Origin of the sequence: Dyella sp. (assembly GCF_035685805.1) — a bacterium.
Lineage (GTDB): Bacteria > Pseudomonadota > Gammaproteobacteria > Xanthomonadales > Rhodanobacteraceae > Dyella_A.
Window position 1 is genome coordinate 57,672 of sequence record NZ_DASSAB010000017.1, and the last position, 54,961, is coordinate 112,632.

General features: G+C 69.7%; 54 protein-coding genes (2 of these 54 only partly in view). 20 read left to right on the forward strand and 34 right to left on the reverse strand.

Annotation, left to right across the window (positions count from 1 at the left end; genetic code table 11):
• From VFG40_RS03960 to VFG40_RS03970, 3 genes are all read left to right on the forward strand, one after another.
• Window positions 1-639, forward strand: partial view of an ABC transporter permease gene (locus tag VFG40_RS03960; protein WP_324895253.1) — the 3' portion only. The gene continues 570 nt to the left of window position 1, outside the view; 639 of the gene's 1,209 nt are visible here — the last part of the coding sequence; its start codon lies off the left edge, out of view; it ends in the stop codon at window positions 637-639.
• A gap of 73 nt (window positions 640-712) precedes the next feature.
• A complete protein-coding gene (locus tag VFG40_RS03965) occupies window positions 713-2,398 on the forward strand; it encodes a DUF8614 domain-containing protein (RefSeq protein ID WP_324895141.1) in 1,686 nt (561 codons plus the stop codon).
• A 198-nt stretch (window positions 2,399-2,596) separates the two neighbouring features.
• Window positions 2,597-2,956, forward strand: a complete 360-nt coding sequence (locus VFG40_RS03970; protein WP_324895143.1) for a hypothetical protein — start codon at window positions 2,597-2,599, stop codon at window positions 2,954-2,956.
• A 108-nt stretch (window positions 2,957-3,064) separates the two neighbouring features.
• On the opposite strand, the gene VFG40_RS03975 is transcribed toward VFG40_RS03970, so the two are convergent.
• Window positions 3,065-3,922 carry an alpha/beta fold hydrolase gene (locus VFG40_RS03975; RefSeq protein ID WP_324895145.1) on the reverse strand — a complete coding sequence of 286 codons (858 nt, stop codon included), beginning with the start codon at window positions 3,920-3,922 and terminating at the stop codon, window positions 3,065-3,067.
• Between the two features lie 4 nt (window positions 3,923-3,926).
• Entirely contained in the window at window positions 3,927-5,045 is a 1,119-nt protein-coding gene (gene hemH, locus VFG40_RS03980) for a ferrochelatase (RefSeq protein WP_324895147.1), read from the reverse strand.
• A gap of 129 nt (window positions 5,046-5,174) precedes the next feature.
• Between hemH and VFG40_RS03985 the strand changes: the two genes are divergently transcribed.
• From VFG40_RS03985 to VFG40_RS04005, 5 genes are all read left to right on the forward strand, one after another.
• Window positions 5,175-5,864 carry a lipid-binding SYLF domain-containing protein gene (locus VFG40_RS03985; protein ID WP_324895149.1) on the forward strand — a complete coding sequence of 230 codons (690 nt, stop codon included), beginning with the start codon at window positions 5,175-5,177 and terminating at the stop codon, window positions 5,862-5,864.
• Window positions 5,865-5,926: 62 nt separating this feature from the next.
• Entirely contained in the window at window positions 5,927-6,163 is a 237-nt protein-coding gene (locus VFG40_RS03990; protein WP_324895151.1) for a twin-arginine translocase TatA/TatE family subunit, read from the forward strand.
• A gap of 21 nt (window positions 6,164-6,184) precedes the next feature.
• The gene (gene tatB, locus VFG40_RS03995; RefSeq protein ID WP_324895153.1) at window positions 6,185-6,700 is read left to right on the forward strand and encodes a Sec-independent protein translocase protein TatB; all 516 of its coding nucleotides are present in this window, start codon (window positions 6,185-6,187) and stop codon (window positions 6,698-6,700) included.
• Window positions 6,687-7,445 carry a twin-arginine translocase subunit TatC gene (gene tatC / locus VFG40_RS04000; protein WP_324895155.1) on the forward strand — a complete coding sequence of 253 codons (759 nt, stop codon included), beginning with the start codon at window positions 6,687-6,689 and terminating at the stop codon, window positions 7,443-7,445. Before tatB ends, tatC begins: the two co-directional genes overlap by 14 nt.
• Complete coding sequence (locus VFG40_RS04005) at window positions 7,426-7,923, forward strand: cupin domain-containing protein (RefSeq protein ID WP_324895157.1); 498 nt, start codon at window positions 7,426-7,428, stop codon at window positions 7,921-7,923. Before tatC ends, VFG40_RS04005 begins: the two co-directional genes overlap by 20 nt.
• Before the next feature lie 13 nt (window positions 7,924-7,936).
• On the opposite strand, the gene ctpA is transcribed toward VFG40_RS04005, so the two are convergent.
• The gene (gene ctpA, locus VFG40_RS04010) at window positions 7,937-9,283 is read right to left on the reverse strand and encodes a carboxyl-terminal processing protease CtpA (RefSeq protein WP_324895159.1); all 1,347 of its coding nucleotides are present in this window, start codon (window positions 9,281-9,283) and stop codon (window positions 7,937-7,939) included.
• A 123-nt stretch (window positions 9,284-9,406) separates the two neighbouring features.
• A complete protein-coding gene (locus VFG40_RS04015; RefSeq protein ID WP_324895161.1) occupies window positions 9,407-10,609 on the reverse strand; it encodes a murein hydrolase activator EnvC family protein in 1,203 nt (400 codons plus the stop codon).
• Between the two features lie 346 nt (window positions 10,610-10,955).
• Between VFG40_RS04015 and gltB the strand changes: the two genes are divergently transcribed.
• Genes gltB through VFG40_RS04030 form a run of 3 tightly spaced genes read left to right on the forward strand, consistent with a single transcriptional unit; the run spans window position 10,956 to window position 17,043 of the window.
• A complete protein-coding gene (gene gltB / locus VFG40_RS04020) occupies window positions 10,956-15,398 on the forward strand; it encodes a glutamate synthase large subunit (protein ID WP_324895163.1) in 4,443 nt (1,480 codons plus the stop codon).
• A complete protein-coding gene (locus VFG40_RS04025) occupies window positions 15,395-15,610 on the forward strand; it encodes a hypothetical protein (protein ID WP_324895165.1) in 216 nt (71 codons plus the stop codon). Before gltB ends, VFG40_RS04025 begins: the two co-directional genes overlap by 4 nt.
• On the forward strand, window positions 15,607-17,043 hold the full coding sequence (locus tag VFG40_RS04030) for a glutamate synthase small subunit GltD family protein (RefSeq protein ID WP_324895167.1): 1,437 nt from the start codon (window positions 15,607-15,609) through the stop codon (window positions 17,041-17,043). Before VFG40_RS04025 ends, VFG40_RS04030 begins: the two co-directional genes overlap by 4 nt.
• 4 nt (window positions 17,044-17,047) lie before the next feature.
• Here VFG40_RS04030 and VFG40_RS04035 read toward each other — a convergent pair whose 3' ends face one another.
• The gene (locus tag VFG40_RS04035) at window positions 17,048-18,391 is read right to left on the reverse strand and encodes a hypothetical protein (protein ID WP_324895169.1); all 1,344 of its coding nucleotides are present in this window, start codon (window positions 18,389-18,391) and stop codon (window positions 17,048-17,050) included.
• Window positions 18,392-18,679: 288 nt separating this feature from the next.
• On the opposite strand from VFG40_RS04035, the gene VFG40_RS04040 reads away from it, so the two are divergent.
• Both VFG40_RS04040 and ligB read left to right on the forward strand, forming a co-directional pair.
• Window positions 18,680-19,435: an NRDE family protein gene (locus VFG40_RS04040; RefSeq protein ID WP_324895171.1), complete on the forward strand. Its 756-nt coding sequence runs from the start codon at window positions 18,680-18,682 to the stop codon at window positions 19,433-19,435.
• Between the two features lie 158 nt (window positions 19,436-19,593).
• Window positions 19,594-21,285, forward strand: coding sequence for an NAD-dependent DNA ligase LigB (gene ligB, locus VFG40_RS04045; RefSeq protein ID WP_324895173.1), 1,692 nt, complete (start codon window positions 19,594-19,596; stop codon window positions 21,283-21,285).
• Window positions 21,286-21,291: 6 nt separating this feature from the next.
• On the opposite strand, the gene VFG40_RS04050 is transcribed toward ligB, so the two are convergent.
• From VFG40_RS04050 to dinG, 7 genes are all read right to left on the reverse strand, one after another.
• Complete coding sequence (locus VFG40_RS04050) at window positions 21,292-21,690, reverse strand: YchJ family protein (RefSeq protein ID WP_324895175.1); 399 nt, start codon at window positions 21,688-21,690, stop codon at window positions 21,292-21,294.
• 33 nt (window positions 21,691-21,723) lie between these two features.
• On the reverse strand, window positions 21,724-22,293 hold the full coding sequence (locus tag VFG40_RS04055) for a lipocalin family protein (RefSeq protein WP_324895177.1): 570 nt from the start codon (window positions 22,291-22,293) through the stop codon (window positions 21,724-21,726).
• A gap of 49 nt (window positions 22,294-22,342) precedes the next feature.
• Window positions 22,343-22,966 carry a DUF938 domain-containing protein gene (locus VFG40_RS04060; RefSeq protein WP_324895179.1) on the reverse strand — a complete coding sequence of 208 codons (624 nt, stop codon included), beginning with the start codon at window positions 22,964-22,966 and terminating at the stop codon, window positions 22,343-22,345.
• Between the two features lie 3 nt (window positions 22,967-22,969).
• Window positions 22,970-23,170, reverse strand: a complete 201-nt coding sequence (locus VFG40_RS04065; protein ID WP_324895181.1) for a hypothetical protein — start codon at window positions 23,168-23,170, stop codon at window positions 22,970-22,972.
• Window positions 23,171-23,215: 45 nt separating this feature from the next.
• Window positions 23,216-23,794 carry an NnrU family protein gene (locus VFG40_RS04070; protein WP_324895183.1) on the reverse strand — a complete coding sequence of 193 codons (579 nt, stop codon included), beginning with the start codon at window positions 23,792-23,794 and terminating at the stop codon, window positions 23,216-23,218.
• A gap of 110 nt (window positions 23,795-23,904) precedes the next feature.
• Window positions 23,905-24,471, reverse strand: coding sequence for a HutD/Ves family protein (locus tag VFG40_RS04075; RefSeq protein WP_324895185.1), 567 nt, complete (start codon window positions 24,469-24,471; stop codon window positions 23,905-23,907).
• Entirely contained in the window at window positions 24,468-26,573 is a 2,106-nt protein-coding gene (dinG, locus tag VFG40_RS04080; RefSeq protein WP_324895187.1) for an ATP-dependent DNA helicase DinG, read from the reverse strand. The genes VFG40_RS04075 and dinG overlap by 4 nt, the downstream gene beginning before the upstream one ends.
• A 154-nt stretch (window positions 26,574-26,727) precedes the next feature.
• Here dinG and VFG40_RS04085 point away from each other — a divergent pair, with 154 nt between their 5' ends.
• Window positions 26,728-29,670: an EAL domain-containing protein gene (locus VFG40_RS04085; protein WP_324895189.1), complete on the forward strand. Its 2,943-nt coding sequence runs from the start codon at window positions 26,728-26,730 to the stop codon at window positions 29,668-29,670.
• A 16-nt stretch (window positions 29,671-29,686) separates the two neighbouring features.
• Here VFG40_RS04085 and VFG40_RS04090 read toward each other — a convergent pair whose 3' ends face one another.
• The 9 genes from VFG40_RS04090 to folE all read right to left on the reverse strand — a co-directional run bounded on the left by VFG40_RS04090 (window position 29,687) and on the right by folE (window position 37,745).
• Complete coding sequence (locus VFG40_RS04090; protein WP_324895191.1) at window positions 29,687-30,340, reverse strand: DsbA family oxidoreductase; 654 nt, start codon at window positions 30,338-30,340, stop codon at window positions 29,687-29,689.
• Between the two features lie 53 nt (window positions 30,341-30,393).
• A complete protein-coding gene (locus tag VFG40_RS04095; RefSeq protein WP_324895193.1) occupies window positions 30,394-31,788 on the reverse strand; it encodes a type II toxin-antitoxin system HipA family toxin in 1,395 nt (464 codons plus the stop codon).
• 2 nt (window positions 31,789-31,790) lie between these two features.
• The gene (gene relB, locus VFG40_RS04100) at window positions 31,791-32,048 is read right to left on the reverse strand and encodes a type II toxin-antitoxin system RelB family anti-toxin (RefSeq protein WP_324895195.1); all 258 of its coding nucleotides are present in this window, start codon (window positions 32,046-32,048) and stop codon (window positions 31,791-31,793) included.
• 85 nt (window positions 32,049-32,133) lie between these two features.
• Window positions 32,134-33,780, reverse strand: coding sequence for an NAD(P)/FAD-dependent oxidoreductase (locus VFG40_RS04105; protein ID WP_324895197.1), 1,647 nt, complete (start codon window positions 33,778-33,780; stop codon window positions 32,134-32,136).
• Window positions 33,781-33,987: 207 nt separating this feature from the next.
• Complete coding sequence (locus VFG40_RS04110; RefSeq protein ID WP_324895199.1) at window positions 33,988-34,212, reverse strand: hypothetical protein; 225 nt, start codon at window positions 34,210-34,212, stop codon at window positions 33,988-33,990.
• Window positions 34,213-34,786: 574 nt separating this feature from the next.
• Window positions 34,787-35,293, reverse strand: coding sequence for a DUF1993 domain-containing protein (locus VFG40_RS04115; protein ID WP_324895201.1), 507 nt, complete (start codon window positions 35,291-35,293; stop codon window positions 34,787-34,789).
• Window positions 35,290-36,639 carry a TCR/Tet family MFS transporter gene (locus VFG40_RS04120; RefSeq protein ID WP_324895203.1) on the reverse strand — a complete coding sequence of 450 codons (1,350 nt, stop codon included), beginning with the start codon at window positions 36,637-36,639 and terminating at the stop codon, window positions 35,290-35,292. The genes VFG40_RS04115 and VFG40_RS04120 overlap by 4 nt, the downstream gene beginning before the upstream one ends.
• A gap of 163 nt (window positions 36,640-36,802) precedes the next feature.
• The gene (locus VFG40_RS04125) at window positions 36,803-37,120 is read right to left on the reverse strand and encodes an EF-hand domain-containing protein (RefSeq protein ID WP_324895205.1); all 318 of its coding nucleotides are present in this window, start codon (window positions 37,118-37,120) and stop codon (window positions 36,803-36,805) included.
• Window positions 37,121-37,145: 25 nt separating this feature from the next.
• Complete coding sequence (gene folE / locus VFG40_RS04130) at window positions 37,146-37,745, reverse strand: GTP cyclohydrolase I FolE (protein ID WP_324895207.1); 600 nt, start codon at window positions 37,743-37,745, stop codon at window positions 37,146-37,148.
• Between the two features lie 299 nt (window positions 37,746-38,044).
• Here folE and VFG40_RS04135 point away from each other — a divergent pair, with 299 nt between their 5' ends.
• Together VFG40_RS04135 and VFG40_RS04140 are read left to right on the forward strand one after the other, a co-directional pair.
• Window positions 38,045-38,683 carry a hypothetical protein gene (locus VFG40_RS04135; protein WP_324895209.1) on the forward strand — a complete coding sequence of 213 codons (639 nt, stop codon included), beginning with the start codon at window positions 38,045-38,047 and terminating at the stop codon, window positions 38,681-38,683.
• Window positions 38,680-38,898, forward strand: a complete 219-nt coding sequence (locus VFG40_RS04140) for a helix-turn-helix transcriptional regulator (protein ID WP_324895211.1) — start codon at window positions 38,680-38,682, stop codon at window positions 38,896-38,898. The genes VFG40_RS04135 and VFG40_RS04140 overlap by 4 nt, the downstream gene beginning before the upstream one ends.
• Window positions 38,899-38,972: 74 nt before the next feature.
• Here the strand turns inward: VFG40_RS04140 and VFG40_RS04145 are convergent, their stop codons facing one another.
• The 7 genes from VFG40_RS04145 to VFG40_RS04175 all read right to left on the reverse strand — a co-directional run bounded on the left by VFG40_RS04145 (window position 38,973) and on the right by VFG40_RS04175 (window position 45,173).
• On the reverse strand, window positions 38,973-40,421 hold the full coding sequence (locus VFG40_RS04145; RefSeq protein WP_324895213.1) for a DNA recombination protein RmuC: 1,449 nt from the start codon (window positions 40,419-40,421) through the stop codon (window positions 38,973-38,975).
• A gap of 45 nt (window positions 40,422-40,466) precedes the next feature.
• Entirely contained in the window at window positions 40,467-41,576 is a 1,110-nt protein-coding gene (locus tag VFG40_RS04150) for a DNA topoisomerase IB (protein ID WP_324895215.1), read from the reverse strand.
• 51 nt (window positions 41,577-41,627) lie between these two features.
• Window positions 41,628-42,821 carry a class I SAM-dependent rRNA methyltransferase gene (locus tag VFG40_RS04155; RefSeq protein WP_324895216.1) on the reverse strand — a complete coding sequence of 398 codons (1,194 nt, stop codon included), beginning with the start codon at window positions 42,819-42,821 and terminating at the stop codon, window positions 41,628-41,630.
• Window positions 42,822-42,892: 71 nt separating this feature from the next.
• Window positions 42,893-43,228, reverse strand: coding sequence for a VOC family protein (locus VFG40_RS04160; protein WP_324895218.1), 336 nt, complete (start codon window positions 43,226-43,228; stop codon window positions 42,893-42,895).
• 18 nt (window positions 43,229-43,246) lie between these two features.
• Complete coding sequence (locus VFG40_RS04165) at window positions 43,247-43,684, reverse strand: hypothetical protein (RefSeq protein WP_324895220.1); 438 nt, start codon at window positions 43,682-43,684, stop codon at window positions 43,247-43,249.
• A gap of 45 nt (window positions 43,685-43,729) precedes the next feature.
• Window positions 43,730-44,677: a serine/threonine protein kinase gene (locus VFG40_RS04170; protein WP_324895222.1), complete on the reverse strand. Its 948-nt coding sequence runs from the start codon at window positions 44,675-44,677 to the stop codon at window positions 43,730-43,732.
• 52 nt (window positions 44,678-44,729) lie between these two features.
• A complete protein-coding gene (locus VFG40_RS04175) occupies window positions 44,730-45,173 on the reverse strand; it encodes a hotdog fold thioesterase (RefSeq protein ID WP_324895224.1) in 444 nt (147 codons plus the stop codon).
• A gap of 27 nt (window positions 45,174-45,200) precedes the next feature.
• Between VFG40_RS04175 and VFG40_RS04180 the strand changes: the two genes are divergently transcribed.
• A complete protein-coding gene (locus VFG40_RS04180; RefSeq protein WP_414649241.1) occupies window positions 45,201-46,289 on the forward strand; it encodes a 2Fe-2S iron-sulfur cluster-binding protein in 1,089 nt (362 codons plus the stop codon).
• Window positions 46,290-46,464: 175 nt separating this feature from the next.
• Here VFG40_RS04180 and VFG40_RS04185 read toward each other — a convergent pair whose 3' ends face one another.
• From VFG40_RS04185 to VFG40_RS04200, 4 genes are all read right to left on the reverse strand, one after another.
• Window positions 46,465-47,148, reverse strand: coding sequence for a hypothetical protein (locus VFG40_RS04185; protein WP_324895226.1), 684 nt, complete (start codon window positions 47,146-47,148; stop codon window positions 46,465-46,467).
• Between the two features lie 169 nt (window positions 47,149-47,317).
• Window positions 47,318-47,758 (reverse strand): rhodanese-like domain-containing protein, encoded by a 441-nt coding sequence (locus VFG40_RS04190; protein ID WP_324895228.1) that lies wholly within the window; start codon window positions 47,756-47,758, stop codon window positions 47,318-47,320.
• A 94-nt stretch (window positions 47,759-47,852) separates the two neighbouring features.
• Window positions 47,853-48,281 carry a hypothetical protein gene (locus VFG40_RS04195; protein ID WP_324895230.1) on the reverse strand — a complete coding sequence of 143 codons (429 nt, stop codon included), beginning with the start codon at window positions 48,279-48,281 and terminating at the stop codon, window positions 47,853-47,855.
• A 72-nt stretch (window positions 48,282-48,353) separates the two neighbouring features.
• Window positions 48,354-48,866: a YiiD C-terminal domain-containing protein gene (locus VFG40_RS04200; protein ID WP_324895232.1), complete on the reverse strand. Its 513-nt coding sequence runs from the start codon at window positions 48,864-48,866 to the stop codon at window positions 48,354-48,356.
• Window positions 48,867-49,011: 145 nt separating this feature from the next.
• On the opposite strand from VFG40_RS04200, the gene VFG40_RS04205 reads away from it, so the two are divergent.
• From VFG40_RS04205 to VFG40_RS04215, 3 genes are read left to right on the forward strand one after another with little or no spacing between them, the layout of a single operon-like run.
• Complete coding sequence (locus VFG40_RS04205; protein WP_324895234.1) at window positions 49,012-49,773, forward strand: uroporphyrinogen-III synthase; 762 nt, start codon at window positions 49,012-49,014, stop codon at window positions 49,771-49,773.
• A gap of 55 nt (window positions 49,774-49,828) precedes the next feature.
• Complete coding sequence (locus tag VFG40_RS04210) at window positions 49,829-50,941, forward strand: uroporphyrinogen-III C-methyltransferase (RefSeq protein ID WP_324895236.1); 1,113 nt, start codon at window positions 49,829-49,831, stop codon at window positions 50,939-50,941.
• Complete coding sequence (locus tag VFG40_RS04215) at window positions 50,938-52,191, forward strand: heme biosynthesis protein HemY (protein ID WP_324895238.1); 1,254 nt, start codon at window positions 50,938-50,940, stop codon at window positions 52,189-52,191. Before VFG40_RS04210 ends, VFG40_RS04215 begins: the two co-directional genes overlap by 4 nt.
• 336 nt (window positions 52,192-52,527) lie before the next feature.
• Here VFG40_RS04215 and VFG40_RS04220 read toward each other — a convergent pair whose 3' ends face one another.
• Both VFG40_RS04220 and VFG40_RS04225 read right to left on the reverse strand, forming a co-directional pair.
• Window positions 52,528-54,807: a DNA helicase II gene (locus tag VFG40_RS04220; protein WP_324895240.1), complete on the reverse strand. Its 2,280-nt coding sequence runs from the start codon at window positions 54,805-54,807 to the stop codon at window positions 52,528-52,530.
• 103 nt (window positions 54,808-54,910) lie between these two features.
• Window positions 54,911-54,961, reverse strand: the 3' portion of a protein-coding gene (locus tag VFG40_RS04225; protein WP_324895242.1) for a hypothetical protein. It continues 168 nt past the right edge of the window; only the last 51 of its 219 coding nucleotides appear in the window; its start codon lies off the right edge, out of view; the stop codon is at window positions 54,911-54,913.

Below are 54,961 nucleotides of genomic sequence, written 5' to 3' on the forward strand. Positions count from 1 at the left end.
GTGCTGATGTTCAACATCCTGCCGTACCTGTTCGTGCTGACCATCTTCATCGGCGGCATGTACCTGGCGATCGACCTCACCGCCGGCGAGCGGGAGCGGCAGTCGCTGGAGCCGCTGTTCGCCAACCCGGTGGCGCGCTGGAAGATCTTCCTCGGCAAGCTGGCGGCGATCTGCACCTTCTCCACCGCCAGCCTGGTCATCTGCCTGGTGGCATTCGCGGTGATCGGGCGTTTCATCCCGGCCGAGAAGCTCGGCATGGAGCTGGAGCTGGGACCGGCCTTCGGCATTCGCGTGCTGCTGCTGCAGCTGCCGCTGATCGTGCTGCTGGCGTCGCTGCAGTCGCTGGTGGCCGCGTTCGCCAAGAGCTACCGCGAGGCGCAGACGTATGTGTCGCTGCTGATGATGGTGCCGATCCTGCCCAGCGTGATGCTGATGGTGATGCCGTTCAAGCCGCAGGACTGGATGTACGCCGTGCCACTGCTCGGCCAGCACCTGGGCATCCTCGACCTGGTGCGCGGCAGCGGCGTCAGCGGCCAGCACCTGGTGCTGTGCCTGGGCGGCAGCCTGCTCGCCGCGATCATCGCCGCCGGCATCACCATGCAGCTGTATCGCTCCGAACGGCTGGCCATCTCCAGCTAAGGCGCGCAGGGCGAGGGCGGCGCATCGGCCCGCCCTCGCTTACCATGCGGCTCTCATCGACTGGAGAACCGCCATGCGTCACCGCCTGCTTCCCCTGTGCCTGCTGCTCGCCCTGGCCGGCTGTGGACCGGCGCATGACGACGCCGCGCCTCAGTCCGCGCCCCCCGCCGCGGCCACCGCCGCCCCGACACCGGCGGCTTCGGCCGAACCGGACATGGCCGCGCGCATGGCCGATTACGCCACGGTGAAGCTCAACGCGGACCTGTCCGGCCTCGACGCCGACCAGAAGAAGATGCTCGGCCTGCTGATCGATGCGGCCGACACCACCAACGCGATCTACTGGCAGCAGTCCTGGGGCGACAAGGCCGCGCTGATGGCCAAGATCAGCGATCCGGACGTGCGCGCCTACGCCGAGCTCAACTACGGCCCGTGGGACCGCCTGGACAACGACAAGCCGTTCGTCGCCGGCGTCGGCGAACGCCCGGCCGGCGCGCAGTTCTATCCGGCCGACATGAGCAAGGCCGAGTTCGAGCAGGCCGACCTCAAGGACAGGGCCTCGCTCTACACCCTGCTGCGCCGCGATGAGAGCGGCAAACTCACCACCGTGCCCTATCACGTCGCCTACAAGGCCGAGCTGGACAAGGCCGCTGGCCTGCTGCGCGAGGCGGCCAAGCTGGCCAAGGACCCGGGCTTTGCCAAATACCTCACGATGCGCGCCGACGCCCTGCAGAGCGACGACTACCAGCCCAGCGACTTCGCCTGGATGGACATGAAGTCCAACCCGATCGACATCGTGATCGGTCCGATCGAGACCTACGAGGACCAGCTGTTCGGCTACAAGGCCAGCTACGAGAGCTACGTGCTGGTGAAGGACCAGGCCTGGAGCAAGCGCCTGGCGCGCTTCGCCAAGTACCTGCCCGAGCTGCAGCGCGAGCTGCCGGTGGATGCGAAGTACAAGGCCGAGACGCCGGGATCGGATGCCGACCTCAACGCCTACTTCGCCGTGTACTACGCGGGTGACGCCAACGTCGGTGCCAAGACCATCGCGATCAACCTGCCCAACGACGAGCAGGTACAGCTGAAGAAAGGCACGCGCCGGCTGCAGCTGGAAAACGTGATGAAGGCGAAGTTCGACACCATCATGCTGCCGATCGCCAAGGTGTTGATCGCCGACGACCAGCAGAAGCACCTCACCTTCGATGCGTTCTTCCAGAACACCATGTTCCATGAAGTGGCGCATGGTCTGGGCATCAAGAACACACTCGACGGCAAGGGCACCGTGCGCGAGGCGCTGAAGGACCAGGCTTCCAGCTTCGAGGAGGGCAAGGCCGACGTGCTGGGCCTCTACATGGTCGCCAAGCTGGCCGACAAGGGCGAGCTGGACAAGGCGACCTTGATGGACAACTACGTCACCTTCCTCGCCGGCATCCTGCGCTCGGTGCGCTTCGGCGCCAGCGACGCGCACGCCAAGGCCAACATGGTGCGCTTCAACTTCTTCCAGCGCGAAGGCGCCTTCAGCCGCGACCCCGCCTCCGGCCGCTACCGCGCCGACTTCGACAAGATGACCGCCGCCATGAACAAGCTCTCGGCCAAGCTCCTCACCCTCCAGGGCGACGGCGACTACGCCGCGGCCAAGGCGCTCACCGACTCGATGGGCAACGTCGACGCCACGCTCGCCGCGGATCTGAAGAAGCTCGATGCCGCGCACATTCCCGTGGACATCACGTTCGAGCAGGGCAAGGACGCGCTGGGGCTGTGAGGGCGAGAAGTGAGAGGAGAGGAGTGATGAGCGAGAGCGGGGCGGCGACGCTGTGTTGCGGCACGCACCTCGCTCACGCTTCTCCGGTGAGCGGGCACTAGCGCCACGCCCCGCTACCGCGCGCAGTGGCTGCAATTGCTGCTTGGCTTCGGCGTGTCGGCCGTTGCCTTCCATGGGTGGAGAGAGTCAATCGAGCCCATGCCCACGGCGCTCGAGCATGTTACCGACGTGGTCACCGGTGTGGAGGAGGTCCGTGCAGGCCGCGCGCGGACGATCCATTTCCACCTCGAGGGTTCCGGCCGGGAGTTCGCTTACGCGAGCTTCCTGCCTTTCTACCAAGCGTCGAAAGCGGCCATCAAACCCGGCAGCATGGTGACGGTCGGCTATGTGGAGCGGAACGAGCCCGAACTGTGGGAGCTTTCCGTGGATGGCGAATCCATGGTCCGATCAACCCAGGCGTACGAAGCAAGGAGCGCGAATGGCGAGTGGGCGCTCGCGATGTTCCTCACATCCTTGCTAATAACTGCCTATCTCGGGTGGCGCTCCCGACGGTCCTGACTACCCAGCTCCCGCGTCGGCGCAGGGCGCATGCGGTACGTCGATCGGCTCATGCAGGGAGAGATTCGAAGCCCGAGCGAAAACGCGGCTGTTGCCTCCTCTCGCTCCTCACTCCCCTCCACTCACTCCTCCGCTCAGCGCCCACTCCGCCACCGCCTGCGCATGCTCCAGATGCAGGTGATGCCCACCGGCCATATGCGTGACGCGGATATCGCGCACGCACGCGGCGCGGCGCTGCATGGGTGCGCTGGGCAGGTACGAAGTGGCCGGCTCGGCCAGCAGCAGGCGGGTCGGCGCCTCGATGCCGGCGAGCAGGGCGTGGATCTGGCTTTCGGCCAGGCGCAGCGGGGTGGGGCGGTTGATGCGCGGGTCGCTGCGCCACTGCCAGCCGCCGTCGGCCTCGCGCAGCGCGCGTTCGATGATCGGCCGCGCCTGGCTGGCCGGCAGGCCGCTGGCCAGGGTGCGCGCGCTGATCGCCTGCTCGATGCTGGCGAAGGTACGCAGGCGTTTGCTGGCCGGCTCGGTGGCGAGCCCGTCGCGGAAGCGCTGCAGCGTGTGCGTGCCATCGTCGCCGAGTAGGCCGAGGCCCTCGATCAGCAGCAGCCGGTCGATCCGCTCCGGTTGCGCGGCCGCCACCATCGAGGCGATGCCGGCGCCCAGCGAGTGACCGAGCAGCACGTAGCGTTCCAGCCCCAGCGCGTCGACCGCGCCGAGTACGGCGCGTACGTAATCGGGCCAGTGATAGCTGGCGCCCTCGCCCAGGTGATCGGAGTGGCCGTGGCCGGGAAGATCCAGCGCAATCACGCGATGGCGCACAGCCAGCAACGGCGCGAGCCGCGCAAAGCTGCCGGCATTGTCCAGCCAGCCGTGCAGGGCCAGCAGCGGCGGCGCGTCGTCGTCGCCCCAGGTGAGTGCGGCCAGCTGCAGGGCGGGCAGATCGAGGCGAAGTTCGCGCGGTTCGCTCATGCGCTCAGCCGGTGCGTCCGTGCATGGCATCGGCGCGGGCCTTGGCGGCGAGCTGGCGAGCGCGGGCTGCGTCAGCATCGTAGTCCGGCGCAAATTCCGGCCAGCCCTGCGCGTGGCGCAGCACCAGGTCGGCCATCGCCTTGACCTGGTCGGGCGAATCGTTGAGCGCAGGGATGTAGCGCAGGTCGGTGCCGCCCGCTTCGAGGAAGAACTCGCGGTTCTGCATGGCGATTTCTTCCAGCGTCTCCAGGCAGTCCACGGCGAAGCCTGGCGAAACCACGTCCAGCTTGCGGACGCCGTCCTTCGCCAGCTGCTTCACCGTCTCGTCGGTGTACGGATGCAGCCAGCGCTCGCGGCCCACGCGCGACTGGAAGCTGGTGAGGATCTGTCCGGCCTCCAGCCCCAGCCGCTCGCGCAGCAGGCGCGCGGTGGCGTGGCACTGGCAGAAATACGGGTCGCCCGCGCGCAGGTAGCGCTCGGGAATGCCGTGGAAGGACAGCAGCAGCTTGTCGCCGCGGCCGCGCTCGGCCCAGAACGCCTCGATGCTTTTCGCCAGCGCCTCGATGTGCGCCGGGTCGTCGTGGTAGTCGTTGATCAGGCGCAGCTCCGGCGGCCAGCGCAGCACTTTCAGCGTGTCGGCCACCGCGTCGATCACCGAGCCGGTGGAGGTCGCCGAATACTGCGGATACAGCGGCAGCACCAGCAGCCGGCGCACGCCCTCGCGCTGCATTTTCTCGATCTGCCGGCGCACCGACGGCTCGCCGTAGCGCATCGCCAGTTCGACCTTGATCGGGCCAGGCCGGCGCGCGGCAAGCTCCGTCTGCAGCGCCCGCATCAGCGCCTCGCTGCCGGTGCGCAGCGGCGAACCCTGCTCGGTCCAGATGCGCGCGTAGGCGTGCGCCGAGCGCTTCGGGCGAATGCGCAGGATCACCCCGTGCAGGATCAGTCGCCACAGCCAGCGCGGCAGTTCGATGATCCGCGGGTCGCCCAGGAACTGCGCCAGATAAGGGCGCACCTTGCGGGCGGTGGGTGCCTCCGGTGTGCCGAGGTTCACCAGCAGTACGCCAGCCTTGGCGCTCTGGTCGTGGGCATACCCGGCCAGGCCGGTATAGTTGCTGCTCATGGGCGTCGGCATCGGTCGGTCACAAGGCCGATCAGTCTGCCACAGGCCGCCACGCTGGCTTGGCCGCACGCAATGTCGCACTGCCCCCAGCCACGTTATCTGACTTTTCCTGCCTGTTCGGAGCCTGCCATGTTCAAAGCCCCCCTGCGTCGCTGGTCGCTGCTTGGATTGATCCTTCTGCTGCCGGCCATGGCCGCCCAAGCCGAGGATCCGCCGCTCACGCGCGCCCAGAACGCGGTGCGCGTACTGAGCGAGGTGATGCAGGCGCCGGACAAGGCGATCCCGCAGGATCTGTTGCGCGACGCCAAAGCGATCGCCGTGATTCCGGACATGATCAAGGCCGGCTTCATCTTCGGCGGCCGCCGCGGTGAGGGGCTGATCTCGGTGAAGACCGCCGATGGCACCTGGTCCAATCCCAGCTTCATCACGATGACCGGCGGCAGCGTGGGCTTCCAGATCGGCGTGTCCTCGACCGACGTGGTGCTGGTGTTCCGCACCCAGCGCGGCGTGGATTCGATCGTCAACGGCAAGTTCACCCTGGGCGCGGACGCAGCCGCCGCGGCTGGCCCGGTCGGGCGCAATGCCAGTGCCTCCACCGATGGGCAGTTCAAGGCAGAGATCTACTCCTACTCGCGGGCCCGCGGCCTGTTTGCCGGGGTGGCGCTGGACGGCTCGGCGCTGCGCATCGACTACGACGCCAATGCGTCGGTCTACGGTGCGGGCATCACGCCGCGACGCATCTTCGAAGGCGGCGTGAGCAACGTGCCCGGCGCCGTGGTCGACTTCCGCGACCGGCTGGAGGAGTACACTGCGCACTGATCCAGGCGCGCCGCCGTATCAGTCGCGGCGCGCTTTGCAGCGGTTTCGCATGTGAGGCATTCATGAGCATCTGGCATCTCATCATCCTGCTTATCGTGGTTGTGGTGATCTTCGGCACCGGCAAGCTGCGCAACATGGGCGCCGACCTCGGTGGCGCCATGCGCGATTTCAAGAAGGGTCTCAACGGCGACGAGGAAGAAGCCAAGCGCAAGCAGGCCGAAGAGCGTCTGCAGGCCGACCCGCCGCCCGCGTCCGAGCGCACCACGCAGAGTCAGCGCGACTCCAGCGACGCCAAGTAAGCACGTCGGCGACGTGCGGCCATGATCGAGATCAGCTTCGGCAAGCTGCTGCTGCTGGCCATCATCGCGTTGATCGTGCTGGGCCCGGAGAAGCTTCCCCACGCGGCGCGTACCGCCGGCACCCTGCTGCGTCGGCTGCGGGCCGGCTGGGACAGCGTGCGCGCGGAGGTCGAGCGCGAGCTCGAGATCGAGGAGATCCGGCGCGTCGCGCGTGAGGCGGCGGCGCAGGCCGAGGCCGCGCAGGCCAAGCTCGACCTGGCCCAGGCGCAGATCAACCGCGCCGCCAGCACCGCCACCGGCGCGGTGTCTGCCGATGTTGGCGCGGCGCTGGGTGCGAAAGAGCCGACCGCCGCAGGCGAACCGGGCAGCGCGCCGCTGATGACCGGTCCGCTGCCTGAGGAGCGCCGCGTGCAGCCGGCCCCTGATGCGACCGCCACCGCCGCCCCGGCAACGTCGGCCCCAGTCAACGCCCCCGCCCCCGCCCCGAAGGCGGATGAGTCGGACGCACCGGATGAGGTGTCACGTGGCCACGCCTGAGCTGGAAAGCGACCTGCAGCAGGGCCTGTTCTCGCACCTGCTGGAGCTGCGCTCGCGGCTGGTACGCGCCAGTGTCACCGTGCTGCTGGTGTTGCTGGCGCTGGTGCCGATGGCCAACCGGCTCTATACCGAGCTGGCCGCGCCGCTGGTGGCGCGGCTGCCGCAGGGCGCTCATCTGATCGCCACCGAAGTGGCCAGTCCGTTCGTCACGCCGCTGAAGCTGGCGTTCTACGTGGCGCTGTTCATCGCCATGCCGATGATCCTCTACCAGCTGTGGGCCTTCGTCAGCCCCGGCCTGTACAAGCACGAGAAGCGTCTGGCCCGGCCGCTGCTGGCCGCTGCGCTGGTGCTGTTCTACATGGGTTGCGCGTTCGCCTACTTCCTGGTGCTGCCGGCGGCGTTCCGGTTCCTCGCCGCGGTGACGCCCGAGGGCGTGGAGATGATGACCGACATCACCCACTACCTCGATTTCGTGATGCTGATGTTCTTCGCCTTCGGGCTCTGCTTCGAAGTGCCGGTGGCGGTGGTGATCCTCGCGGCGATCGGCGCGGTGAGCCTGGAGAAGCTGCGCAGCAGTCGCCGCTACGCCATTGTCGGTGCCTTCGCGATCGCCGCCTTCATCACGCCGCCGGACATCACCTCGATGATCATGCTGGCCGTGCCGATGTGCCTGCTCTACGAGCTCGGCGTGCTGGCGGTGGCGTGGCTGCTCAAGCCCGGCGCGGATGCCGACAAGGCCCGTTGAGCGCCCTGGTCCCGAGCGCGCGGGCCGACTGATCGAGCGCCTGGGATTGGTGCCGCATGTGGAGGGCGGTCATTACCGGCGCATCCACACCTCGGCGGCCCCGGCCGGCACGCGGCCGGCGCTCAGCGCGATCCACTTTCTGTTGCGGGCGGGTGAGTCCAGCGCGTGGCATCGCGTGGATGCCGACGAGGCGTGGCATTTCGTCGAGGGTGAGGCGCTGGAGCTGCTGATCTATCAGCCGGACGACGATCAGCTGCGCCGATGCCGGCTGGGCCCGCTGGCCGAGGCGCCGAACGACGCGTCGGCGCCGATCCAGGTGGTGCCGGCGGGTGCGTGGCAGGCGGCCCGCTCCTTGGGCGCCTACACCTTGTGTACCTGCCTGGTGGCGCCGGCGTTCGACTTTGCCGGGTTCCGCCTGCTGGACGATGCGGCTCTGGCGGCCCGGCTGCGGGCGCTGGTGCCCGAGCTGCAGCGCTGAGCGCTGCCGCGGCTCAACGCTTCTGCGGGGTCGTAGCCGGCGCGTGGTTCAACGCCAGCCCCTTGAGCACGTTGAGCGCCTGCGACAGCGCATAGTCCTGGGTGGCCAGCGTGGCGTTCTCCGCGCTGCCGTCGTTGTTGATGTCCTTCGCTGCGCTGCCGTCCTCGTTGGCCAGGTGGTGGCTCAGGTCCGCCTCGGAGGTGATCAGTTGCGGACCGCTGTCGGCCTTGTTCACGGTGAGATCGGCCAGCGCGATGTCCGGTTTGATCCCTTCGGCCTGGATCGAGGTGCCACTGGGCGTGTAGTAGCGCGCGGTGGTGATCTTCACCGCGTGGGTGGCGTCCAGCGGCAGCACGGTCTGCACCACGCCCTTGCCGAAGGTGCGTTTGCCGATGATCAGGGCACGGTGGTTGTCCTTCAGTGCGCCGGACACGATCTCCGCCGCCGACGCGGTGCCGTTGTCCACCAGCAGCACCAGCGGCGCGCCCTTGAGCAGGTCGCCCGGATGGGCGCTGAAGTCCATGTTGGCGTCGGCGAGGCGGCCGCGCGTGGTGACGATGGTGCCGGCATCGAGCAGGTCGTCGCTCACCGCGACCGCCGCGGTGAGCAGGCCGCCCGGGTTGGAGCGCAGGTCGAGCACCGCGCCCTTGGGCTGGCCTTTGCGGGCAATCAGATCGGCGAGCTTCTTCTCCAGGTCCGGTGCGGTGTCCTCCTGGAACTGGCTGATGCGGATGTACGCGTAGCCGGGCTCGATCTCGCGGGTGCGCACGCTGGTGACGGAAATCTTCTCGCGCACCAGCGGCAGGTCGATCAGCTGGTCGCTCTTGTCGTGCACGATGGTCAGCGTGACCTTGCTGCCGGGTTCGCCGCGCAGGCCCTTGAACATCGCGTCGATGTTCTCCGCGGTGACCGGCTTGCCATCGATCTTGACGATGGTGTCGCCGGGCTTGATGCCGGCGCGCGCGGCAGGCGTGTCGTCGATCGGCGAGACGATGCGCAGCTCGTCATCCTGCTCGATCACCTCGATACCCAGCCCGCTGTAGGCGCCGGTGGTGTCTTCGGTGAGTTCGGCCAGCCCATCCTTATCGAGATATTCGCTGTGCGGATCCAGCCCGGTGAGCATGCCGCTGATCGCCGCCCGCATCAGGGTCTTGTTGTCCACTTTCTCCACATAGGCCTGGCGCACCACTTCGTACACGCGGCTGAAATTGCGGATGTCGTCCAGGTCCACCGTGTCGGCGGCAGCCACCGAAGCGGCCGGCGCGGGCGCGGTGCTGGCGGCGGTGGCGGGGGCGTCCTGGGCGCGGAGCAACGGGCTGGCCAGCAGCAGTGCGAGCAGGCCGTAGGGGGACAAACGCATGGGACAACTCCGGAGTGGCGATGAGCGTGGCGCAGGTGTGCCGGGCGCTTGGACCGCAGGCAGCGGCGGGAATTCAGCCGCGCGGGGCGGTCGCGCTAGCCTGCGGCGCGGCGGGGCGCGGCGTCAACGATGGCTGGCCAGCCAGCCGCGCGGGTCCACCGGCTTGTTGTGCTGGCGCAGCTCGAAGTAGGCACCGGTGTTGACCCCGGTCGGGGCCATCGCGGTACCTACGGTGTCGCCCGCGTCCACGGTGTCGCCCACCCGGTGCAGGATCGCCTCGTTGTTGCCGTACATGCTCATCCAGCCACCGCCGTGATCGAGGATCAGCAGCATGCCGTAGCCACGCAGGAAGCCGGCGAACACGACCCGGCCGCGCGCCACGGCATGCACGTCGCTGCCGCCCGGCGCCTTGATCAACACGCCATTGCCGTAATTGTGCACGTCGCCGCTGGCGGGCCAGGGCAGGTTGCTGCGGATGTTCGCCAGCAACGGGGTCTTGCTGCGGTCGGCGCTGGTGCGACCGCCATGATCGCGCGCGGCGTTGCGCGCGGCCTCGCGGGCCGCCGCGTCGATCGCCGCCTGTAGCTTGCTCACCAGCGACGTCAGGGACTGCTCGTTCTGCTTGAGCGCCGCCAGCCGCGCGCGCTCGTCCTGATAGGTGGCGTCCACCTTGTCGGCGAGTTTCTTCTGCTCGGCGCGGCGCGCCGCCAGCGTCCTGGCCTGCTCGGCCTGGGTGGCGCGGGTGGCTTCCAGTGCCTGCTGCTCGGCGGTGATGGCCACCTCCACCTGCTGCAACTGGGTGAGGTCGGCCATCAGCTGCTCGACCCGCTTCAGCCGGTCCTGCTGGAAGTACCGGGAGTAGGCCAGCGCACGCGCGATGCGACTCACGTCCTCGTCGCCCATCAGCAGGCGCAGGTCCGAGCCCTTGCCCAGCGCATAGGTGGCGCGCAGCAGGGCGGCGATGGCCGCCCGCTGGCCGTCGAGTCGGTGCTGGATCTCCTGCCGCTGCTGCTGAAGTTGGTCCAGGTCGTGCTGTTTGGCGGTCAGTTCGGCTTCGGAACGACGCAGGGCACCGGCCGCCTCCGCCAGCGCCTTTGCCCGGCGCGCCAGCTCCGCGTTGACGCTGTCGCGGCGACTGGCGGTGTCGGCCTGCTCCTTTGCCAATGCCTCCATCCGTTCGCGCACGTCATTCAGACGTTGCTGCGCTGCGACCTTCTGCTGCGCGCTCTGCTGGGCGAAGGCCGGCGTGCCGCCGCCCAGCCACACGAGCAGCAACGGGACAAGGAGGGAGCGGGAGGCGGAACGGAAACGGAGGGATGGCTGCATGGGCTCGATTATCCCCGAGCGCGGGCACCGCCGCGACGGTGCGGCACACGCGCTGGCTTTCGGCAGGCCGGCGCTGCTTCCCCGGCGTCGCAGGTGACCCGGCGGGCGGTCCGGTAGTTTGGGTCGACAGGCACGATGAACGGGATCTGGTCACGCGCGGGCGCGGTCCGTCGCGCTGCGGCGTGCGCATGATGCGCCCCGAGCCAATCAGTTTCACTTGGAAGTATAGCCGTCCATACGTTTTCTTTGACGCGCCGCAGCAACTGTGCTCTAGTCGAAGCGCTCCCCTTCGCAGCAAGCCGCTTCTCCGCGGTTGATCGCTGCACAGCGCAATCCAGGTGACGTAATGACGGTAGCGGGCAACGCAACGCTGTACGACCCCGGCTTCGAGCACGACAGCTGCGGCTTCGGCCTGGTGGCCCAGATCGACGGCCGCGCCAGCGCGTGGGTGGTCGATACGGCGTTTGCCGCGCTGGGGCGGCTGTCGCACCGTGGCGGGGTGAATGCCGACGGCATCAGTGGTGACGGCTGCGGCATGCTGCTGCATCGACCGCAGTCGTGGCTGCGTGCGCTGGCCAAGGAGGCGGGCATCGCGCTGGGCGAATGCTTCGCCGCAGGGCTGGTGTTCCTGGACCCGGCCGGCGGCGATGCCGCCGCGGTGCAACTGGAGCGCCACCTGCGCGAGGAGGGGCTGGAGACCGCGGGCTGGCGCGAGGTGACGGTGCGGGCGGATGCGTGCGGGCCGCTGGCCGCCGCGGCGCAGCCGCGCGTGCGGCAGATCTTCGTGGAACCGGCGCAGGGTATGGCGGCGGCGGCCTTCGAGCGCGCGCTGTTCCGCGCGCGCCGGCGCACCGAGCACACGTTGCGTGAGGACGCCCATTTCTACGTGGTGACGCTGTCGGCCGAGGTAGTCGGCTACAAGGCGATGGCCGCCCCCGGCCGCCTGCGCGAGGTCTACCCGGACCTGCGGCACCCGGCGCTGGCCGCCGACGCCGCCGTGTTCCACCAGCGCTTCTCCACCAACACCATGCCGCGCTGGCGGCTGGCGCAGCCGTTCCGCCTGCTGGCGCACAACGGCGAGATCAACACCATCCGCGCCAACCGGCGCTGGATGCAGTCGCGCGAGTCGATCCTGCACTCGCCGCTGCTCGACCTGTCCGACCTCGGTCCGCTGGTCAGCCAGACCGGCTCGGATTCGGAAAGCCTGGACAACGCGCTCGAGCTGCTGCTCGCTGGCGGGCTGGACCTGCTCACCGCGATGCGCGTGCTGGTGCCGCCGGCATTCGCCGCACGCGAGGGCATCGACGAGGACCTGGCCGCGTTCTACGAGTACTACGCGCTGCACAGCGAGCCGTGGGACGGGCCCGCTGGCCTGGTGATGTGCGACGGCCACTACGCCGCCTGCACGCTCGACCGCAACGGCCTGCGCCCCGCGCGCTGGGCGCTGTCGGCCGACAACCACCTGATCGTCGCGTCCGAGGCTGGGCTGTGGGACGTGCCGTCGTCGCAGATCCTGGCCAAGGGGCGGCTGGCACCGGGCGAGATGATCGCGGTGGACCTGCAGGCGCATCGCCTGCTGCGCGATGCCGACATCGACGCCATCAACCGCCGCCGCGCGCCGTTCCGCGACTGGATCCGCGCGGGCCTGAGCTACCTCGAGTCCGATCTGATCGATCCGACGCTGGCGGCCGAGCCGCTGCCGGCCGACGAGCTGCACCGCTACCAGAAGCTGTACGGGCTGACCCGCGAAGAGCGCGAGTCGGTGCTCAAGACGCTGGCCGACCTGGAAATGGAGGCGACCGGCTCGATGGGCGACGACACCCCGATCGCGGCGATGTCGCGCCAGGTGCGCCCGCTGTTCGACCGCTTCCGCCAGGCGTTTGCGCAGGTCACCAACCCGCCGATCGACCCGCTGCGCGAAAAGCTGGTGATGTCGCTGGTGACCCAGCTCGGCCCCGAGGGCAACGTGCTCGAGCTCAAGGCCGAGAACGCGAAGCAGACGCTGATCAATTCGCCGCTGCTGTCGCAGCGCAAGCTGCGCCAGCTGCTGGCGCTGCCGCAGTTCGCCGGCACCCCGCGCTTCGACCTGATGTACGCGCACGAGGAAGGCCTCGAGCAGGCGCTGCATCGCCTCTGCCGCGACACCGCGCAGGCAGTGCGCGAGGGCCAGGTGCTGGTGTTCCTCAGCGACCGCTATCCGCAGCGGGACACGCTGCCGATCCACGCGCTGCTCGCCGTCGGCGCCGTGCACGCACACCTGATCGACGAAGGCCTGCGCTGCCAGTGCAACATCATCGTGGAGACTGCCACTCCGCGCGATCCGCACCAGTTCGCCTGCCTGATCGGCTTCGGCGCCACCGCGATCTACCCGTGGCTGGCCTACCAGAGCCTGTTCGAGCTGGGCCGCGAGGGACACATCGCCAGCGATCGCGCCGAGGTCGGCCGCAGCTACCGGCGCGGCATCCGCAAGGGCCTGCTGAAGATCCTCTCCAAGATGGGCATCTCGACCATCGCCGGCTACCGCGGCGCGCAGCTGTTCGAGATCGTCGGGCTGTCGAAGGAGGTGGTGGAACTGTGCTTCCCCGGCACGCCCTCGCGCATCGGCGGCGCCACCTTCGCCGACCTGGAACACGACCAGCGCCTGCTGGCGGCCGAAGCCTGGGACGAGGCGCTGCCGCTGCGCGCCGGTGGCCTGTACAAGTACATGCACGGCGGCGAGTACCACATGTACAACCCGGACGTGATCGCCAGCCTGCAGCTGGCCGTGCGCAGCGGCAGCGCGCAGGACTACCGCAGCTACGCCGACCACGTCGACCACCGCCCGCCGTCGGCGCTGCGCGACCTGCTCGGCCCGCAGCCGGCCGGTGCGCCGGTGCCGCTGGACGAGGTCGAGCCGATCGAGGTGATCCTCAAGCGCTTCGACTCCGCCGGCATGTCGCTCGGCGCGCTGTCGCCGGAAGCGCACGAGGCGCTGGCCACGGCGATGAACCGGCTCGGCGCGCGCTCCAATTCGGGCGAGGGCGGCGAGGATCCGGCGCGCTACGGCACCGAGAAGATGTCCAAGATCAAGCAGGTCGCGTCCGGCCGTTTCGGCGTCACCCCGCACTACCTGGTCAACGCCGAGGTGCTGCAGATCAAGGTGGCCCAAGGCGCCAAGCCGGGCGAGGGCGGCCAGCTCCCCGGACACAAGGTGGACGCCACCATCGCCCGGCTGCGTTACGCCAAGCCGGGCATCGGCCTGATCTCGCCGCCGCCGCACCACGACATCTATTCGATCGAGGACCTGGCCGAGCTGATCCACGACCTGAAGGAAGTGAATCCCGGCGCATTGATCTCGGTGAAGCTGGTCTCGCACGCCGGCGTGGGCACCGTCGCCGCAGGCGTGGTCAAGGCCGGCGCGGATCTCATCACCGTGTCCGGCCACGACGGCGGCACCGGCGCCAGCCCGCTCACTTCGATCAAGTACGTCGGCACGCCGTGGGAACTCGGCCTGGCCGAGACCCAGCAGACCCTGCGTCGCAACGACCTGCGCGGGCGCGTGCGGCTGCAGACCGACGGCGGCCTGAAGACCGGCCTGGACGTGATCAAGGCGGCGATGCTGGGCGCGGAGAGCTTCGGCTTCGGCACCGGCCCGATGGTCGCGCTGGGCTGCAAGTACCTGCGCATCTGCCACCTCAACAACTGCGCCACCGGCGTGGCCACGCAGCACCCGGTGCTGCGTCGCGATCACTTCATCGGCCTGCCCGAGATGGTGATGAACTACTTCCGCTTTGTCGCCGATGACGTGCGCGGGCAGCTGGCGCAGCTCGGCGTGCGCTCGCTGGCCGAGATCATCGGCCGCACCGATCTGCTGCAGCAGCTCGAGGGCACCACGCCGGTGCAGCACCGGCTCGACCTGCGTCCGCTGCTCGGCGAGCAGCTCGGCGCCAACGTCGATGCGGCCTGCACGCTCGCGCGCAATCCGATGCGCGATCCCGCCGCGCTGGCCTCGCGGATCAGCGCCGATGCGGATGAAGCCGTGACGCGCAAACTCGGCGGCACCTTCGAGTACCCCATCGCCAACACCGACCGGGCGATCGGCGCGCGACTGTCCGGCGACATCGCCCGGCTGTACGGCGATCACGGCATGGACGCATCGCCGATCCTGCTCAGGCTCACCGGCGCGGCCGGGCAGAGCCTGGGTGCCTGGAACGCCGGCGGCGTGCATATCGACCTGGTCGGCGAGGCCAACGACGGCGTCGGCAAGGGCATGGCCGGCGGCCGCATCATCGTGCGGCCGCCGGCGGATTCGCCCTTCGCCAGCCAGGATGCGGCAATCATCGGCAACACCTGCCTGTACGGCGCCACCGACGGCGAGCTGTTCGCCGCCGGACGCGCCGGCGAGCGCTTCGCCGTGCGCAACTCCGGCGCGCTGGCGGTGGTGGAGGGTGCCGGCGACCACTGCTGCGAGTACATGACCGGCGGCGTGGTGGCGGTGCTGGGCAAGGTGGGCCTCAACTTCGGTGCGGGCATGACCGGCGGCTTCGCCTACGTGCTGGACCTCGAGCGCGATTTCGTCGACTGCTACAACCACGAGCTGGTCGACATCCTGCGCATTTCGCCCGAAGGCATGGAGAACTACATGCAGCACCTGCGCCAGCTGGTGACGCGGCATGTGGAGTACACCCACAGCGAGTGGGGCCGGCAGATCCTGCGTGACTTCCGCGGCCTGCAGTACAAGTTCTGGCTGGTGAAGCCGAAGGCGGCGAGCCTGGCGGCGCTGGCCGACGAGCTGCGGAGCGCGGCATGAGCGAGAAGCGAACGTTGCTTCTGCGCGCCCCCAGCGCGCCGTCATTTCCGCGAAAGCGGGAGGTGCTCTTCAACGGCGATTGCCGGTCATCCATTCTCCGCCTTGGCTCCCCGGCACAATGGATGCCCGCTTCCGCGGGCTTGACGCCCGGTATTTCCGATACATCAGGCGGCGTGGCCGCGATGGACCTCGGCCGCAGGAACCGCGCATGACCGACAAGACCTTCCAGTTTCTCAACCTGCCCCGACAGCCGCCCCGCACGGTGCCGGTGAACGTGCGCGTGCTGGGCTTCGGCGAAATCTCCGGCGACTTCGTGCCCAAGGATGCCGGCAGCCAGGCGGAGCGCTGCATCGACTGCGGCAACCCGTATTGCGAGCACGCCTGCCCGGTGCACAACTACATTCCGAACTGGCTCAAGCTGGTGCAGGACGGCCGCATCATGGAAGCGGCCACGCTGATGCACGAGACCAACCCGCTGCCGGAGATCTGCGGCCGCATCTGCCCGCAGGATCGCCTGTGCGAAGGCGCCTGCACGCTGGAGCAGACCGCGTTCGGCTCGGTCACCATCGGCAGCATCGAGCGCTGGATCACCGACGAGGCGCTGCGCCAGGGCTGGCGTCCGGACCTGAGCCACGTCAGGGAGACCGGCCAGCGCGTGGCGATCATCGGCGCCGGCCCGGCCGGATTGTCCTGCGCCGATCGGCTGCGCCGCGCCGGCATCGCCGCCGACGTGTACGACCGCCAGAGCGAAATCGGCGGCCTGCTCACCTTTGGCATTCCGCCGTTCAAGCTGGAAAAGGACGTGATCCGGATCCGCCGCGGTGTGCTGGAGGAGATGGGCGTGGTGTTCCACCTGGGTCGCGAGGTCGGCCGCGACGTCGAGTTCGGCCAGCTGCTGGACAGCTACGACGCGGTGTTCGTGGGCACCGGTGCCTACACCTACGTAGACGGGCAGCTGCCCGGGCGCGCGCTGCACGGCGTGCACGACGCGCTGCCGTTCCTGATCGCCAACACCGAGCGGCTGCTGCGCAACGAGCCCTCGCCGATCGATCTGGCCGGCAAGCGGGTGGTGGTGATGGGCGGCGGCGATACCGGCATGGATTGCGTGCGCACGGCGGTGCGTCTGGGCGCATCGGCGGTGAGTTGTGTCTACCGCCGCGACGAGGCGAGCATGCCGGGCTCGGCGCGCGAGGTGAAACATGCCCGGGAGGAAGGCGTGCAGTTCGTGTTTCATCGCCAGCCGCTGGCCATCCTGGGCGACGAGGCGGGGCACGTGCGCGGCGTGCGGCTGATCGCCACCGAGCTGGTCGACGATGGCCACGGTCGCCGTCGACCGCAGAACGTGGCGGGGACCGAGGTGGAGATCGAGGCGGACGTGGTGATCCAGTCGTTCGGCTTCCTGCCCAGCCCGCCGGACTGGCTGAAGGCGCACGGCGTCGAACTGCATCGCTCCGGGCGCGTGATCACCGGCGAACACGGCGCGCTGCCGCACCAGACCACCCACCCGCAGATTTTCGCCGGCGGCGACAACGTGCGCGGCGCCGACCTGGTGGTGCGCGCCGTCTACGACGGGCGCGAGGCGGCCGGCTCGATCGTTCGGATGCTGGCGGCGCAGCCGGCTGCCCACGCCGCCGCGGTGGCCTGAACGCTCAGCCCGGCGGCACGCGCACGTTCTGGCTCTCCGAGATCCGTCCGTCGCCGCCCACCACGCGCAGCCGGTAGTCGCCCGGGCGCAGGTACAGCTCGCTGGCGGTGGCGCCGCGCAGCGGCCGAACCCGGTCGTGCAGCGGCGGCGGGTTCGGGGGCGGATCAAACAGTACGCGATCGGCCGCCACCGCATCGTCGCCTTCGGCCGCTGGCAGCGCCTCCACCAGGCAGGGCCAGCGCGCGCCGCACAGGGTGTCGCCACTGATGAAGTAGGGCCGGCGCAGCCCCCCGAGCGTGAGCCAGCCCGGCCGCTCACGCCGCATGCGCGGGGGCGGGAAGAACACGCTGACGTCGTAGCCCGTGCGCAACGACCACGGGCGACCCTGGGTGTCGGTGAAGACGAACGGCTGGTCCGGATGGGCAGTGGCCATGACGGCGCTGTACCAAGGGTGGTCCTGCGCCGCTTGCGGATGCGGGATCATCATCGTCTGCTCCACCGTCAGCGCGTCGATGTCGTCCAGCTGCTGCAGGTACTGCGCCATGCTGCGGCCGCCAAGGTAGGCCCCCTGCTCCTGGATGTGCGCGTAGCCCGCGTTCACCACCAGCCGCGCTTTCGGGTCGCGGCGAAACACGCGCTCGTAGAGGTTGCGCGCCTGCATGCGTTCGCGCGCATCGGCCGTGCCGGGCTGATCGGACTCGTAGGCGACCACCGTGAAGCCCAGCGCCAGCGCCGTGCGCACCATCTCGGCATAGATCGGCTCGCGCGTGTAGAAACCGCTGTCGGCGGTGGCATAGCCGCGTTCGGACAACGCATGGTCGTCGCCGTAGAGCGTCTCCACCGCGAAATAGTTGAACCCCTCGGCACGCAACTTCGCCAGCAGCGGCACCGTCAGCGAGCGCGTCAGCGGCACGTTGTGGGCTTCGTTGAGCAGCACTACGCGTCGATCGCGCGCCAGCCGTGCGACGGCGTCGATCGCGGCAACCGGGTGGTACCCGTCGGCCAGTGGCGAGGCGGCATCGCCCGGCTGCATCGGCTGCGCAATCGAGTAGCTCAGCTGCGCGTTGGGGTAATCGCCCACGTAGGTCTGGTACCAGCTCAGGTACTGGCTGAAGATCACGTTGAAGGCGCGCTCGTCGGGCGCGGCGCTCGTCGCCGCGTCCATCATCACCCGGTAGCTTGCCAGCAGCGTCCGGCGCTTTTGCGCCTCGGCCATGATCCGCTCGGAATGCTCGGCCGCTTCCACCTGCGCATGGCGCCATGCATCGGTCTGCTGTCCGTGCGCTGCGCCGAAGGCGGTGATGCAGGCGGCCGCCAGCAGCATGGCGGGATATCGGATCGTAGGCATGGCAACCTCCGGCGCCAGCGGGTGACGCCGCGCAGTGTGCGGCAGCCGCCGGGGCGGTGAAAGGGTCGCCCCCGCGCTGCGGCGGCGCGTTGCCATCAACGGCATCGTTGCAGCGGCACCGGCCGGCGACTTTCCGACCCATGCGTTTGGCCCCTAGCATGGGCATCCCGTACCCGGCGTGCGTCTTGATCGGCGCGTGTCGGCGCGCGTCCCACGGAGCTGCGTAGCCATGAACGAGACTTTTCCGCACCGCCGACCCGACGACGTGCGCCACCGCAGGCGGTTGGCATGTGCCTGATCGCGTTTGCCTGGCAGGCGCATCCGCGCTGGCGACTGCTGTTGCTGGGCAACCGCGACGAATACCATGCGCGCCCGGCGGCTCCGCTGGCGCGCTGGCCGGATACGACGCTGGCGGCCGGCCGCGATCTGGAGGCTGGCGGCACCTGGCTGGGGGCAGCCGCCGACGGACGCTGCTGCGTGGTGACCAATGTGCGCGACCCACGCGACCCGCAGCTGGGGCGTTCGCGCGGACTGCTGGCGCTGGACTACCTCGCCGGGTCCGATGCCGCGGCGGTGCACGCCGACCGGCTGCTGCGCGATGCCGCGCACTACCGGCCGTTCAACCTGCTGACGTTCGATGCCGGCGCTGCGTTCTATCTCGGCAACCGGCCACAACCGCGTCAGCAGCGGGTTGCGCCGGGCCTCCACGGCTTGTCGAACGCGGATTTCAATACGCCGTGGCCGAAGACCCGCACCCTGATCGCACGGCTGCAGGCCTGGCTGGACGAAGCACACGGCGATGATTTCGAGCCGCTGTTCGCGGCGCTGGCCGATGAACAGCCGGCGCCGGATCACGCGCTGCCCGACACCGGGATCGGACACGAGCGGGAGCGGTGGCTGTCGTCGGCCTTCATCCGCGGCGAGACCTACGGCACCCGCGCCAGCACGCTCGTGGCGATCGGCCACGACGGGCACGTGATGATGATCGAGCGCCGGTTCGGCCCCGGCGGCCGCGCGGATGGCCAGACCACGATCAAGCTTTAGGCAAACGCGAGGCGCGCGCAGCACGGGTGTGGGCGGTTGCCCGCGTGGCGCGGGCGCTGCGGCTGACGGCGAGGCGCGCAGCGCCCCGGCTGGACCGCCCGCGGTGGTTTTCCATGCTGTGGGGCGGAAGGCGCACACCGCGCCGGGGAGCACTGCACATGCGCCATGGATGGCTGATCATCACGCTCGGCTGGGTTCTCGCGGCCAGCGTCCGTCCGGCCGCCGCGGCCGCCTGTCCGGCATGGACCGCCGCGCAGGCGCGCAGCGAAATGGGCGCGCTGCATGACCAGCTGGCGGAATGGAACCACGCGTATCGGGTGCAGGGTACGGTGCCGGTAGAGGACGCCATCTACGATCAGGCGCTGGCCCGGTTGCAGGCCTGGCAGACGTGTTTTCCGCGCCAGGCGCCGCCTGCGCTGGCGCATCTGGCCGATGCCGGCGGCAGCGCGCGGGCGCCGGTGGTGCAGACCGGCCTGGCCAAGCTGGCCGACGCCGCTGCCGTACGCGATTGGCTGCAAGCACGGCTCGGCCGCGATGTGTGGATCCAGCCCAAGGCCGACGGCGTGGCGGTGACCCTGCTGTACGAACACGGCGCGCTGCGCCAGGCGGTCAGCCGCGGCGACGGCGTGCACGGCACCGACTGGACCCACGCGGCCCGACAGATCGCGGCGATCCCGCCGACCCTGCCGCAGGCGCCCGCGCGCGTGGTGCTGCAGGGCGAGCTGGTGTGGCGGCTGCCCGGCCACGTGCAGGCCACCGACGGCGGCAGCAATGCGCGCTCGAAAGTAGCCGGTGCCATGGCGCGCGACACGCTGGACGCGGCCAGCGCGGCGCGGATCGGCCTGTTCGTGTGGGATTGGCCCAGCGGGCCCCGCGGCATGGACCAGCGACTGGCCGGGCTGCGCGCCATGGGCCTGGCCGACAGCGCCGCGCTGACCCGGCCCGTGCACACGATGGCCGACGTGGAGCACTGGCGCGCGCGCTGGTATCGCCAGGCGCTGCCCTTTGCGGCCGATGGCGTGGTGCTACGCGAAGGTCGCCGCCCGGACCCGGAGGGCTGGCAGGCGAGTCCGCCGGCCTGGGCGGTCGCCTGGAAATTCCCCGCGGCGCGGGCGCTGGCGACCGTGCGCGCGGTCGATTTTCGCGTCGGCCGCTCAGGCCGCGTCAGCGTCGTGCTGCAACTGGAGCCGGTGGTGCTCGATGACCACCGCGTGCAGCGGGTCAGCGTCGGTACGCTGGCGCGCTGGCGCGAGGTGGACGCGCGCCCCGGCGATCAGGTCAGCGTGTCGCTGGCCGGGCTGACGATCCCGCGCTTCGACGGCGTGATCTGGCGCACGCGCGAGCGTGCGCCGGTATCGGTGCCGGTGGCACGCCACGGCGCGCTGGACTGCTGGCATCCGGTGGCCGGGTGCCGGCGGCAGTTTCTCGCGCGGCTGGTGTGGCTGGGCGGGCGTCGCGGCCTGGACATCGACGGCATGGGCGAGGCCGCCTGGCAACGGCTGATCGATGCCGGCCTGGTGCGGGGTCTGCTCGACTGGATGGATCTCACGCCAGCCCGCCTGGCCGCGGTGGAGGGCATTGGCGCAGCGCGCGCGACGGCGCTGGCGCATGGCTTCGCCCGTGCCCGTGCGCGTGGCTTCGTCCGCTGGCTGACCGCGCTCGCGCCACCGCCACTGGGTGCCGCCTCACGGCCGGACTGGACCACGCTGGCCACGCGCACCGAAGCGGACTGGCGCGTTGCCGATGGGGTCGGGCCCGTGCGCGCGCGCCGTCTGCACGCGTTCTTCCATCACCACGACGTGGCCGCCCTGGCGGCCCGGTTGCATGCGGCGGGGGTGGCCGGCTTCTGAGCCGGCTCAGGCTCCGACGTCGCCGTCGACGTAAAACCAGCGCCCGTCCTCGCGCACGAAGCGGCTGGTTTCATGCATGCGCTGCGCGCTGCCGCCGCCGTAGCGCACCCGCGCGACGAACTCGACCACGGCGCGGTTTCCCTCGGTGTCGTGCCGTTTCACGCTGAGCCCCAGCCATGAAGGGGCCGGGTTGGCCGCGGCAAGCCCCAGCGCGGCCGGGCGGGTGCTCGCGTGCCAGGTCGCCAGCAGGTAAGCCTCGTGTTCGAGCACGTAGGCGCTGTAGCGCGAGCGCATCAGCCGCTCGACACTCTCCGCCGGCGCTCCCTCGTGCAACGGGCCGCAGCAGCGGACGTAGTCGTCGCCCCGGCCGCACGGGCAGGGCCGGGCTTGGGTGGAAACACGCACGGCGAACGCTCCGATCGGTGGTGGACCTGCCGTCTACAGCGGCTGGAAGCTGCGCAACTGGCCGCTGATGATCAGCGGTGCCAGATCGTAGCCCAGCCCGCGTGCCTTCGCCTTGAGCGTCTCCAGCACGTTGCGTTCCATGGTCGGCTCGCGCGCGAGCAGCCACAGCTGGTCGCGATCGGGTGCTCCGAGCATCATCCACTCCCCGCCCGGCGCCAGTGCCAGCACCCAGCGCTCGCTCCAGGCGCCGGACCACCAGCGCAGCCACGCCGGCACGTTGGCGAACTCCAGCTGCCCCGGCTCCTCGATCGGATGCCGTCGGCGCACCGCGGCCTGCCGGATGTGCGGGGTGCCATCGCGCTGCTGGCTGCGGCGCTCCACCTGCAGCGCACCGTCGCCGAGGACCTCGAAGCGCAGGGTGATGTGCTTGTCGTCCGCCTGCTGCAGCGGCGAGGGCAGCCGGGCTATCTCGTGCCATGCGCCGGCCAGCCGTTCCAGCGGCAGCTGCGGTACGGCCTGCATCGGCGCTGGCTCGCGCCGGGGCGTCGCGGCCATGGCCGCGCTGAGCGGCACCGCGAGGGAAGGAAAAGCAAACCGGCTCATGCAGCAACCTCTGGACAGGACGGGCGGATGCGAACGCGAGCGACGCGTCCTACCGTGGCAGATACGAGCCAGCGTCCGCGATGGTTGCGCCACGCTGCCACACCAGGCACGCATTGTTGGCCGGCATCGGCAGCCTCGCCTGCAGCGCAAACCCGGACGCCATGGCGAGCGCATCCACTGCCTGCCAGTCACGGATGCCCATGCGCGGGTCGCGTACCTTCAATGCGGCGTCGAATGCTGCGTTGCTTTCGCTGGTGAAACGGCCGGCGTCGTTGAAGGGCCCGTACATCACCAGCCGCGCGTCGGCAGTGGTGACGCCGGGCAGCGCGGCGAACAGCCGCTGAACCTGCGGCCAGCCCATGATGTGCAGCGTGTTGGCGCTGAAAACCGCGTCGTAGCGGCCGGCAGGCCACGGCCCGTCCACATCCAGCGCGAGCGGCGCGGGGGTATTGGGCAGCGACGCGTGGGCCAGCCACGCGCGGATGCCGGGGAGGTGTTCCTCGCGGTCGCTGCTTTGCCAGACCAGCCGGGGCAGGCCGGCAGCAAAGTGCACCGCATGCTGGCCGGTGCCGCTGCCGATCTCGAGCACCCGCTGGCGATCGGCGAACCCGTGCTGCAACACCTCGAGGATCGGCCCGCGGTTGCGCACGCAGGCCGGCGAGTCAGGCAGCATCGATCAGGCCGTGGCGCGGCCCCGCAGCAGGCGTGCGGGCAGCATCAGCATGGCGCCCAGGGTGGCGAATACCGCGCCGACCGTGATGCCGACCAGCCGCAGCGGCAGCGAGATCAGCCACACCACCGGATAGAGCACCAGCGCCAGCAGGGCGAGGGGCCAGCAGAACACCAGCAGCAGCAACCAAAGCAGAAAGCCGACCATGGCGCACCTCGCGTGGGGCGGTAGGGGAGTAGGCAGGATACGCCCTCAGCCGAACGGACTCACCCCAACGAGCGGCCTATGCAGCACAAACGCGAACAGCGCCCAGGCCGCCACGCCGATCACTACCGTCAACACCGTGCGCACCGCCGGCCCCGTCGGATGAGTAACGCCCGCGACCCGGTCGCGGCGCCGCGACACGATGAAATCCACCACCGCCCACAGCAGGAACGCGCCGAACAGCAGCACGTCGTGCAGCATGCCGGCCGCGAGCAGATGGCCCAGCGCCCACAGCGTCACGGCCGCGAGCATCGGGTGGCCGATCCGCGCCTTGATCGCATTGCCCGGCACATAGGCCGCCGCCAGCAGGACGAAGGCGACGAGGGTGAACAGCGCATTGAGATGGCGCAGCGCCAGCGGCGGCACCCACACCACCACCGGGTGCTGGCGCGCCAGGCCGAAACCCCACACCAGCAGCACGAAGCCGGCGATCGACACCAGCGCATACAGCCCTTTCCAGCGTTTAAGGCCGAGGCGGCCGATCCGCCGCGTCCGCCAGGCGTCGGCGAACACCCGGATCGAGTGCACACCGAGGAACAGCAGCAGGCCGAGGATCAGCATCGCCATGGGCATCGCTCCGCGCGTGGTGCGGCGAGTATAGGCGTCGCGGTGACGACCATCGACTGCACAACGCGGGGGATCGAGGCACGTGCCGGGTGCAGGGGCCGGTGCCGGGTTCACTCCATGCAGCGCACCCGCACGACCAACGCCACCGCACCAGGCTCCAGCACCACCTCGCCACGGGTGGCCCCGGGCAGCCAGCTGTCGCCCGCGGCGAGCGTGCCGGCGGACGTGACGATCGGCCCCCGCACGGCGTAAAGCAGCACCATGTCGGCGGTGCCAGCCTGCCGGCCCGGATCGCGCCACACCTCGACGCCGCCTTCGGCGCGGCCACGCCGCAGCATCAGGTTGAAATCGCGCGTGGCGCCGCCGGCGAGCGCTACCGCTACCTCGGCCTCGCCGGGAAAGGCGAACGGCGCGCACCGCGTGGTGAGGTCGTGACCCTGCGCGCCGTCCAGCGTCATGTGGAAGCCGGCCCCGTCGATCAGCACGATGGTCCGGTCCACGCCGGGAAAGCGCGAGAACGGCGCGGCGCCGACCACGTCGGCCAGGCTCACGCGCCAGAGGAAATCGTCCATGCCCGCGCCCGGCGACATCACGGCAATCTCGCGGGTCACGCCCTGGCCGTTGCGCCACGGCACCGGCTGCAGTTGATCCGCACGCAGGAGACGGCCGGCACTCACGCAGCGCGCTCGATCACCCGCTCGAACGGCGGCAGCGCCTGCAGCATGCGCTCTCCATAGCGCTTCACCACCACCCGGCGATCCAGCAGCACGATGCGGCCGCGATCGGTCTCGTTGCGGATCAGGCGGCCGCAGTACTGGATCAGCAGCCGCGTGGCCTCGGGAATGGTCACTTCGATGAAGGGATTGCGGCCGCGCGATTCCAGCCACTCGGCGTAGGTGGCGCCGACCGGGTCGGTCGGTACGGCGAACGGCAGCTGGGTGATCACCACCGTCTCGCAGAACTTGCCCGGCAGGTCCAGGCCTTCGCCGAACGAGGCCAGCCCGAACAGCGTGCTGCCCTTGCCGGCGTCGATGTCGGCGCAGTGCTCGGCGACCAGTTGCGACTTGCCCAGCGAACCCTGCGCGCGCACCTTGCGCACCATCGCGATCGGCAGCTTCTGCAGCACGCGATCGAGCTTGATGCGCGAGGTGAACAGCACGAGGTTGCCGGCGTCCCAGTCCAGGTTTTCGGCCAGCCATTCGCCCACCTCCTCGGCGTGCGCGTCGCGGGCGTCCGGCAAGGTGCGCATGGCCGGCACTTCCAGCCGCGCCTGGGCGGCGAGGTCGAACGGCGAGGGCAGGCTCAGCGTGACCGCTTCATCGGGCAGGCCCACCGCATCGGCGAAATGGCGGAAATTGCCACCGGCGCTCAGCGTGGCCGAGGTCATCACCACGCCGCTGGCGTTGCCCCACAGCACGCTGCGCAGCATGCCCGCGGCCGACACCGCCGAGGCGTGACACACCAGCTGCTGGTCGTTGGCCAGGGTGACCCAGCGCGCCAGCGGCGGGGCGTGTTCGCGGTCGGGGCTGGACCAGGCGCGCCAGCAGCGCGACTGCTTCTCCAGCCGTTCCAGCGCCATGCCCAGCTCGCGCGACAGCGCCTCCTGCGTCGGGCCGCCCTCGCTCATTTCCAGCACGGCGCGTCGCACCGCGTTGAGCCAGCGCTGCACCTCGGCCGTATGGACGGCCAAAACCCCCGCATGCGCCACCCAGCTTTCCGGCAGCTGGCCCATCGAGCCGCGATACATCGGTTCGCTCTCGCCCGGGTCGGGTACCCAGCCGAGGCGGATCTCGCGCTCGAGTTCCTCCAGAGCGTTGCTCAGTTCCTGCAGTTTCTCGTCGCCCTGGTCGAGGCCGAGCTTGCCCAGCGATTCTTTGTCGGTGAGCGAGTAGGCCGCGTGCACCTGCCGGCCGAGCCGGCTCAACTGGCGCACCGCAGCGCCCATGAAGACCTCGGCGGTGCCTCGGTCGATCGCCTTGGCGGCGACGTGGTGGCCCTCGTCGAAGATGTACAGCGTCTCGTCCGGCTTGGGCAGGATCACGCCACCCCAGCTGTCTTCCTCCGCGCCGGGCATGGTCAGGTCGGCCAGCACCAGATCCTGGTTGGCCACGATGATCTCGGCGTCGGCCACCGCGCGGCGCGCGGCGAAGAACGGGCAGCCCATGAACTGCGCGCAGCGGCGACCGGTGCAGCCGCCGGCGCTGGTGGTGATCATGCCGCGCACCATGTCGCCGACCGGCTCGGGCGCGGCGTCCATGTCGCCGTCCCAGCTGCCGGTGTCCAGTGCGGTGAGCAGCTTGCCCAGCGCGGCCTTGTCGCGTGCGTCGGGCGGGCGCGTCCACAGCGCCAGGTCGGTGTCGAAGCCAAGCCCCACCTGCGACTCGGCGGCCAGGCTGTTGCCGGCCATCAGCAGGTTGCGCGGGCACACGTAGCGGCCGCGGCCCTTGGCCAGCGCCACCTTCGCCTCGATGCCGTTGAGCGACAGGTAAAGCGGAATGTCCCGCCGCACCAGCTGCTCCTGCAGCGCCACGGTGGCGGTGGCGATCATCAGCTTTTTCTTCTGCGCCCGCGCCACGGCGTGGCCGGCGATCAGGTAGGCCATCGACTTGCCGGTGCCAGTGGGCGCCTCGATCACCGCGGCGCCGCCTTCCTCGGCCAGCGCCTTGGCGACTTCGGCGATCATCCGGCCCTGCGATGCGCGCGCGCGAAAGCCCGGCAGCCCGTCCTTCAGGCGGGTGTAGGCAGCGCGAATGGCTTCTTTGGTGGCGTCGCTGAGCACGGCGGTAAAGCTCTGGGGCGGGCGGTCGATACGTTGGGTTGGGGCGGGACAGCGGCTGCCCCGCGGGGACCGTCCGACGCACCAGTTTATCGGATCACACCACATCACCCTGCACGGCGCCGCACACATGGGGGGTGGGGACATGCATGGCACGATGACGAAGCCGCTGGTGCGCGACCCGACGCCGCTCCCCGCGCCGGTCAGCCCGGTGGCATGGCTCGAGCGGCTGCTGGAGGCATCCAGTCCCGCCGCGGTGGCTGCCGTGGTGGTGGACATGGTGGAGGTGGCTCCGACGTGTCGTTCGGCCACGGTGCTGTGGTGGCTGCCGGGTACCCGCATGCCCGAGACCCGACCGACACGGCCGTTGCGCGCCGCCGAACTGGCGCTGGTGAACCGGGCGCTGGACACCGACACCCCGCAGGTGGAGCTCTCGCTGGCGCTGCTGGCCTGCCGCCTGTGCCATCCGGCCAGCGCGGTATTGCTGGTGGAACTGGACGGGCCGGCCGTGGCCCAGTTCGCGCCTGACCGCCATCTGCCGCTGCCGCTGCTGCAGCTGGCCGGGCGCCAGTTGCAGCGCACCCTCGAGCTGAGCGACCTGCAGCGCTCGCACGACCAGCTGGAGCGTTCGCAGACCCTGCAGCGCGCGCTGCTGAGCATTTCCGATCTGTCCGGTTCGGACCGCGACATGCCCGAGATGCTGCGCGGCATCCACGCGATCGTGTGCACGCTGATGTACGCGGAAAACTTCTTCATCGTGCGGCACGATCCGGCCCGTGGCGCGATGCGCTTCCTCTACTACGCCGATACCCGCGACGACGATGGCCCCGGCGACACCGAGCTGCCGGCGATGCGCTGGCACGGCACCCTCACCTGGCACGTGTTGACCCGCGGCCAGCCGCTGATGGGCACGCCGCAGGAGCTCGATGCGCAGCTGGACGGCAGCTACCGGATGGTCGGACCGAGCAGCCTGGACTGGCTGGGCGTGCCGATGATGCGCGATGGCGAGGCACACGGGGCACTGGTGGTGCAGACCTACGCCGAGGGCATCCGCTACAGCGCGGAGGATCGCGCCTTGCTGCAGTACGTCGGCAGCCACATCCTCACCGCGCTGGAGCGCAAGCAGGGCAAGGACGATCTCGAGCAGCGCGTGCGTGAGCGCACGCTGGAGCTGGCCGATCTCAACCGCGGGCTGCAGCAGGAGGTCGCCGAACGTCAGCGCGCCGAGCGCCTGCAGGCGGCACTGTTCCAGATCGCCCAGCTGGCCACCGCGGACATCGACCAGCACACCTTCTACCGGCAGGTGCACGCCATCGTGGGCGGCCTGATCAGCGCCCGGAACTTCTTCATCGGCCTGGTCGACGAGGCACGCGGCGCGCTGAGCTTCCCCTACGCGGTCGACATCACCGGCGAGGCGTACACCGACCGGCCGCTTGGCGGCGGCCTGAGCGAATACGTGCTCACGCGCGGGCCGCTGGTGGTCGATCGGGCCACCATGGACGCGATGATCCGGCGCGGCGACATCGATGCCCATTCCACCGGCACGCCGTCGATATGCTGGCTGGGCGTGCCGCTGCGCGATGGCCAGCGCGCGATCGGGCTGGTGGCCGTGCAGAGCTACACCGACCAGGTCACCTACGGCGAGGCCGAGCAGGAGCTGCTCGGTTTCGTCGCCTCGCAGATCGCGACCAGCCTGCAGCGCCGGCGCGTCTCCGATGCGCTGCAGCACGCCTACGCGCAACTCGAGCAGCGCGTGCATGAGCGCACCCGCGCGCTGCGCAAGGAGATCGCCGAGCGCGAACGTGCGCAGCAGCAGCTGCGTCACCAGGTGATGCACGACCCGCTTACCGGCCTGCCGAACCGTGACCACCTGCGCGAACGCATCGAGCACGCGCTGGCGGCTGCCCGCTCGGAGCCGGCCAGGCGCTGTGCGCTGCTGTATATCGATGTGGACCGCTTCAAGGTGATCAATGACAGCCTCGGCCATCTCGCCGGCGACCAGGTGCTGAAGGAGGTGGCGCGGCGGCTGCAGAGCTGCGTGCGCGAGCCGGACGTGGTGGCCCGGTTGTCAGGCGACGAGTTCGCGATCCTGCTCTCCGAGGTCGAGGATGCCACCAGCGCCTGCCGCGTGGCCGAACGCGTACTGGCGGCATTGGGCCAGCCGCTGCCGGTGTCCGGGCGCGAGCTGCAACCCAGCGCCAGCCTGGGCATTGCGCTGGGCGAGCGGCATTACGCACATGCCGACGAGCTGCTGCGCGACGCCGACATCGCGCTGTATCGGGCCAAGGAGCTCGGGCGCAAGCGCTACGAGATGTTCGACGACGCGCTGGCCAGCAACCTGGTCGACGAACTGGGCATGGAGAACGAGCTGCGCCACGCCCTGCAGCACGACGAATTCCAGCCTTATCTGCAGCCGATCTGCCGGCTCGACTCGGGCGAACGGGTGGGCTACGAGGCGCTGCTGCGCTGGCACCACCCCGAGCGCGGTTTGCTCACGCCCGGCGCATTCGTGAAGGTGGCGCAGGACTGCGGCCAGATCGAGGCAATCGACTGGCAGCTGTTCGAGCGGGCCTGCGTGGCGTTGGTGAAGCTGCCGGACCGCGAGGGCTTTCTCACCTTCAACGTGTCGGCCCTGCACCTGCGCCATGCCGACTTCGACCAGCGTCTGCTGGCGATGGTGGCGCGGACCGGGCTGGCACCATCGCGGGTGATCGTGGAGGTGACCGAGGGCTCGCTGCTGGACGATCCCGACCAGGTGCGGGCCACGCTCGAGCGGTTGCGCCAGGCAGGAGTCGGTGCAGCGCTGGACGATTTTGGCACCGGCTACTCCTCGCTCAACTACCTGCACTCGCTGCCGCTGCGGCTGCTCAAGATCGACCAGAGCTTCGTCCACGCGATGGACGGCGGCAACACCAACAGCTCCACCGTGGTCGAGGCGATCCTGGCGCTGGCGCACGCGCTGGAAATCCAGGTGATTGCCGAAGGCATCGAAACCCCGGCGCAGCGCGAGCTGCTGCGCGGCATGGGCTGCGAAATGGGCCAGGGTTACCTGCTCGGCCGGCCGCACCCGCCGACGCACTGGGACGACGGCAGGCGCTGAGCACGCGCGTGGCCGCTCACGACCGTGTGGCGAGCTCGCGCAGCGCCTGCTCGAACACCTCCGGCGGCTGGCCGCCGGAGATCAGGTGCTGGCGGTTGATGATGATCGCCGGTACCGAGTGGATGCCGGCGCGCTGGAAGAACTGCTCCTGTCCGCGCACGTCCGCCGCGTAGCGGTCGCTGTCGAGCACGGCCCGCGCCTCGTCGATGTCCAGCCCTACGGAGCCGGCCACCTGCGCCAGCACATCGCGGTCGCCCACATCCCGCCCGTCGGTGAAATACGCCGTCAGCAGCGCCCGCTTGAGCGCGTGCTGGTGGCCGCTGCCCTCGGCCCAGTGCAACAGCCGGTGCGCGTCGAAGGTGTTGTAGATGCGCCGCGTGTCCTGATTCGCAAAAGTGAACCCGACCGCCGCACCGCGCTGGCGGATCGCCTCCTGGTTCTGCGCCAGTTGGGTGCTGTTCATGCCGTACTTTTTCGCGATGTGCTCGCCCACGTCTTCGCCCTCGCGCGGCATCTGCGGGTTCAGCTCGAACGGCTGGAAATGGATCTCTGCGCGCACCTCGTCCTTGAGCGCGTCCAGCGCACGCTCCAGCGAAGCCAGCCCCACCGCACACCAGGGGCAGGAGACGTCGGAAACAAAATCGATGCGCAGGGCCTGGGGCTCGGTCATGGGGTCGTCCGCAAAGTGGGGATTTCCCTGATATGGCGCTGCGCGGAGTGGACTCAATGTGCGCGGGTCGATCCGGCGCCACGCCCTCCGGTCGAGCGGCGGTCGGGCTCTTTGCCGAGGCGCTTGGCGGCGGCCATCACGCCCGCGCTGACGCTATCGAAAAGTTCACCTGGAAAGCCCCGAGGCAGGCGCGAGGCGACGGCATGTAGCGCTTCGGGAGCGCGCTCGACAAGGTCGTTGATGATCGGTTCGGCGCCATCGGGAAGGCCCAGGCGCTCGGCCATGCCCACCCAGTGCCAGCGGTGGATGTCTTGCAGCAGGTAGTGGCGGTTCTCTCCCGTCACGGCCATCGCCAGCCGTGCCTTGCGCGGATCCATCCGGTTGGCGCCGCGTCCCTGCACGGGATAGGTCGAGAGAATGTCGTACAGCGGCGTCTGCCGGTATCGACCGCCGGGCAGCAGGGTGAGGCTGAAGTTCTTGGCGTGGCCGTCGGTGGCCGCGAGCATCCAGAACAGCACCTGGGTGGTGAAGAAGCGCACGCGATCGGCTGCGGCGTCTTCCGAACCGCGCAGGATGTCCATGATCGCGGCGATGCCCGGACCTCCGTCGCTCTCGTATTTGCGGTCGGGCGGCAGGCCGCTGGCCTGGCAGAAATCCTCCTGCGGAATCCGCAGCCAGTAATCGCCGTCGGCGGCCTTGATTCGGTCGAAGCGCTCCACGATCAGGGCCTTCTGGTCTTCGAAGTGTCCGATGTCGACGTTCGCCACCGGCAGGCCGAACGCGCGCGCCAGCTCCATGCACAGCCACTCCAGTTCCACCGACTGGCGCATGTCGGCCTGCACGTTGCCCACCAGGCCCAGCGGCAGCTTGAAGATGTGGGTCGACGGCGTAGCGCCGTGCGGAATGCACCACTGGCCGCGGTGGTGCAGCAGCGCGGTTTTTTCCTGCGCGCCGGCGATGGAGAGACGAAACGCGTCGTCGTCCATGCGCTCGCCGGGAAGCCGGGCCACGGTGGTGTGGCGCAGCACCTGCGCGACCCCGGCCTCGTCCAGCGGCTCGGCGTCGATGCGTCGAATATCTCCCGGCTCCGATCCAGCGGGCACCAGCTGGATGGCGCCCACGCAGTCGCGCCCGATCGCCGCCAGCAGATCAAACGGCGCGATGGAGCGCGCACCGTAGCGCTCGCGCAACCGCTGCAGGATGCGGTCGTTGTCCGGCACCAGGTTCTCGAAGTACCAGGCCACCTTCTCGCCGCGGAGCACGCGGTGGCTGTCGCCGCTGCGCCCGGTGGCCAGCCCGAACGGCAGCGAGAGCGACAGCGGACGCCCCAGCGGCGAGGCGATCCAGTCGGCCTCGTAGGTCAGGCGATCGGCGCCGCTGCGCGGACGCTCCCAGGTGCCGACGAAGGCGCCGTTCATCCAGATGTCGAGAGCGAGAGCCCGCGTCATGGCTACCACTGCGGCGCGGCGCTGTCGCGCAGGTTCATGACGGGCTTGTCCTGCAGCAGCAGTTCGAGCCCCAGCACCTGGCACAGCCGATGGACGCGTTCGAAAGACGCCTTGGCGGCGTTGCTCTCCAGTTTCGACAGGGCCTGCGCGGTGATCCCCAGTTCCTTGGCCACGTCGGCCTGCGTGAGGCCGCGGCTCAACCGCGCGTTGCGCAGCAGTACGCCGAGCTGGGCGGGCAGGCGGATCGGGGTGGCGAGCATGATTCAACTCCTGAGTTGATTACTCAGGTTTCAATCTACAGATTGAATATCGTCATTTCAACCTGCAAGTTGAAATGCTTGCCGATCAGCCGCCCACCATGCTCCGCGCCACCGCTTCGGCGATCTTGATGCCGTCCACGCCGGCCGAGAGGATGCCGCCGGCGTAGCCGGCGCCTTCGCCGGCCGGGTACAGGCCGGTGGTGTTGAGGCTCTGCAGTGTGTCGTCGCGCTTGATGCGGATGGGCGAGGAGGTGCGCGTCTCCACGCCGGTGAACACCGCGTCGTGCATGGCGAAGCCCTTGATCTGGCGTTCGAATGCGGGCATCGCCTCGCGGATCGCGGCGATCGCGTAGTCGGGCAGGGCGCTGTCCAGGCTGCCCAGGGTGACGCCGGGCTTGAACGAGGGCAGCACCTCGCCGAACTCGCGCGAGGCGCGGCCGGCCAGGAAATCGCCCACCAGCTGGCCCGGCGCGTTGTAGTTCTCGCCGCCCAGCACGTAGGCGCGGCTCTCCAGCGCGCGCTGCAGGGCGATGCCGGCCAGCGGACTGCCGCTGTCGTCGAAGGGCGCGAAGTCGGCCGGGTCAATTCCCACCACGATCGCCGCATTCGCGTTGCGCTCGTTGCGCGAGTACTGGCTCATGCCGTTGGTGACCACGCGGCCGGGCTCGCTGGTCGCCGCCACCACGGTGCCGCCCGGGCACATGCAGAAGCTGTACACGGCGCGGCCGTTGCCGGCGTGATTACCCGTGGCGTGGTGCACCAGCTTGTAATCCGCCGCGCCCAGCAGCGGATGGCCGGCCTGCGGACCGAAGCGGGCGCGGTCGATGATCGACTGCGGGTGCTCCACCCGGAAGCCGATCGAGAACGGCTTGGCCTCCACGTAGACGCCGCGGGCGTGCAGCATGGCGAAGGTGTCGCGCGCGCTGTGGCCCACCGCCAATACCACGTGGTCGCTGCGGATCTCCTCGCCGCCGGCGAGCACCACGCCGCGAATGCGCTGGCGATCGCTGCCTTCGGCCTCCAGGATCAGGTCGTCCACCTTCTGCTGGAAGCGGATCTCGCCGCCCAGCGACTCGATCGTGCCACGCATGTGCTCGACCATCGTCACCAGCCGGAACGTGCCGATATGCGGCTTGTTGATCCACAGGATCTCTTCCGGCGCGCCGGCCTTCACGAACTCCTCCAGCACCTTGCGGCCGTGGTGCTGGGGATCGCGAATCTGGCTGTACAGCTTGCCGTCGGAGAAGGTGCCCGCGCCGCCTTCGCCGAACTGCACGTTCGACTCCGGATGCAGGTTGCGCTTGCGCCACAGGTCCCAGGTGTCCTTGGTGCGCTCGCGTACCGCCTTGCCGCGGTCCAGGATGATCGGGCGAAAGCCCATCTGCGCCAGCAGCAATCCGGCGAACAGGCCGCACGGCCCCAGCCCGATCACGATCGGCCGGTGCGTCGGCGGCGCCGGCGCGCGGGCGACGAAGCGGTAGCGCGTATCCGGTGCGGGTTGAACGTGGGCATCGGTGGCAAAGCGCGCCAGCACGGCCGCTTCGTCGGCCACTTCGACATCCAGCGCGTAGATCAAGGCGATCGCGCCGCGCTTGCGCGCGTCGTGGCTGCGCTTGGTCACGGCGAAGCCGCGCAGCTCGTCCTTGCCGAGCGTGAGCCGCGAGCGGATCGCTTGTTCCAGGTCGGCGCCGCTGTGATCCAGCGGCAGCTTGAGGTCGGTCAGTCGCAGCATGCGTAGGGGCGCTCGGTGGCGCGGCCACGGGTCGGCCGGGTCAGGATGGTCATCGCGCCATTGTCCGGGCCGCGCCCGGCACGAACAAGGCGGGTCGCGCGAACGCGGCCTCGCGGCAGTACAGAAAAAAGTCAGCGCCCGGCGGAGCCAGCGGGGGTTGGGGGTACTGGCCCCGCCGGGGGCTGAAAAACGAGGCTCAAGCGGCGATCACGCCGCGAGCAGGGTGCGGAACTGTTCGCCGGTCGCCTGCGGGTGCAGCAACAACAGCCGGGTGCCGGCATGGCTGGCGCGACGGCGGGCGGCGACGCGGCAGAGCTGGCCGTCGTTGCTGGAGATGGCGATGGCGTCGGCCGGCACCGAAGGCACCGGATGACGGCAGATCAGGCCGTGCTGGGGGCCGCCGACGATGACGTACTCGATGATCTCGCTCATGGCTACGGCCTCGCGGGGCAGACGCGCAAATGGGGAGGTGAGACAACGGGCGGTGGTCGACATGGGGAGGGGAGCCGCCTTGGGGTATGTGCCAGGGGATGCAGGCCGCGCGCCAGCAGGCGCCGTGTTTGTGGGCGCTGCATCACAGTTCCAGCGATACGTGGGGCCCCGCTGCCGGTGCGCACTGTTTTCGCTGTGCAGCATGCGTACGACTGTCGGCGGCGACTGCCGACCGGCCGGTGTTGGCTGCACCGTCGGCGGCGGCGTGCGAGCGTGCGCGAATGCTTGTGCCGCAAGGGTTGTCGCCGATGTATCGGCGCCTGGCGGGCTTCAGCAAGGCATCTTTTCGGCGCGCGTGGGGCCGTGCCCGCCTGCGCCAGCAGGGGCTCCGGGCGGCCATCGCGGTTGTGCCCCGGGCGAAAAACCGGGCCCCGCGCCGGCCGGTTTGCTACATGCGCGGCCCGATGCGGCACAGGGACTGACGCGCTGCGTCACCTTCGGCCAGGAAGTGCACCGGCAGTGACCAGCGCGTCACCTGCGCTGCCCCGGCGGCGTGGCTGCCGGGGCGGAAGGCTCAGTCGCGCCCGATGAAATCCTGCTTGCCGATGTCGGTGCCCGCTTCGCGCAGGATGTTGTAGGCCGTGGTGCAGTGGAAGTACAGGTTGGGCAGCACGAACCCGAGCAGGTAGTCCTGCCCCTGGAAATGCATCTCGCCGTTGCGCATCTTCAGGTGGATGGCGCGGCTTTCGCTGCCGTCGATCTGCTCGGCGGTGAAGCCCTTGATGTACGCGATAGCCCGCTCGATGCGGCCGTAGAGCTGCTCGAAAGTCACCTCGTTGTCCTCGAACGAAGCCGGCTCCGCGCCGGCCAGCCGGGCGACGCCGCGGGTGGCCATGTCGCAAGCGATCTGCACCTGCTTGACCAGCGGCAGCATGTCCGGGATGAGCCGCGTCTGCAGCAGCGTGGCGTCCTCCACGCCCTTGGACTGGGCGTGGGCGTGGCCCTTCCTGAGCACGGCGGCGAGGTTGTCCAGCGCCCGCGCGGCGACGGGTACGGCGGCTTGGTACATGGAAAGCGTCATGGGTGCTGCTCCGACGGTTGGGGAGAAAGGGGTTCCGGCGCGGGGGCCACATGCAGCGCCGCGGCATGGGATTGGTGACACGGGTCGGCCGGCTCCGCAGGCTCGCCCCCGCCGGCATGGCGACGGGTCACCCGCACGGCGACCACCAGCGCCCCGGCCAGCAGGCCCGCCGCCAACAGGAACGCGGCGCCGGGCACGTGCACCCGGCTCGCCGGTGCGATCGACCACGCAAACACCTGCGCGAAGAGATACGGCCCGAAGATGCCGGCGAAGCTGCCCAGCGAGGTGTTGGCGCCCTGCAGGCGCCCCTGCTCGGACGGCTCCACCAGCTGGGTCATCATCGACTGCAGCGGCGGGTTCGACAGCCCCCACAGCGCCATCAGCGGAATGCCCAGCAGGAACACCCAGCCCACGCTGGCAAAGCCCATCAGGGTGAACGAGGCAATGCCGCAGAACATGCCGAACAGCAGCACCGGCCGCTCGCCGAAGCGCGGCGTGAGCCGACGGGTCAGCAGCGCTTGCACCAGCCCGTCGCAGGCGCCCACCAGCATCAGCACCAGGCCGACCGCTTGCGGGCCCCAGTGGTAGCGGTAGTCCGCGTACAGCACGAAGGTGATCTGCAGCGCGTAGTGGGCCAGGAACACCAGGAAGCTGGTCACCCCCAAGCCGAGCAGTCGCGGCGTGCGGCGCAGCAACTTGAGCGCTCCAACCGGGTGCGCGGTGCGCAGCTCGAAGCGCGCGCTGCGGCGTTCTTTCGGCAGCGACTCGGGCAGCACGAACAGGCCGTAGAGGAAGTTGCACAGCGCCAGCGAACCGGCCACGTAGAACGGCAGGCGCAGGTGCATCGCGCCGAGCCAGCCGCCGAGCCCCGGCCCCAGCACGAATCCCACGCCGAAGGCCGCGCCGAGCAGCCCGTAGGCGCCGGCACGCTTTTCCTTCGGCGTGATGTCGGCAATGTAGGCATTGGCGGTGCTGAAGCTGGCCGCGGTCATGCCCATCACCGTGCGGCCCACGAACAGCAGCCACAGGGTGGGCGCCAGCGCCAGCACGAAGAAGTCGATCGCCAGGCCGAAGTTGGAAATCAGGATCACCGGTCGCCGCCCGAAGCGATCCGACAGCGCGCCCTGGATCGGCGAGAAGATGAACTGGGTGATCGCGAAGACCGTGCTCAGCACGCCTACCCACCACGCGGCGCTGGCGGTACCGCCGCCGATCAGCTGCTCGATCAGGTGCGGCAGCACCGGGATGATGATCCCGAAGGCCAGCATGTCCAGCAGCACGGTGATGAAAATGAAGGCGAGGGCGGCGCGGCGCGGTGCGCCGGGACTGTTCTGGGGGGAGACCACGCGTTCGCCACTCCGGTAGACGAAGCGGCGAGTGTACCCGCGCGCGCGCCGGGCGGCAGGCCCGGATCGGCACGAGCACGGGCGACGCCTCGATGGCGGTGCGGCGGTGCGCGCCAACGTTGTTCAAGCGGCCGGACGGCGGGGCGAGCTGCGGACTGACCCGCTAGCGCGGCGGCTGCGTCAGCTCGGCCGCGTTGAGCAGGTGGTCGCCGTCGCGGTCGAGCTTGCGGAACTGCCGGCGCAGGTTGTCCTGGTGGCCGTCCAGCGAGACCGCCCGGCCGCGCCCGCCGGGCAGTTCGGACGGCTGCAGGGTGCCATCGTGGTCGCGATCCATGGCGAGAAAGCCGGCACTGAGCCGGTCCACGTATTCCTGCTCGCTGACGCGGCCGTCGCCGTTCTGGTCGAACAGGCGCAGGTAGGCCGCGCGTGTTTCCTGTGCGTGCGCCGGCGATGCAGACGCCGAAGCGGCAACTGCCAGCACGATGGCAGCTGCGACGGCGCGACGCTCAGCGATCGCGGCGCACTCCGATGAACTGCAGGAACTCGCCGCGGGTGCGCGGATCCTCGCGGAACGAGCCGAGCATCTGGCTGGTCACCATCGACACGCCCCGCTTGTGCACGCCGCGGGTGGTCATGCATTCGTGGCTGGCTTCCACCACCACCGCCACGCCGCGCGGCTGCAGCGTCTCGTTGATGCACTGGGCGATCTGCGCGGTCATCTTTTCCTGCACCTGGAAGCGGCGGGCATAGCCCTCCACCACGCGTGCCAGCTTGCTGATGCCAACCACCCGGTTGGTCGGCATGTAGCCGACGTGGGCGCGGCCGATGATCGGCGCCATGTGGTGCTCGCAGTGGCTCTCGAACTCGATGTCGCGCAGCACGACCATCTCGTCGTAGCCCTCGACCTCCTTGAAGGTGCGCTTGAGGTACTCGGCCGGATCCTCGGCGTAGCCGGAGAACCAGTCGCCGTAGGCCTTCACCACCCGCTTGGGCGTGTCCAGCAGCCCCTCGCGCGCCGGGTCCTCACCGGCCCAGCGCAACAGCGTGCGCACGGCCTCTTCGGCCTGCTCGCGGGTGACGTCGTGCTTGGGAGAGATGTCGCTCATGCCGGTTCCTGCAAAAAATCAGAGGGAGTTTAACGGTATGGCGCGACTGCACGCGCCAACGCCCGATGCGGTGGTCCAACGCATACGTGGGGCGTAACGCGCTGGATGCATGGAGCACACCGCTGCATCCTCCATGCGGGCACCACCGCGGCAGGGTGTGCTCATTGAACTGCGAGCCGTCGGCCAGCGGAGGCCGCCTGCAGCGAGCTGGGCACGATCAAGCGCTGATGCGGCAAAAGTCATGTTTACCGCACTTTATGTATGCTTTAAATTACATTATGTCCGATGGAGTGAACATGATGAGCCGAACTGTCCGCCTATTCATCCTGGTGCCGCTGTCGGTGCTGGCGTTCTACGTGCTGTTCGTGTTGCCGGACATCGACCTCGGCTGGCCGGGCGGGCTGGCACTGCTCGCCGCGTCGTGGACCGTCTGGTACCTGCTGTGGTCGACGTTGCGCCGCCGGGTACAGCCGGATGCGGGCGGCGAAGCGCTCGCCAGCGCTTCGCCAGGTGAACAGCAGGCATGGATCGGCCTGCTGTTCACCGCTGCGATCCTGATCTACTTCGCCAGCCGCAGTTCGCTGATGGTGGACGTCGACGGCAGCATGGCGCCGGAGGCCTCGCGCATCGGCCGGCACATCGGGTTTCTTATCGTCGGCTGGCTGGTGGTGATGGCTGTGTTGCGCCAGCACTGGCGCGATGCGGTGGAACAGGATGAGCGCGACCGGGCGATCCAGGCGCGCGCGAGCGGATGGGCGCGCTGCGCCCTGGTAGTGCTGGTGATTGCCCTGGCTGTGATGTTTGCCTTCACGCCGCTCGACCACCTGCGCTGGGCCCGGCCGATGGTTCTCTCCAACCTGCTGATGGCTGGCGTGATCGCCTCGTCGCTGCTGGAGTACTTGGTGACCGGATTGGCCTACTGGAAAGAACGACATTGAGTGCGGCCGGCACGCCGGTCGAGAACGCGATCCGTCGCCTCCGCTTCGAACACGGCGAGATGACCCAGCAGGCGCTGGCCGATGCCTGCGGCATCACGCGGCAGACGGTCATTGCGCTGGAAGCGGGCAAGTACGCGCCGTCGCTGGAACTGGCGTTTCGCATCGCTCATGCCTTCGGCGCGGGCGTGGAAGAAGTCTTCCAGTGGAAGCGCTGAATCTTGGGGTTGCACCCGGGCCGCGTCATCCGTGGCGCATTGCCCCTGCACTCGGCAGGCCGCATCCACAGGTGTCATTCGGTTTCATCACCCTCGGCGTCGTCGTCGGGCAGGAAGAGTGCGTCGCCGAGCAGATCCTGCGCCGCGTCGCTCGACAATGACTCGACGCCGCGCAGCTTCCGCTCGATGGTGCGGGTCTTCTTGCCCGCGTCGCTGATGCTTTTGCTGACCGTGTTGAGCTGACGCTCGGCCTTCTCCAGTACCAGCCCGAACTTGCCGAACTCGCTTTTCACCGCACCCAGCAGCGTCCATACCTCGCTGCTGCGCTTGGCGATGGCAAGCGTGCGAAAACCCATCTGCAGGCTGTTGAGCAGCGCACTCAGCGTGGTCGGGCCGGCCACCATTATCCGGTGGTCGCGCTGCAGGCTTTCGAACAGGCCGGGCCGGCGCAACACCTCGGCATAAAGTCCCTCGGTGGGCAGGAAGAGCACCGCGAAATCGGTGGTATGCGGCGCGGCCACGTACTTGGACTTGATGCGCTTGGCCTCCTCGCGCACACGCCCCTCGAGCGCACGCCCGGCTTGTGCGGCGCCGTCGGCGTCGGCGGCTTCCTGCGCCTCGAGCAGGCGCTGGTAGTCCTCCACCGGGAACTTGGAGTCGATCGGCAGGTAGACGTTTTCGCCGTCCTCCTGCCCTGGCATGCGGATGGCATACTCCACCCTTTCGCTGCTGCCGGGCACGGTGGCCACGTTGGCAACGTATTGCTCATTGGTGAGCAGGTCCTCCAGCAATCCGCCCAACTGCACCTCGCCGAGGATGCCGCGGCGTTTCACGTTGGTCAGCACGCGCTTCAGGTCGCCCACGCCGGTAGCCAGGTTCTGCATTTCGCCCAGTCCGCGCTGCACCGCCTCGAGCCGCTCGGAAACGAGCGCGAACGACTGGCCCAGCCGTGTCTCCAGCGTGCTCTGCAGTTTCTCGTCGACGGTGGCGCGCATCTGTTCGAGCTTGGCCGCGTTGTCCGCCTGCATGGCGCCGAGCTTGGCTTCCAGCGTGGCGCGCACCTCGCCCATGCGCTTTTCATTATCGGCGGTGAGTGCGGCCAGGCGCTGCTGCTGCTGCTCGCCGAAGCGGGTCAGCGCCAGGGTCAGTTCCTCGCGGCTGCGGTGGGCGTCGGTGGCCAGGCGCTGCGCCAGCGCCTGCAGGCCGGTGTCGGTGCGTTCGGTCAGCTGGCTCAGCCGCTGGCCGAAGCCGTCCACCCGCTCTGCCTGTTGCTGCGCGGCGCCGCCGAGCTGTTCGCCCACATGCACGCGAAAGCGGTCGAAGCCCTGCTGCAGCTCCTCGCGGCCGGCGCGCTGTTCTTCGCGCAGGGTGCGCTGCAGCCGCTCGCCGTCGTCCTTGAGCGCGTCAAGCCGGGCGGTGAGGCCGGCGTCGCCGCGGTCGCGCAGAAGCAGCGCCACCTGCAGCGCGAGCACCGCGAGCACGGCGACGACGAGCACGACAAACAGCCATGGGGAAGCGGGCATGGAGGCATCCTGTGAGATCTGCCCGCCAGTTTACGCGGTGCCGGCTCAGCGGCTGCGACGCTGCCTGCCCGGCGCGGAGGTCTTGGCTGTCGCGCGCAGGCGCTTCTTCAGCCAGCGCAGCGCGTACTGCTCCAGCTGCCTGGGATGCGTGGCGACCCGCGCCGGCACCGCCTTGTGCAGGCTGCCGTCCAGCCAGCCCTCGAATACCTGTGGATGCACGTACGAGGCGCGGCACACCGCCGGCGTGTTGCCCAGGATCCCCGCCACGCGCTTCACGCCGGCAGCGATCGCGCTGCGCTGGGCCCGTTCGCCGCCGGTCTCCGGCAGCGGCGTGGTCGCCATCACTCCAATCGCCTGCACAGTACCGCCCCAGGTGCGGAAATCCTTGGCGGTGAAATGGCCACCGCTGGCCTCGCGCAGGTAGTCGTTGACCATGCCCGAGTCGATCGGCTGCCGCTCGCCGTGCTCGTCCAGATACTGGAATAGCCGCTGGCCCGGCAGCTGCTGCACGCGGCGGATGATCTTCGCCATGCGCTTGTCGCTGAGCTCCAGTTCGCGCATCTGGCCGCTCTTGCCGCGGAAGGCGAAGCGAAGCCGCCCGCGCTCGGCCTGCACGTGGCGGGAGCGCAGCGTCGTGAGGCCGAAGCTTTTGTTGTCGCGCGCGTAACGGTCGTTGCCGATGCGGATCAGCGTGTCGTCCAGCAGCCGCACCACCAGCGCCAGCACCTTCTCGCGTGGCAGGCCGGAGCGGGCCAGGTCGGTGCGCACGTGGCGCCGCAGCCGCGGCAGCGCCTCGCCGAAGTCAAGCAGGCGGCTGAATTTGCCGCCGTCGCGCAGCTCGCGCCAGTCCGGGTGGTAGCGGTACTGCTTGCGCTGGCGGGCGTCGCGTCCAGTGGCCTGCAGGTGTCCGCGCGGATGCGGGCAGATCCACACGTCCACATATGCCGGCGGAATGGCCAGCGAGCGGATGCGCGTGAGCACGGCCTCGTCGGTCACCCGTTCGCCGCTTGCGTGTCGATAGCTGAAGCCCTTGCCGCGCCGCTGGCGGAGGATGCCCGGCTGCTCGTCGCTTACATAGATCAGGCCCGCATCGCGCACGTCGCGCAGCAGGTCATCGTCGGTGGTCGGGGGTACAGCAGGGGGGCGGGCGGGCATGCGCCGAGTGTGCGGATGCCGGGTCAAGCCGGCGTGAGCCGCGCAGAGGGCTCACTCCACGCGGCAGAACACCGCTTTCAGGTAGCGCCCTTCGGGCACGTCGGTGCGGAAGGGGTGGTCGGCACCGGCGCCGCGCACGTCCAGCACCTGGATCTCTCGGCCGGCGTTGAGCGCCACCCGGCGCAGCATCTCCAGGAAATCCGCCTCGCTCACCAGGCCGGTGCAGGAGCATGTCAACAGCAGGCCGCCGGGCGGGATGATGTCCAGCGCCATGCGGTTCATCGCGAAGTACTTCTTCAGCGCGTCCATCACCTTGGAGCGGTCGCGGGTGAGCTTGGCCGGGTCGAGGATCACCGCGTCGTAGCGCTCGCCGCGCGCCACCGCCGCGCGCACCCAGTCGAAGATGTCGGCCTGCTCGAACGTCACGTCGACGTGGTTGGCCGCGGCGTTGGCGCGGGCGATCTCCAGGATGCCGGCATCCATGTCCACGCCCACCGCCTCGCGTGCGCCGGCCGCCATCGCGTGCACCGCGAAGCCGCCGGCGTTGCAGCACAGGTCCAGCACGCGGCGGCCCTTGGCGAGCTGGGCGAAGCGCTGGCGGTTGTCGCGCTGGTCGGCGAAGAAGCCGGTCTTGTGGCCCAGCCCCGGCGCGGCGTGGAAGCGCAGGCCATGCTCGTGCACTTCCACCGGCGCGGGCATCTCGCCGCTGCGGCAGTCGAACGACTCCTGCTTCTGCACGTGGCTCTCGGCGAACCACACCATGCGCGCGCCGGGAAAGTGCGTCTGCAGCGCGGCGTGGATCGCCTCGCGGAATTTCCACATGCCGGCGGCGAAATACTCCACCACCAGGATGTCGGCGTAGCGATCGACGATGAGCCCGGAAAGGCCATCCCCCTCGCTGTGCACCACGCGCCAGGCGTCGCTCACCGCATCGAGCTGCAGCAGCTCGCGGCGCAGCTGCACGGCGCGGGCGATCTTCGCGGCGATCCATTCGGCGTCTATGGTCTCGGCGGCATCGGTCGATAGCAGCCGCAACGCGATGCGCGCGTGGCCGTTCCAGAAGCCGCGGCCGACGAAGCGCCCGCGCGCGTCGTGCACCTCCACCACGCTGCCCGGCGGCAGCCGGCCTTCGGGCTTGTAGACCTGCGCCGACCACACCCACGGATGACCCGGGGAGCGATCGGACTTGAGGCGGATGACGGGGAGTTCGGCGGGAGTGGCGGGCGGGTTGGTCGGTGCGTTCATCGCCGCATTCTACCGGCTGCGCGCCGGCCGCCGGCGCCGCGCGTTGGCAGCAAGCGGCATGTCGCGGGTGCTCAGTCGGCCTGCATTACCGCCAGCTCGTTGCCGTGCGGATCACGGAAGTGGAAACGGCGCCCGCCGGGGAACGCGAACGTGGGTCGCACGATCCGGCCGCCCGCGGCGACGACGGCGTCCAGTGCCGCGTCCAGGTCGTCCACCTGGATCACCGGCAGCGGCGCCGCGGGCGCTTCGCTGGCGTCGCCCTGCAGGCCGACGTCCACATCGCCGGTGGTGGTGGCTGCGTAGCTGGGGCCGAAATCGGCGAGGCTCCAGCCGAAAGCCTCGCCGTAGAAGGCCTTCGCGGCGGCCAGGTCGGCCGCGGGAAGCTCGATGTAGTTCGGTCTTGCCATGGTCTTGCCTCCGTCGAATCAGCGCAGCCTGAGCACCAGCCACGACAGCAGTGCCAGCAGGTTGAGGCCGATATGCCATACCGCCGGACCGGCCACGGCGAGCACGAAACCATGGCTGCCGATGCGGTAGTCCAGCCCGAGCTGCACGCTGCCATGCACGATGGCGAATACATTGACGAAGCCGCCCGCGTGCAACGCATAGCTCAGCGCAGGCGTGGCCAGCAGCGGCAGCTGCAGCAGCTGCGCCACGCGCGAGAGCGACACGCCGCGCTCGCTGCCTTCCACCAGCAGTACGCCGGCCACCAGGATGAAGCCGAACACCGCCAGCGAGATCAACGCCATCAGTGCGCTGGCGGTGGAGCCCAGCGGCAGCAGCCGGCGAACGCTCGCCACCACGCCGAGAAAGCCGCCGGCGATTTCGAGGATGCCGATCAGGCGAAACAAAAACGAACGCATGCAGTGCTCCGAAGCAGGGGTGTCGAGGGTTTCAAGGGCCGCGCATCATTCCAGATCGTCGGCCAGTTCGTGCAGGTCGGCGATGTGCTGCTCCCACCAGCGCGGCTCGGCGGCGAACGGAAACGCCAGCGGGAACGCCGGATCGTGCCAGCGCTGGGCGATCCAGCCGGCGTGGTGCAGCTGGCGCATCGCGCGCAGCACGGGTACCAGCGCCAGTTCGGTGTGGTCGAAGTCGCGCATGGTGGTGTAGCCGTCAAGCAGGGCGCGCATGGCCGCCTCGTCGTTGGCCAGCATCCACAGGTCCTGCACGGCGGGGCCGGCGCGCGCGTCGTCGAGATCGACAAAATGCGGGCCGGCGTCGGTCCACAGCACATTGCCGGGGTGGCAGTCGCCGTGCAGGCGCAGTGTGTGCACCGGGCCTACCGCGTCCAGTCGCCGTGCGATGGCGTCATCCAGTCGCGTGCTGGCGGCCCGGTAGTGGCCAGCCAGCGTGCCCGGCAGCAGGCTGGAATCGAGCACGGCCTGCACCGGGCCAAGCACCATCGTGGCGCGGTCGAGACGGCCGCGATGCCCGAACGGCGTGCGCGCACCCACGCTATGGATGCGGGCAATCAGCCGGCCCAGCCATTCAAGCTGCTCGCGCGATTCCAGCGACGGCGCGCGGCCGCCGTGGCGCGGCGACAGCGCGTAGCGGTAACCGCCGTGCTGCAGCAGGCTATGGCCGCCGAAGCGTAGCGGCGCCACTACCGGCAGCTCGGCGTCCATCAGCTCCTGCGCAAAGGCGTGCTCCTCGCCGATCGCCTCGTCGCTCCAGCGGGCCGGCCGGTAGAACTTGGCGATCACCGGCGCGGCGTCTTCGATGCCCACCTGCCACACGCGGTTCTCGTAGCTGTTGAGCGCCAGCAGGCGGCCATCCGGCCACAGGCCGCAGGCAGCCACGGCATCGAGCACGAGGTCGGGCGTGAGCCCGGCGTACGGGGCTTCGTCGCTCATCGCCTGCTCCCCGCCGCGGCGCGGGCGAGCAAGGCCGTCGGCCGGGCTGTCATCACCCCTTGGCCCCTATCACCCGCGCCGGTACCACTGCCATCGTCAGCCGCGAGATGCACACCAGCGCGCCGTCACCGGCTTCGATGCGGATCTCCCACACCTGCGTGGTGCGTCCGATGTGCAGCGGTCGCGCGGTGCCGGTGACGGTGCCGCTGCGCACGCCGCGGATGTGGTTGGCGTTGATGTCCAGCCCCACGGTGAGTTCCTGCGCCGGGTCCAGCGTCAGCATGGCCGCGGTCGATCCCAGCGTCTCGGCCAGCGCCACCGAGGCGCCGCCGTGCAGCAGGCCGAACGGCTGGTGCGTGCGGTGATCCACCGGCATGGTGCCGCGCAGGTAGTCGTCGCCGATCTCGGTGATCGCGATGCTCAGCGTTTCCATCATGGTGTTGTTGCACCAGCCGTTGACGCGGGCCAGGTCGGTGTCCTGCTTCCAGATGCTCATGCTTGCTACTCGTAAGGCGAACCCGCATTGTCTGCGCACTCCCGTCGCGGCGACAATCGCACCGTGTTCACCATCACCCTCCAGGCCACCGGCCACCGCTTCGCGGGGCAGCCGGGCGAGACCGTGCTCGATGCCGCGCAGCGCGCCGGCATTGCGCTGCCGTACTCGTGCCGCTCGGGCGTGTGCGGCAGCTGCAAGGCACTGCTGGTGGACGGCCGCGTCACCTACCCGCACCAGCCGCCGCTGGCGCTGGATGCCAACGAGCGCGCGCACCATGCCGTGCTGCTGTGCCAGGCGGTGCCAGCCAGCGATCTCACCATCGTCGCGCGGGAGATCACCTCGGTGGAGGACATGCCCCGCCGTGCGCTCGACGTGGTGATCGCGCAACGGCAGCAGCTCGCGCCCGAGGTGATCGGCCTGCGCCTGCTTCCAGCGGCTGGCGAACGTCCGCTGCGCTACCTCGCCGGGCAGTACCTGGACGTGCTGCTGGAAGACGGCAAGCGTCGGCCGTTTTCCATCGCCAATGGCCCGGCGCCGGATGGCGCGCTGGAACTGCACGTGCGCCATGTCAGTGGCGGCGGTTTCACCTCATGGGTGAGCGAGCGGGCGAAGGTCGGCGACACGCTTCGCATCGAGGGCCCGCTGGGCACGTTCGTACCGCGCGAGGATTCCGAGCGGCCGATGATCTTCATGGCCGGCGGCACCGGCTTTGCGCCGGTCAAGGCAATCGTCGAGGACTTCCTCGCGCTGGGTACGCGTCGCCCCATGCGCATCTACTGGGGCGCGCGCCAGCGCGGCGACCTCTACCTGCGCACGCTGGCCGAGGGCTGGCAGCGCGACGCGCACGACCTGAAATTCATTCCGGTACTTTCCGAGGCCGGCGATACCGGCGCGCGCGAAGGCCTGGTGCACGACGCCGTGCTGACCGATCATCCAGACCTCTCCGGCCACGACCTCTACATGAGCGGTCCGCCGGCGATGATCGACATCGCCCGCCACCGCTTCGTCGATGCGGGGCTGCCGGAAGACCGGCTGTACTACGACTCGTTCGAGTACGCGCCGGACGTGCTGGCGCAGATCCTCGCGGGAAGGGCGGGGATCCGCGCGCAAGGGTAGCTGCCGTTCGCTTGCGGGCGGATTCGGTAGCTGCCGACGCGTGGTTCTTTTGCCGTTCTCGAAGCCGGGAAGCGACGCGGGCACTCAGTACGCATCGACGACCCGCACTTACATCCCTGCCGCCGTGACCGCCGGGCTGGCCATGCACTGCCAAGCGGTGAGCTCATCCCGCGGTTCAGCGTGAGAGGCCAAGTTCCTGTTCAACGGAGAATGCATCGAAATCATCGATATCAGCGAGGCTGACGGCTTTTGATTTCCGGATCCTTGACCAGGTTTCCCTGAACCGATCTGCGCCACCGTCGGCGTCTTCGTCTACGTTTTCCCTGATCACCATTTTCTGCGAAAGCAGGTTGATACTGGTGACGCGCCTGACGACCGGGCCATTGTTCTCACTGTTGTCATAGCCGATCAGGAAGAACCCGGAGCTTTGATAGCGAAACGTGTAGCTCCAGTAGCCGTATCTGCCATGACCGTAGGCAATGACCAGCTTGGCGTTTTCGATGCTTACGCTCAGCTCCGGGGGAAAGTAGACACCGCCGTCTTCGTTTTCGGAAGAAAAGCAGTTCAGATTTCTAACTGCGAGCACGTAGGTGGCGCCAGTTCTCAGCGCGATTATCAGACCCCGGCGGTTTCTGTCGACCTCTCTGCCGTGATCGTTCGTGATGATGTTTGCGGCATCGGTGTGCTTTACCACAAGAACGACATCGTCTTGCCCGTCCTTGTTCAGGTCGCCTCTGATGGTTTCAACCACCTTGTACGCAGGGGGGACGAACGCGTCGGGCCCGGGCGCCGAAGTGGCCTGCGTATGGGCGTTGAAGGAAAGCAGGGCGACGCCGGCGAGCTTCATCAGTTTCGTCATGATCCAGACGATCCTTTCCGTGGATGTGTCGCCCGTTTTCGCTGGGACCACCGCAGTGGAACGCATGCACACGTGGTGTTGGCGGAGCCCCGGAATGAAAGAACCCGCCAGCGCGAGGCGCTGGCGGGTCACTGGCAGACAGCGGGTGAGGTGAAGCGAGCAGCGCGGCTTACTTGCCCTTCGCCACCGGCAGCTGTGCCTGCTGCCAGGCGAAGATGCCGCCGCCGAGCACGTAGACGCGGCTGAAGCCGGCCTTGACGAGCCGGTTGGCGGCGCCGGCAACACCACGGCCGTCCTTGTCGATCAGCACCACCGGCAGCTCCTTGGCCGAGGCGAGGTTCTTGTGCTCGGGATCGAACTGGCTCGGCAGCACGTGCCTGGCGCCGGGAACGTGTGCCTTCTCGAAGTCGGCGCGCGCGGAAAGATCGATCAGCAGTGGGTTCTCGCGGTTGATCAGCAAGGTGAGGCCGGCCGGCGTGAGCTCCTTGTACTTGCGCAGCAGCGGCGCGAGCTGCGTGACGATTACCGCCAGCAGCAGGATCACGAACAGCGCCGAGAGCGCCAGGTGGTTGCCGACAAAGGTCGGCAGGGTGTGCAGGAAATCGTTCATGGAAGGGTCGCTGGTGCGTAGGGTGGCGGCCGCCGGACGGCGGAAAGCCCTCGATTATACGGCCGCGCGCCGGCGGTCCGGCCACAGCATGTGATCAACGGGCCTGGCTGAGGTCCGGCAAGCCGCTGGTGAGCCACCAGTGGTGCGCGGCGGGGTCGTAGCGCCAGGTCTGCCGATCGATCAGGGTGCGCTCGGCCTGGGTGTTGATGTTGATGACACTCAGGCGGACCAGTTGGCGCGCCTCGTTCTCGCCAGTGGGCACCGCGCCCTGGCCTTCGTCGTACTCGCTGACGCGGTACTGCTTGAACCGCGACAGTTCGATCGGGGTCAGCGGGTGCGCCTCGCGCATCGCGGGGTCCACGAACTGCTGGGCGCTGGCGAAATCACCCCATCGCACCATGCTGGCGTAGGCGCTGAGGGTGGTGGTGAGCGCGTGGTTGCGCTGGTCGGTGGCACAACCGGCGCCCAGCAGGGTGCCGAGCGCGAGGCCGAGCATGGCCACAAGTCTGGCAATGCGATGCATGGATGCGTTCTCCCCGTAATCAGTGCCCGCATTGTGCCGCATGGCGCGCAACCGACAACCGCACGGCGCGACTCAGTCGCCGCCGCGGCGCTTGGCCACGAAGCGTGCCGACAGCGTGGCGGCGGGCTTGCCGTCGCTCCCGGGCACCTCGCACACCACTTCGATGCGCGCGCGGCCGCGTGCGGCGAGCGTGCTGAAGAACACCGGCCATCCGGCTTCCGCCGCCAGCCGGGCGTCGGCGCGGAAATCACTCCAGACCGGCGCCAGATAGCGCACCGTCGATTCACCCACGAACACGTCGCAGTCCTCCCCGGCCCGGCGCAGGGCCAGCTCCACCAGCGCCCAGCCGGCGAGCGTCATCAGGCTCACCAGGCTGCCGCCGAACGCGCATCCCTTGTCGTTGACGTTCGGTGCCAGCGGCACCGCCAGGCTGAGCTGGTCGGGTGAGCTGGCGCACAGCGACAGGTCCATCGCCCGCGCCAGCGGGATCTCGTCGCGGATGAACTGCACCAGCGTGGCGGCGGTCGCCTCCAGCGGGGCAGGATGGTCGGCGGCAGGGGGAAAAGCGCGGGGCGAAGCGGACATGACAACACTCGTGTGGCGGGGAACGCTGCCGCGCATGGTGCGGCAGGGCGTGCCAGTGTATGGCGCATCGTCGCGGCACACTAAACTGCCACGCCGCGGGCACTGGCCCCTGGCTTACGTTCCACAGCCGCGAAAGGACGCGTTGATGCAGCCATCCGCAGCGCAGCAGCCACTGCACGGGCGCGTCGTGGTGATCACACGGCCTGTGGGTGCCGCCGCAACCTTGATGCGCCGCGTGCGTGCTGGCGGCGGCGTGCCGCTGCACGTGCCGGGCATGACACTGCGCGCCTGCCACGGTGACGCCACCGCCCGCGCGCTCGCCGACGCACTGCGGGCGGCGCGGGTGATCTTCACCAGCCCCGCCGCGGTGCGTTACGCGCGAGCGCTGCAGCCGATCCCGCCGGCGTGCCCGGCGATCGGCGTCGGCCAAGGCACGGCGCGGGCGCTGCGTCGTGCCGGCGTGCTCGCACCGGGCTCGCCGGCACGCCAGGACAGCGAGGGCGTACTGGCGTTGCCGGCCCTGCAGTCGCTGAACGGCCTGCACGTGGCGCTGATTGGCGCCGCGGGCGGGCGCGGGCTGCTGCGGGAGGCGCTGGCGGCGCGGGGCGCGCGGCTGGACGAAGTGCACGTCTACACGCGTGCCCCGGCGCGACTGGATCGCCGCCATGCGCAGGCGCTGCAGCAGCTGCCGCCCGGCGCGTGCGTGCTGTGGTCCAGCGCCGAGGCCATGCACCTGCTGCACAACCGGCTGCCTCCGGACGCGTGGGCGGCGTTGCAGCGCGCCGTCGCCGTAGTCAGCAGTGCGCGGCTGGACGAGGTGGCGCGCGAGCTCGGCTTCGCGCACCGGGTGGTGGCCAGCTCGGCACAGCCGGCGGATTTGCTGGCCTGCGTCGCGCGCCTCGGCTGAGGTCTTCACGAGCGCCATGCAAGAGCCCGACCGGCCGGGCTGCTAGCATGCGCGCATGACCAACGACGCCCCTTCCCACGAGCCTGTCGCGCCGGTGGAGCGCGCCCCTTCGTCCCCTGCGGCGGCCGCTTCCCGTGCCCCTGCATCGCACGCGCGCGGTGGCGGTGGCGCGTTGGCGCTGGCGGTGCTGCTGGCGTTGATCGCGGCCGGCGGCGCCGGCTACGTCGCCTGGCAGCAGTGGCAACAGGGCCGGGACGCCAGCACGGCGCAGACCACGATCCGGACGCTGGGCGATCGCGTGGCGACGCTCGAAACCACCGTCAAGACCCTGGACGAGGAGCGCCGCACGCTGCGCGAGCGCCTGCGCGACGCCGACGACGTCAACCGCGGCATGCGCGAGGAACTGCTGGGCCAGAACGAGCGTCTGCGCAACCTCGACGACGCCGTGGCGCAGCTGTCCGAGAAGAGCCTCTCCGGCCACGACGCGATGCTGCTGGACGAAGCCGGATCATTGCTGCGGATGGGGCGCGAGCGCTACACGCTGTTCCATGACGCCGCCGGTGCGGCCGCCGCCTATGCGCTCGCCGACCAGGCGCTGGCCGGCGTCAGCGATGGCGCCTTCGCCGCGTTGCGGCAGAGCGTGGCGGCCGAGCGCGAGGCGCTGGAGCAGGCCGCCGCCGCACCGCAGGAACACGTGCTGCAGCAGCTGCAGACGCTGCGCGGCGAGCTGGCCGGCTGGCCGCTGCGTCCGCTGGATGCGGCCGGCACGGCGACACCCGACAGCGTCTGGGGGCGGGTTGGCCAGGCACTGTCCAGCGTGATCAGCATCGAACGCGATGACGGCGCCCCGCTGGCGGTCGCCGACGCGCGGCTGGCGCGCCAGCTGCTTGCGCTGGATCTGGCCCAGGCCCAGGCCGCGCTGCTGGCGCACGATGCCGAGGATTACCGCGCTGCGCTGCAGCGCGCCGAGGCCGCCCTTGCCAGCCAGTTCGATGGCGGCAACGACGCGGTGCAACGCGCCCGCGGCACGCTGGCCGACTTGCTCAAGGGTGCGCAGCCCGGGCCGCCGGTGACGCTGGGCGCCGCGCTGACCGAGTTGCGCAACCTGCGCGCGGTCCATGCGCTCAAGCCGACCACCGGCGGCGCGCCGGCGGGAGCGACGCCGTGAAGCTGTGGCGCTGGATTCTGCTGCTGGTGCTGGCGGCGGCGCTGGCCGCTTTTGGCTGGCACTGGATCGCCGAAGACCCCGGCTATGTGCTGATCCGCCTGCGCGGCTGGCACGTGCAGACCACGGTGCTTGCGGCGGTGGTGATCCTGCTGCTGCTGTGGGGCACGCTCGGCGCGTTGTGGCAGTTGCTGCGCTGGCCGTTCGGCGCGCTGACCCGCCGGCACCGGCGGGTCAGCCGGCAGCGCCTCGCCGACGGCCTGGTGGCCATGGCCGAAGGTCGCCATGTGGAGGCGGAGCGGGCGCTGCATCGTGCCGCCCGACTCGACGCACTGCGCGGTCCGGCACTGCTTGCCGCGGCGGAAGCAGCCTCGCGGCGTGGCGAAACGGCGCGTGCACTCGAGGCACTCGGCGAAGCGTCGCAGTCGGTGCCGCAGGCGGCGCGTGTGCTGCGTGCGGCGGTGCTCAGGCGCGACAGCAAGCCGGCCGAGGCGCTGGCCCTGCTCGCGCCCGAAGCGGACAGCGGTACCCTCACGCCCGGCGGCTGGCATGAGCTGGTGCTGGCGGCATGGATGACCGGTGACATCCGCCGTGCCCGCGAGGCGCTGGTGCCCTTGCACAAGAGCGGTGCCCTCGGCTCGCAGGACTATCAGGTGCTCGAGCAGCAGGTGCTGGTGGCGAGCCTGCAGGCCGCGCCGGACGCCGCTGCGCTGAACACGCTGTGGTCGCAGTGGCCGAAGACGCAGCGTCGCGCTGCCGCGGTGATCGACGCCTACGCCCGGCGCGCCGCTGCATTGGGGATGATCCTGCCGGCGATGGACGAGCTCGAATCCGCGCTGCGGCGCGAATGGTCGTCCCGCCTGGTGGAAACGTGGGGCGCGCTCGGTCACGAAGACCTGGACGCGCGGCTGCGTCGCGCCGAGGGCTGGCTGGATGCGCATCCCAATGACGCCGGCGTGCTGCTGGCACTGGGCCGGCTGTGCGTGAAGCTCAAGCTCTGGGGCAAGGCGCGCAAGTACCTGGAGCGCTCGATCGCGCTGGCTCCCAGCGCCGGCGCCTGGGAGGCGCTGGCGGACATGTGGACCGGGCAAGGCGATGCCGGCATGGCGCAGCGATGTTTCCGCAGCGCACTGGCGATGACCCGCGGCGAGGCAGCGCTGCACGTGCCCACCGCCTCGCTCGGCGCCATCGACACGCGTCCGATCGCCATCGAAGACCGCGACGAACACGGCGTGCCGCGCCTGCGCGAGTGACGCCCACACGGCGCTGACGAATAGCGTCCTGCGCGTGGCGTGTCCGGCCGGCTGTTGCCGCGGACGACGCCTGCATACGATCCGCACGTGGCTGGATCATCGTGCACCCCCACTCGCATCCCCCCTGGTCGTGTCTGCGAACGCAGGCACCCGGCGGGCTTGATGCGTGAAGCCGCCGCGGACGGCCGCCGCTCGTCCGTCAGAAGCGCCGCTTTCGCGGGAATGGCGTCGAGCCGAAGGGAGGCACGCGGTGCGATGGGGAACCAGCCGATCGACCGGCACCGCCGGTGAGCAAAGCCGACCCCGGCTGATTGGTCGCGCGGGTCTCCGGCTCTGCTACAGCGGCGTGAGGTTGGCGTAGGCCGCCACCAGCCACTTGCTGCCCGCATTCTCGAAGTTGACCTGCAGCCGCGCGTGGGCTCCGGCACCCTCCGCACTGAGCACCACGCCCTCGCCGAAGCTCGGGTGGCTGACCCGCTGGCCCAACGCTACCGGCGGCGCTTCTTCCAGCGAGGCGGCGCCGTAGCGGCTCGGCCCGCCATAGACGGGACGGCTTACCTGCACGCGCGGACGGATCTCGTCGAGCAGTTCCGGTGGAACCTCGCCGAGGAATCGCGAGGGCCGCGCCAGCATCTCGGTGCCGTGCATGCGGCGCGATTCGGCGTGGGTGACGAACAGCCGCTCGCGGGCGCGGGTGATGCCCACGTAGGCGAGCCGGCGCTCCTCCTCCAGTCGGCCTTCGTCGTCGACGGAGCGCTGACTGGGGAACAGGCCCTCTTCCATGCCGACCAGGAACACCACCGGAAACTCCAGCCCCTTGGCCGAGTGCAGCGTCATCAGCTGCACGCAGTCATCCCACGCCTCGCCCTGGCCTTCGCCTGCCTCCAGCGCTGCGTGCGAAAGGAACGCGGCCAGCTCGCCGAGGCCGGCGTCGATATCGTCGGGGGTGAGCTCGAAGCGGCTGGCGACGTTGACCAGCTCGTCCAGGTTCTCCACCCGCGACTCGGCGTTGCCGCGACTGTCCTTTTCGTAGAAGTCGCGCAGGCCGGTGTGGGTGATGGCGTGGTCGATCTGCTCGGCCAGGGTCAGGCCCTGGGGAACGTCTTGATCCGCGCGACCGTCCGCCGCGGAAGCGTCCGGGCGCGCGGCGGATTCGCCGGTGGGAGAGCGGGCTTCCGACTGGCCGTTCCCGGTGGCGAAATCGCGCGCCATCTGGTCGATCAACGCCAGGAACGCCTTCACTGCGTTTTTCGCCCGCCCGGCCAGCTCGCTGGCACCGGACAGCTCGTGCAGGGCGGCTTCCCACATCGAGGTGTTCTCCCCGCGCGCCCGCCGGCGCAGCACGTCCAGTGTGCGATCGCCGATGCCGCGCGGCGGCGTATTCACGGCGCGCTCGAACGCCGCGTCATCGTGGCGGTTGGCGGTGAGGCGAAGGTACGCCAGCGCGTCCTTGATCTCGGCGCGCTCGAAGAAGCGCAGGCCGCCATACACGCGGTAGGGCAGGTTGCGCTGGGTGAGTTGTTCCTCGAAATTGCGCGATTGCGCGTTGGAGCGGTACAGGATCGCGCAGTCCTTCGCGCTGCCGTGCTCGTGGATGTACTCGCGGATGCGCTCGATCACGAAGCGCGCCTCGTCCTGCTCGTTGTAGGCCGCGTACAGCGCGATCCGTTCGCCCTCGTCGCCCGCCGTCCACAGTTGCTTGCCGAGCCGCCCGCCGTTGCGCGCGATCAGGCTGTTGGCGGCCTTGAGGATGGTCGAGGTGGAGCGGTAGTTCTGCTCCAGCTTGATCGTGCGCGCGCCGGGGAAATCCTTCAGGAACTGCTGCACGTTCTCCACTTTCGCGCCGCGCCAGCCGTAGATCGCCTGGTCGTCGTCGCCGACCACGAACACCTGCCCCGTTGCGCCGGCGAGCACGCGGATCCACGCGTACTGCAGCGTATTGGTGTCCTGGAACTCGTCGACCAACAGGTAGCGCCAGCGGTGCTGGTAGTGCTCGAGCACGGCCGGGTTCTTCAGCCACAGCTCGTGCGCGCGCAGCAGCAGCTCGGCGAAGTCGACCAGCCCCGCGCGACGGCAGGCGTCCTCGTAGGCCTGGTAGATCTGCACGAAGGTACGGGTGACCGGGTGGTCGTGATGTTCGATGTTTTCCGGCCGCTTGCCTTCGTCCTTCCAGCTGTTGATCTGCCAGGCGGCCTGGCGCGGCGGGAACTTGGCGTCGTCCAGCCCCATCCCGGCCACCACCCGCTTGACCAGCCGCTGCTGGTCGTCCGAGTCGAGGATCTGGAAACCCTCCGGCAGGCCCGCCTCGGCCCAGTGCCGGCGCAGCAGCCGATGGGCAATGCCGTGAAAGGTGCCGACGGTGAGGCCCTGGGTGCTCTCGGGAATCAGCGCACCCAGGCGCGCGCGCATCTCGCCGGCGGCCTTGTTGGTGAAGGTAACGGCCAGGATCGCCCAGGGCGGCACCCGCTCCACCTGGGTCAGCCAGCCGATGCGGTGGGTCAACACGCGGGTCTTGCCGGAGCCGGCGCCGGCGAGCACGAGGTAGTGCCCCGGCGGCGCGCAGACGGCTTCGCGCTGCGCGTCGTTGAGCGAATCGATCAGGTAGGAGACATCCATCGCCGTGATTGTAGCGGCGCAGCGGCTCGACGCCCCGTCAGTGCGGCACAAATGCAGACGGCCGCCCGAAGGCGGCGGTCTGCACAAACGGTGCGCGTCTGGTTCAGCGCTTGCTGAGGAAGCCGCCGACGGCCAGTACGCCACCGATCACGAT

What these genes read in the sequence shown, in the direction of transcription:
- VFG40_RS04065 (WP_324895181.1), bottom strand. Translation starts at nt 23,170, where the DNA reads ATGGTCGGCTTTCTGCTTTGGTTGCTGCTGCTGGTGTTCTGCTGGCCC.
- ctpA (WP_324895159.1), bottom strand. Translation starts at nt 9,283, where the DNA reads ATGCGTTTGTCCCCCTACGGCCTGCTCGCACTGCTGCTGGCCAGCCCG.
- VFG40_RS04220 (WP_324895240.1), bottom strand. Translation starts at nt 54,807, where the DNA reads ATGGATGTCTCCTACCTGATCGATTCGCTCAACGACGCGCAGCGCGAA.
- VFG40_RS03990 (WP_324895151.1), top strand. Translation starts at nt 5,927, where the DNA reads ATGAGCATCTGGCATCTCATCATCCTGCTTATCGTGGTTGTGGTGATC.
- VFG40_RS04015 (WP_324895161.1), bottom strand. Translation starts at nt 10,609, where the DNA reads ATGCAGCCATCCCTCCGTTTCCGTTCCGCCTCCCGCTCCCTCCTTGTC.
- tatB (WP_324895153.1), top strand. Translation starts at nt 6,185, where the DNA reads ATGATCGAGATCAGCTTCGGCAAGCTGCTGCTGCTGGCCATCATCGCG.
- hemH (WP_324895147.1), bottom strand. Translation starts at nt 5,045, where the DNA reads ATGAGCAGCAACTATACCGGCCTGGCCGGGTATGCCCACGACCAGAGC.
- VFG40_RS04200 (WP_324895232.1), bottom strand. Translation starts at nt 48,866, where the DNA reads ATGTCCGCTTCGCCCCGCGCTTTTCCCCCTGCCGCCGACCATCCTGCC.
- VFG40_RS04150 (WP_324895215.1), bottom strand. Translation starts at nt 41,576, where the DNA reads ATGCCCGCCCGCCCCCCTGCTGTACCCCCGACCACCGACGATGACCTG.
- VFG40_RS04155 (WP_324895216.1), bottom strand. Translation starts at nt 42,821, where the DNA reads ATGAACGCACCGACCAACCCGCCCGCCACTCCCGCCGAACTCCCCGTC.
- VFG40_RS04035 (WP_324895169.1), bottom strand. Translation starts at nt 18,391, where the DNA reads ATGCCTACGATCCGATATCCCGCCATGCTGCTGGCGGCCGCCTGCATC.
- VFG40_RS04210 (WP_324895236.1), top strand. Translation starts at nt 49,829, where the DNA reads ATGACCAACGACGCCCCTTCCCACGAGCCTGTCGCGCCGGTGGAGCGC.
- VFG40_RS04030 (WP_324895167.1), top strand. Translation starts at nt 15,607, where the DNA reads ATGACCGACAAGACCTTCCAGTTTCTCAACCTGCCCCGACAGCCGCCC.
- VFG40_RS04055 (WP_324895177.1), bottom strand. Translation starts at nt 22,293, where the DNA reads ATGAGCCGGTTTGCTTTTCCTTCCCTCGCGGTGCCGCTCAGCGCGGCC.
- VFG40_RS04090 (WP_324895191.1), bottom strand. Translation starts at nt 30,340, where the DNA reads ATGACCGAGCCCCAGGCCCTGCGCATCGATTTTGTTTCCGACGTCTCC.
- VFG40_RS04185 (WP_324895226.1), bottom strand. Translation starts at nt 47,148, where the DNA reads ATGACGAAACTGATGAAGCTCGCCGGCGTCGCCCTGCTTTCCTTCAAC.
- relB (WP_324895195.1), bottom strand. Translation starts at nt 32,048, where the DNA reads ATGCTCGCCACCCCGATCCGCCTGCCCGCCCAGCTCGGCGTACTGCTG.
- VFG40_RS04115 (WP_324895201.1), bottom strand. Translation starts at nt 35,293, where the DNA reads ATGACGCTTTCCATGTACCAAGCCGCCGTACCCGTCGCCGCGCGGGCG.
- VFG40_RS04195 (WP_324895230.1), bottom strand. Translation starts at nt 48,281, where the DNA reads ATGCATCGCATTGCCAGACTTGTGGCCATGCTCGGCCTCGCGCTCGGC.
- VFG40_RS04005 (WP_324895157.1), top strand. Translation starts at nt 7,426, where the DNA reads ATGCCGACAAGGCCCGTTGAGCGCCCTGGTCCCGAGCGCGCGGGCCGA.
- VFG40_RS03985 (WP_324895149.1), top strand. Translation starts at nt 5,175, where the DNA reads ATGTTCAAAGCCCCCCTGCGTCGCTGGTCGCTGCTTGGATTGATCCTT.
- VFG40_RS04175 (WP_324895224.1), bottom strand. Translation starts at nt 45,173, where the DNA reads ATGAGCATCTGGAAGCAGGACACCGACCTGGCCCGCGTCAACGGCTGG.
- VFG40_RS04025 (WP_324895165.1), top strand. Translation starts at nt 15,395, where the DNA reads ATGAGCGAGAAGCGAACGTTGCTTCTGCGCGCCCCCAGCGCGCCGTCA.
- VFG40_RS04135 (WP_324895209.1), top strand. Translation starts at nt 38,045, where the DNA reads ATGAGCCGAACTGTCCGCCTATTCATCCTGGTGCCGCTGTCGGTGCTG.
- VFG40_RS04110 (WP_324895199.1), bottom strand. Translation starts at nt 34,212, where the DNA reads ATGAGCGAGATCATCGAGTACGTCATCGTCGGCGGCCCCCAGCACGGC.
- folE (WP_324895207.1), bottom strand. Translation starts at nt 37,745, where the DNA reads ATGAGCGACATCTCTCCCAAGCACGACGTCACCCGCGAGCAGGCCGAA.
- VFG40_RS04060 (WP_324895179.1), bottom strand. Translation starts at nt 22,966, where the DNA reads ATGCTGCCTGACTCGCCGGCCTGCGTGCGCAACCGCGGGCCGATCCTC.
- VFG40_RS04145 (WP_324895213.1), bottom strand. Translation starts at nt 40,421, where the DNA reads ATGCCCGCTTCCCCATGGCTGTTTGTCGTGCTCGTCGTCGCCGTGCTC.
- VFG40_RS03975 (WP_324895145.1), bottom strand. Translation starts at nt 3,922, where the DNA reads ATGAGCGAACCGCGCGAACTTCGCCTCGATCTGCCCGCCCTGCAGCTG.
- VFG40_RS04170 (WP_324895222.1), bottom strand. Translation starts at nt 44,677, where the DNA reads ATGAGCGACGAAGCCCCGTACGCCGGGCTCACGCCCGACCTCGTGCTC.
- ligB (WP_324895173.1), top strand. Translation starts at nt 19,594, where the DNA reads ATGCGCCATGGATGGCTGATCATCACGCTCGGCTGGGTTCTCGCGGCC.
- VFG40_RS04095 (WP_324895193.1), bottom strand. Translation starts at nt 31,788, where the DNA reads ATGACGCGGGCTCTCGCTCTCGACATCTGGATGAACGGCGCCTTCGTC.
- gltB (WP_324895163.1), top strand. Translation starts at nt 10,956, where the DNA reads ATGACGGTAGCGGGCAACGCAACGCTGTACGACCCCGGCTTCGAGCAC.
- VFG40_RS04205 (WP_324895234.1), top strand. Translation starts at nt 49,012, where the DNA reads ATGCAGCCATCCGCAGCGCAGCAGCCACTGCACGGGCGCGTCGTGGTG.
- VFG40_RS03965 (WP_324895141.1), top strand. Translation starts at nt 713, where the DNA reads ATGCGTCACCGCCTGCTTCCCCTGTGCCTGCTGCTCGCCCTGGCCGGC.
- VFG40_RS04160 (WP_324895218.1), bottom strand. Translation starts at nt 43,228, where the DNA reads ATGGCAAGACCGAACTACATCGAGCTTCCCGCGGCCGACCTGGCCGCC.
- VFG40_RS04040 (WP_324895171.1), top strand. Translation starts at nt 18,680, where the DNA reads ATGTGCCTGATCGCGTTTGCCTGGCAGGCGCATCCGCGCTGGCGACTG.
- VFG40_RS04165 (WP_324895220.1), bottom strand. Translation starts at nt 43,684, where the DNA reads ATGCGTTCGTTTTTGTTTCGCCTGATCGGCATCCTCGAAATCGCCGGC.
- VFG40_RS04105 (WP_324895197.1), bottom strand. Translation starts at nt 33,780, where the DNA reads ATGCTGCGACTGACCGACCTCAAGCTGCCGCTGGATCACAGCGGCGCC.
- VFG40_RS04070 (WP_324895183.1), bottom strand. Translation starts at nt 23,794, where the DNA reads ATGGCGATGCTGATCCTCGGCCTGCTGCTGTTCCTCGGTGTGCACTCG.
- VFG40_RS04085 (WP_324895189.1), top strand. Translation starts at nt 26,728, where the DNA reads ATGACGAAGCCGCTGGTGCGCGACCCGACGCCGCTCCCCGCGCCGGTC.
- VFG40_RS04190 (WP_324895228.1), bottom strand. Translation starts at nt 47,758, where the DNA reads ATGAACGATTTCCTGCACACCCTGCCGACCTTTGTCGGCAACCACCTG.
- VFG40_RS03970 (WP_324895143.1), top strand. Translation starts at nt 2,597, where the DNA reads ATGCCCACGGCGCTCGAGCATGTTACCGACGTGGTCACCGGTGTGGAG.